General features: G+C 67.2%; 46 protein-coding genes. 20 read left to right on the top strand and 26 right to left on the bottom strand.

What is annotated here, in order from left to right:
* Together AC1DR7_RS09755 and AC1DR7_RS09750 are read left to right on the top strand one after the other, a co-directional pair.
* A partial coding sequence (locus AC1DR7_RS09755) for an energy transducer TonB (protein WP_478076465.1) occupies window positions 1–305 on the top strand: 305 nt, incomplete at its 5' end.
* Between the two features lie 169 nt (window positions 306–474).
* On the top strand, window positions 475–1056 hold the full coding sequence (locus AC1DR7_RS09750) for an energy transducer TonB (protein ID WP_457320517.1): 582 nt from the start codon (window positions 475–477) through the stop codon (window positions 1054–1056).
* Window positions 1057–1273: 217 nt separating this feature from the next.
* Here AC1DR7_RS09750 and aroA read toward each other — a convergent pair whose 3' ends face one another.
* The 4 genes from aroA to AC1DR7_RS09730 all read right to left on the bottom strand — a co-directional run bounded on the left by aroA (window position 1274) and on the right by AC1DR7_RS09730 (window position 6134).
* On the bottom strand, window positions 1274–2587 hold the full coding sequence (gene aroA, locus AC1DR7_RS09745; RefSeq protein WP_457320515.1) for a 3-phosphoshikimate 1-carboxyvinyltransferase: 1314 nt from the start codon (window positions 2585–2587) through the stop codon (window positions 1274–1276).
* A 117-nt stretch (window positions 2588–2704) separates the two neighbouring features.
* The gene (gene pheA / locus AC1DR7_RS09740) at window positions 2705–3913 is read right to left on the bottom strand and encodes a prephenate dehydratase (protein ID WP_457320513.1); all 1209 of its coding nucleotides are present in this window, start codon (window positions 3911–3913) and stop codon (window positions 2705–2707) included.
* Between the two features lie 52 nt (window positions 3914–3965).
* On the bottom strand, window positions 3966–5051 hold the full coding sequence (gene serC / locus AC1DR7_RS09735; protein ID WP_478051421.1) for a 3-phosphoserine/phosphohydroxythreonine transaminase: 1086 nt from the start codon (window positions 5049–5051) through the stop codon (window positions 3966–3968).
* Between the two features lie 282 nt (window positions 5052–5333).
* A complete protein-coding gene (locus tag AC1DR7_RS09730; RefSeq protein ID WP_256774497.1) occupies window positions 5334–6134 on the bottom strand; it encodes an FHA domain-containing protein in 801 nt (266 codons plus the stop codon).
* Window positions 6135–6254: 120 nt separating this feature from the next.
* On the opposite strand from AC1DR7_RS09730, the gene AC1DR7_RS09725 reads away from it, so the two are divergent.
* From AC1DR7_RS09725 to AC1DR7_RS09715, 3 genes are all read left to right on the top strand, one after another.
* A complete protein-coding gene (locus AC1DR7_RS09725) occupies window positions 6255–6530 on the top strand; it encodes a polyhydroxyalkanoic acid system family protein (protein ID WP_457318973.1) in 276 nt (91 codons plus the stop codon).
* Between the two features lie 87 nt (window positions 6531–6617).
* Window positions 6618–7118, top strand: a complete 501-nt coding sequence (locus tag AC1DR7_RS09720; RefSeq protein ID WP_256774499.1) for a phasin family protein — start codon at window positions 6618–6620, stop codon at window positions 7116–7118.
* A gap of 271 nt (window positions 7119–7389) precedes the next feature.
* On the top strand, window positions 7390–8421 hold the full coding sequence (locus tag AC1DR7_RS09715) for a restriction endonuclease (RefSeq protein ID WP_457318974.1): 1032 nt from the start codon (window positions 7390–7392) through the stop codon (window positions 8419–8421).
* A gap of 68 nt (window positions 8422–8489) precedes the next feature.
* Here the strand turns inward: AC1DR7_RS09715 and hutC are convergent, their stop codons facing one another.
* A complete protein-coding gene (hutC, locus tag AC1DR7_RS09710) occupies window positions 8490–9218 on the bottom strand; it encodes a histidine utilization repressor (protein ID WP_478076464.1) in 729 nt (242 codons plus the stop codon).
* Window positions 9219–9248: 30 nt separating this feature from the next.
* Complete coding sequence (locus AC1DR7_RS09705) at window positions 9249–10640, bottom strand: formimidoylglutamate deiminase (protein WP_457318975.1); 1392 nt, start codon at window positions 10638–10640, stop codon at window positions 9249–9251.
* Window positions 10641–10703: 63 nt separating this feature from the next.
* Here AC1DR7_RS09705 and hutI point away from each other — a divergent pair, with 63 nt between their 5' ends.
* The 6 genes from hutI (at window position 10704) to AC1DR7_RS09675 (ending at window position 20325) form a co-directional block, all read left to right on the top strand.
* The gene (gene hutI, locus AC1DR7_RS09700) at window positions 10704–11903 is read left to right on the top strand and encodes an imidazolonepropionase (RefSeq protein WP_457318976.1); all 1200 of its coding nucleotides are present in this window, start codon (window positions 10704–10706) and stop codon (window positions 11901–11903) included.
* Window positions 11904–11926: 23 nt separating this feature from the next.
* Entirely contained in the window at window positions 11927–13468 is a 1542-nt protein-coding gene (gene hutH, locus AC1DR7_RS09695) for a histidine ammonia-lyase (RefSeq protein WP_457318977.1), read from the top strand.
* Window positions 13465–14319 carry an N-formylglutamate deformylase gene (gene hutG, locus AC1DR7_RS09690; RefSeq protein WP_478052783.1) on the top strand — a complete coding sequence of 285 codons (855 nt, stop codon included), beginning with the start codon at window positions 13465–13467 and terminating at the stop codon, window positions 14317–14319. The genes hutH and hutG overlap by 4 nt, the downstream gene beginning before the upstream one ends.
* Complete coding sequence (gene hutU, locus AC1DR7_RS09685; protein WP_478051884.1) at window positions 14316–15983, top strand: urocanate hydratase; 1668 nt, start codon at window positions 14316–14318, stop codon at window positions 15981–15983. Before hutG ends, hutU begins: the two co-directional genes overlap by 4 nt.
* A gap of 339 nt (window positions 15984–16322) precedes the next feature.
* On the top strand, window positions 16323–17774 hold the full coding sequence (locus AC1DR7_RS09680; protein ID WP_478051885.1) for a serine hydrolase domain-containing protein: 1452 nt from the start codon (window positions 16323–16325) through the stop codon (window positions 17772–17774).
* Between the two features lie 442 nt (window positions 17775–18216).
* Window positions 18217–20325 (top strand): TonB-dependent receptor family protein, encoded by a 2109-nt coding sequence (locus AC1DR7_RS09675; protein WP_457319622.1) that lies wholly within the window; start codon window positions 18217–18219, stop codon window positions 20323–20325.
* 108 nt (window positions 20326–20433) lie between these two features.
* Here AC1DR7_RS09675 and AC1DR7_RS09670 read toward each other — a convergent pair whose 3' ends face one another.
* Genes AC1DR7_RS09670 through AC1DR7_RS09655 form a run of 4 tightly spaced genes read right to left on the bottom strand, consistent with a single transcriptional unit; the run spans window position 20434 to window position 22595 of the window.
* Window positions 20434–20796 carry a hypothetical protein gene (locus AC1DR7_RS09670; protein WP_256774509.1) on the bottom strand — a complete coding sequence of 121 codons (363 nt, stop codon included), beginning with the start codon at window positions 20794–20796 and terminating at the stop codon, window positions 20434–20436.
* Between the two features lie 2 nt (window positions 20797–20798).
* Complete coding sequence (locus AC1DR7_RS09665; RefSeq protein WP_256774510.1) at window positions 20799–21587, bottom strand: hypothetical protein; 789 nt, start codon at window positions 21585–21587, stop codon at window positions 20799–20801.
* Complete coding sequence (locus AC1DR7_RS09660; RefSeq protein WP_478051738.1) at window positions 21584–21964, bottom strand: VOC family protein; 381 nt, start codon at window positions 21962–21964, stop codon at window positions 21584–21586. The genes AC1DR7_RS09665 and AC1DR7_RS09660 overlap by 4 nt, the downstream gene beginning before the upstream one ends.
* Window positions 21965–22010: 46 nt before the next feature.
* Window positions 22011–22595, bottom strand: coding sequence for a TetR/AcrR family transcriptional regulator (locus AC1DR7_RS09655; RefSeq protein ID WP_457319620.1), 585 nt, complete (start codon window positions 22593–22595; stop codon window positions 22011–22013).
* A 70-nt stretch (window positions 22596–22665) separates the two neighbouring features.
* On the opposite strand from AC1DR7_RS09655, the gene AC1DR7_RS09650 reads away from it, so the two are divergent.
* Window positions 22666–23208 carry a thioesterase family protein gene (locus tag AC1DR7_RS09650; RefSeq protein WP_478051737.1) on the top strand — a complete coding sequence of 181 codons (543 nt, stop codon included), beginning with the start codon at window positions 22666–22668 and terminating at the stop codon, window positions 23206–23208.
* Between the two features lie 93 nt (window positions 23209–23301).
* Here AC1DR7_RS09650 and AC1DR7_RS09645 read toward each other — a convergent pair whose 3' ends face one another.
* A complete protein-coding gene (locus AC1DR7_RS09645) occupies window positions 23302–24084 on the bottom strand; it encodes an SGNH/GDSL hydrolase family protein (protein WP_457319885.1) in 783 nt (260 codons plus the stop codon).
* A gap of 62 nt (window positions 24085–24146) precedes the next feature.
* Window positions 24147–24824 (bottom strand): HAD family hydrolase, encoded by a 678-nt coding sequence (locus tag AC1DR7_RS09640; RefSeq protein WP_478051735.1) that lies wholly within the window; start codon window positions 24822–24824, stop codon window positions 24147–24149.
* 142 nt (window positions 24825–24966) lie between these two features.
* Here AC1DR7_RS09640 and AC1DR7_RS09635 point away from each other — a divergent pair, with 142 nt between their 5' ends.
* The gene (locus AC1DR7_RS09635) at window positions 24967–25944 is read left to right on the top strand and encodes a hypothetical protein (protein WP_478052782.1); all 978 of its coding nucleotides are present in this window, start codon (window positions 24967–24969) and stop codon (window positions 25942–25944) included.
* 102 nt (window positions 25945–26046) lie between these two features.
* Here the strand turns inward: AC1DR7_RS09635 and AC1DR7_RS09630 are convergent, their stop codons facing one another.
* Window positions 26047–28509 (bottom strand): S9 family peptidase, encoded by a 2463-nt coding sequence (locus AC1DR7_RS09630; protein ID WP_457319879.1) that lies wholly within the window; start codon window positions 28507–28509, stop codon window positions 26047–26049.
* Window positions 28510–28656: 147 nt separating this feature from the next.
* Window positions 28657–28986 carry a hypothetical protein gene (locus AC1DR7_RS09625; RefSeq protein ID WP_256774518.1) on the bottom strand — a complete coding sequence of 110 codons (330 nt, stop codon included), beginning with the start codon at window positions 28984–28986 and terminating at the stop codon, window positions 28657–28659.
* A gap of 241 nt (window positions 28987–29227) precedes the next feature.
* Here AC1DR7_RS09625 and AC1DR7_RS09620 point away from each other — a divergent pair, with 241 nt between their 5' ends.
* The 3 genes from AC1DR7_RS09620 to AC1DR7_RS09610 all read left to right on the top strand — a co-directional run bounded on the left by AC1DR7_RS09620 (window position 29228) and on the right by AC1DR7_RS09610 (window position 31990).
* Window positions 29228–29734, top strand: coding sequence for a hypothetical protein (locus AC1DR7_RS09620; protein WP_478052476.1), 507 nt, complete (start codon window positions 29228–29230; stop codon window positions 29732–29734).
* Window positions 29735–29905: 171 nt separating this feature from the next.
* On the top strand, window positions 29906–30550 hold the full coding sequence (locus AC1DR7_RS09615; RefSeq protein ID WP_457489160.1) for a hypothetical protein: 645 nt from the start codon (window positions 29906–29908) through the stop codon (window positions 30548–30550).
* Between the two features lie 72 nt (window positions 30551–30622).
* Window positions 30623–31990: an XVIPCD domain-containing protein gene (locus tag AC1DR7_RS09610; RefSeq protein WP_478076463.1), complete on the top strand. Its 1368-nt coding sequence runs from the start codon at window positions 30623–30625 to the stop codon at window positions 31988–31990.
* Between the two features lie 29 nt (window positions 31991–32019).
* On the opposite strand, the gene AC1DR7_RS09605 is transcribed toward AC1DR7_RS09610, so the two are convergent.
* Window positions 32020–32388 carry a hypothetical protein gene (locus AC1DR7_RS09605; protein ID WP_457320287.1) on the bottom strand — a complete coding sequence of 123 codons (369 nt, stop codon included), beginning with the start codon at window positions 32386–32388 and terminating at the stop codon, window positions 32020–32022.
* Window positions 32389–32515: 127 nt separating this feature from the next.
* Window positions 32516–32998 carry a LuxR family transcriptional regulator gene (locus AC1DR7_RS09600; protein ID WP_457320286.1) on the bottom strand — a complete coding sequence of 161 codons (483 nt, stop codon included), beginning with the start codon at window positions 32996–32998 and terminating at the stop codon, window positions 32516–32518.
* A 148-nt stretch (window positions 32999–33146) separates the two neighbouring features.
* Between AC1DR7_RS09600 and AC1DR7_RS09595 the strand changes: the two genes are divergently transcribed.
* Both AC1DR7_RS09595 and AC1DR7_RS09590 read left to right on the top strand, forming a co-directional pair.
* Window positions 33147–33923: a HipA family kinase gene (locus AC1DR7_RS09595; RefSeq protein WP_457320284.1), complete on the top strand. Its 777-nt coding sequence runs from the start codon at window positions 33147–33149 to the stop codon at window positions 33921–33923.
* Window positions 33901–34293, top strand: coding sequence for a DUF3037 domain-containing protein (locus tag AC1DR7_RS09590; protein WP_457320281.1), 393 nt, complete (start codon window positions 33901–33903; stop codon window positions 34291–34293). The genes AC1DR7_RS09595 and AC1DR7_RS09590 overlap by 23 nt, the downstream gene beginning before the upstream one ends.
* 7 nt (window positions 34294–34300) lie before the next feature.
* Here the strand turns inward: AC1DR7_RS09590 and AC1DR7_RS09585 are convergent, their stop codons facing one another.
* From AC1DR7_RS09585 to ligA, 8 genes are all read right to left on the bottom strand, one after another.
* The gene (locus tag AC1DR7_RS09585; protein WP_457320279.1) at window positions 34301–34759 is read right to left on the bottom strand and encodes a DUF4952 domain-containing protein; all 459 of its coding nucleotides are present in this window, start codon (window positions 34757–34759) and stop codon (window positions 34301–34303) included.
* Between the two features lie 112 nt (window positions 34760–34871).
* Window positions 34872–37388: a membrane-bound PQQ-dependent dehydrogenase, glucose/quinate/shikimate family gene (locus AC1DR7_RS09580; RefSeq protein ID WP_478076462.1), complete on the bottom strand. Its 2517-nt coding sequence runs from the start codon at window positions 37386–37388 to the stop codon at window positions 34872–34874.
* Window positions 37389–37613: 225 nt separating this feature from the next.
* A complete protein-coding gene (gyrA, locus tag AC1DR7_RS09575; protein WP_478052780.1) occupies window positions 37614–40337 on the bottom strand; it encodes a DNA gyrase subunit A in 2724 nt (907 codons plus the stop codon).
* A gap of 347 nt (window positions 40338–40684) precedes the next feature.
* The gene (gene mtnA / locus AC1DR7_RS09570) at window positions 40685–41746 is read right to left on the bottom strand and encodes an S-methyl-5-thioribose-1-phosphate isomerase (RefSeq protein ID WP_457320846.1); all 1062 of its coding nucleotides are present in this window, start codon (window positions 41744–41746) and stop codon (window positions 40685–40687) included.
* 44 nt (window positions 41747–41790) lie between these two features.
* Complete coding sequence (locus AC1DR7_RS09565) at window positions 41791–42543, bottom strand: DUF3011 domain-containing protein (RefSeq protein ID WP_478076461.1); 753 nt, start codon at window positions 42541–42543, stop codon at window positions 41791–41793.
* A 132-nt stretch (window positions 42544–42675) separates the two neighbouring features.
* The gene (gene epmA / locus AC1DR7_RS09560; protein ID WP_478051596.1) at window positions 42676–43620 is read right to left on the bottom strand and encodes an EF-P lysine aminoacylase EpmA; all 945 of its coding nucleotides are present in this window, start codon (window positions 43618–43620) and stop codon (window positions 42676–42678) included.
* Entirely contained in the window at window positions 43617–44102 is a 486-nt protein-coding gene (locus AC1DR7_RS09555) for a GNAT family N-acetyltransferase (RefSeq protein ID WP_256774532.1), read from the bottom strand. The genes epmA and AC1DR7_RS09555 overlap by 4 nt, the downstream gene beginning before the upstream one ends.
* Window positions 44103–44114: 12 nt before the next feature.
* Window positions 44115–46577, bottom strand: coding sequence for an NAD-dependent DNA ligase LigA (gene ligA, locus AC1DR7_RS09550; RefSeq protein WP_478051595.1), 2463 nt, complete (start codon window positions 46575–46577; stop codon window positions 44115–44117).
* Window positions 46578–46713: 136 nt separating this feature from the next.
* Between ligA and AC1DR7_RS09545 the strand changes: the two genes are divergently transcribed.
* Window positions 46714–47829 (top strand): pyridoxal phosphate-dependent aminotransferase, encoded by a 1116-nt coding sequence (locus tag AC1DR7_RS09545; protein ID WP_457321376.1) that lies wholly within the window; start codon window positions 46714–46716, stop codon window positions 47827–47829.
* Window positions 47830–48042: 213 nt separating this feature from the next.
* A complete protein-coding gene (locus AC1DR7_RS09540) occupies window positions 48043–48498 on the top strand; it encodes an REP-associated tyrosine transposase (protein ID WP_478052532.1) in 456 nt (151 codons plus the stop codon).
* 353 nt (window positions 48499–48851) lie between these two features.
* On the opposite strand, the gene zipA is transcribed toward AC1DR7_RS09540, so the two are convergent.
* Both zipA and smc read right to left on the bottom strand, forming a co-directional pair.
* Entirely contained in the window at window positions 48852–49598 is a 747-nt protein-coding gene (zipA, locus tag AC1DR7_RS09535; protein ID WP_457320534.1) for a cell division protein ZipA, read from the bottom strand.
* Between the two features lie 43 nt (window positions 49599–49641).
* Window positions 49642–53145, bottom strand: coding sequence for a chromosome segregation protein SMC (gene smc / locus AC1DR7_RS09530; RefSeq protein WP_478052779.1), 3504 nt, complete (start codon window positions 53143–53145; stop codon window positions 49642–49644).
* Between the last annotated feature and the right edge of the window lie 824 nt (window positions 53146–53969).

Below are 53969 nucleotides of genomic sequence, written 5' to 3'. Positions count from 1 at the left end.
ACGCCGCCCCTGCCGCGCCCGCCGCTGGCGGCGAGCGTCCACAGCCGATCGCCGATCAGTCGCCGCCGCCAAGCTACCCGCCGGCCGCACTGCGTCGCGGTGATACCGGCACGGTGGTGGTGCGCGTGGAGGTGGATGCCACGGGCTATCCGTCCAATGTCACGGTGATCGAGCGCAGCGGTTCACGCGATCTTGATCGTGCCGCCTCCGATGCCGTGCGTCGCTGGCGCTTCACCCCGGCGCACAGCAATGGCCAGGCCGTGCCGGGAAGCATTGAAGTGCCGTTCGACTTCAAGCCGCAGTAATGCGCTGCAACCATCCTCGTTCGCGCGGCTGTCACGCGCGGCGATTTGGCAACGACTCATCAAGCTGAACCTCGTCGGGAATGCAGTCGCCGCGTTGACGTTGCGGTGACACATCCGCAACCGTTCACGGGCAAGACTGCGGCTGTCACAACGACACCAGGAGTCCGCCATGAGTGTTACCCATGCCCACGACATGCACGCCTCGCCGCAGCACCAGCGCGATGCGACCGATGAACCCGCCCGTCGCGGCACTTCGCCGTGGTTGTGGATGGCGTTGATCGTGGCGATGTTTGCCGCCGCGCTGGTCTGGCTGCGTTACGCCAACCCTGATGACACCAGCACTGCACCGGTCGGCGAGCGCATGCTGCCGGCGACGCAGACCCCGGTAGCCACGACTGCGCCGGCACCGGCTGCACGACAGGCCACCCCGGCCACTACCGCACAGCGCAAGGCCACGCCGGTGGCGCGCAACCGCGAGGCACGCCCGCTGGCCAGCAACACCAAGCCGACCTATCCGGCCTCCGCGCTGCGTAATGGCGTGCAGGGCAGCGTGGTGGCGAGCTTGAACGTGGACCCGCGCGGCCATGTCACCGATGCCAATATCGTGCAGCGCACCGGTTCGCGCGATCGCGATCTGGACCGTTCGGTGTTGAACACCGTGCGTCAGTGGCAGTTCGAGCCGGCCATGAGCAATGGTCGTGCCGTGGCCAGCGTGGTGCGCGTGCCGGTGGATTTCCGCACCGAGCGTTAAGCGGTTGCGTAGACGCGTAACGAAAAGGGAGGCCAATGGCCTCCCTTTTCGTTGGCAATTCGCATGCGGTGCAAAGCACCGGTAGTGCCGAGCCATGCTCGGCAGCCAGGCGACGCACGAAACGGAGCGGAGGAGCGGAAGAGCGGAAGAGCGGAAGAGCGGAAGAGCGGAAGAGCAGCCGAGCATGGCTCGGCTCTACCGTCTGGTTTTTTTTCGATCAGCCTTGGCGGAGACCGAATCCTGCCCCTGTGGCCAGGCCATCGAAATCCGGGAACGAGGTTGCCACGTTGGCGATGTCATTCACGCGCACCTCGCCATTGCTGAGCTGGCCGGCAATGGCAAACGCCATGGCGATGCGGTGGTCGCCATGGCTTTCAATGGTGCCGCTGCCGAGCACGGCACCGCCGTGGATGGTGGCGCCGTCGTCGGTTTCGTCCACCTGCACGCCCAGCGTGCGCAGGCCCGTGGCCATGGCCGCGAGGCGATCGGATTCCTTCACCCGCAGTTCGGCGGCACCGCGCACCACGGTGTTGCCGTGCGCAACGGCGGCAGCGACGAACAGCGCGGGGAACTCGTCGATCATGTCCGGCACGAGCGCTTCGGGAATCTCCGCGCCGTGCAGCGGGGCATATCGCACGACCAGATCGGCCACGGCTTCACCGCCCTGCTCGGCGTGGTTCTCTTCGCTGATATCCGCGCCCATCAGCCGCAACGCGGCCAGCAGGCCGGTGCGGCGCGGGTTGAGGCCGACCGCGCGCAGGCGCAGTGTCGAGCCGGGAATGATGCTGGCGGCCACCAGGAAGAACGCGGCGGACGAGAAATCGGCCGGCACCACGATGTCGGTGGCGCGCAGGCGTTGGCCGCCGCGCAGGCGGGCCTTGCCGGGCGAGAACTCGATATCCACGCCGAAGGCGCGCAGCATGCGCTCGCTGTAGTCGCGGGTKGGGTGCGGCTCGCTGACCGAGGTCTCGCCATCCGCGTACAGGCCGGCCAGCAGCACGGACGATTTGACCTGGGCACTGGCCACCGGCGAGGCGAATTCGATGCCCTTGAGCACCTGCCCGCCGTGCACGCGCAGCGGCGGCGTGCCATCGGCTTCCGTATCGATCTTCGCGCCCATCAGCGCCAATGGACCGGTGACGCGGCGCATCGGCCGGCGCGACAGTGACTCATCGCCCACCATCACGCTGTCGAACGGCTGGGCGGCCAGGAGGCCGGCGAGCAGGCGCATGCCGGTGCCGGCGTTGCCGCAGTCCAGCGGCGCCGACGGTGCCTTCAGCCCATCCACGCCGACGCCATGCACCACGCGCTGCGACGGCGACGGGGTGTCGATGCGCACGCCCATCTGCGAAAAGATGGCAGCGGTGGCGCGGGTGTCTTCGCCTTCCAGGAAGCCATCGATATGCGAGACGCCATCAGCCAACGCGGCGAACATCACCGAGCGGTGCGAGACGGACTTGTCGCCGGGAATGGTCAGGCTGCCCTGCAGGGGCTGGCCCTTGTGGGCGATCCAGTACGGAGAAGCAGTCATCGAAATTCCTAGGGGACGGGCCGCCACGGCGGCGATGCAACGGTGTGCGGAAGTGGCTTCGGCAGCCGCAGGGGCGCCGGGCCGGGCGTAGCGCGCATCGCGGCTACGCCCCGGGGATCAAGGAATGGCAACCGGATAAGAGCCAAGGATCTTGATCTGCGCCGAGTGCGCCTTGAGTTCGGCCAGCGCGGCCTGCATGGCGTCGTCCTCGACATGGCCGGCCAGGTCGATGAAGAAGCCGTATTCCCACTTGGCATTGTGCGAGGGCCGCGACTCGATGCGGTTCATGCTGATGCCGTGGCGGGCGAACGGGCTGAGCACGTCGAACAGCGCGCCGGGCTTGTCGTGGATGAACACCAGCACCGAGGTACGGTCGTGGCCGGAGCTGGGGAAGATGTTGCGGCCGACGACCAGGAAGCGCGTGGTGTTGTCCGCGTCATTCTGGATCGGCTTGGTCACCACCTTCTTCAGGCCGTACACGTGCCCGGCACTCTCGCCACCGATGGCGGCGGCGTCATCGGCATTGCGCGCGCGGCGGGCGCCTTCGGCGTTGCTGGAGACCGGGATCTTCTCGGCCTTGGGCAGGTTGGCGCGCAGCCACGAGGAGGTCTGCATGAACGACTGCGGGTGGCCGTAGACGCGCTCGACATCCTCCAGCCGGCCACTGCGCGACATCAGGTACTGCTGCACGCGCAGTTCCACTTCGCCGCAGATCTTCAGGTTGGAGGTGAGGAACATGTCCAGGGTGATCTGGATGGTGCCCTGCCCCGAGTTTTCCACCGGCACCACGCCGAAATCGGCGTTGCCCGCTTCTACTTCCTGGAACACTTCTTCGATGCTGGCCAGCGGCAAGCCCAGCGCCGAGCGCCCGAAATGCTTGAGCACGGCCTGCTGGCTGAAGGTGCCTTCCGGACCGAGGTAGCCGATCTTCAACGGCTCCTGCTGGGCCAGGCAGGCCGACATGATTTCGCGATACACATGGACCAGCACTTCATCACTGAGCGGGCCTTCGTTGCGGTCCACCACCATGCGCAGCACCTGCGCTTCGCGCTCGGGGCGGTAGTAGTCCACCGCGGCAGCGAGCTTGCCCTTGGCCTTGCCGACCTGGTGGGCGAAGTTGGCGCGCTCGGCGATCAGCGCCTGGATGCTGCGGTCGATGTGGTCGATCTTGGCGCGCACGTCCGACAGCACCGGCGCGGGCAACGCGGCCTCGGGCGTGGACGCGGGCTTGCCGTCAGGCGTGGCCTTGGCGGTGGCCTTGGTCTTGGTCGACGCCGGCGTGGGGGGCTTGGCCTTGGCGACGGGCTTGGCGGGTTGTTTGGCCATCAGGGATTCCAGGTGCAGTGGGGCGGCACGCGCCCCGGTCGAAACGAATGACTCAGCCGTGGCGTTGCTGGAACTCGGCCATGAAGGCGGCCAGCGCCTGCGCGCCCTCCACCGGCATGGCGTTGTACAGCGAGGCACGAATGCCACCGACGGCGGCGTGGCCCTTCAGCGCGAGCAGGCCGGCGGCCTTGGACTCGCTGACGAAGCGCGCGTTGAGGGTGTCATCGGGCAGGAAGAAGGGGATGTTCATGCGCGAGCGGGCGGCCGGCACCACGTCATTGCGGTAGAAGCCGCCGGAGCCGTCGATGGCGCCGTAGACCAGCGCGGCCTTGGCGGCGTTGCGGCGGGCGAACTCCTCCACGCCACCCTCAGCCAGCATCCACTGGAACACCAGCCCAGCCAGGTACCAGTTCCAGGTGGGTGGGGTGTTGAGCATCGAATCGCGGCCCACGTGCGAGCGGTAATCGAAGATGTCCGCGCGCGGCTGGCCGCTGCGCTCGAGCAGGTCCCGGCGCACGATCACCACCGACACGCCGACCGGGCCGAGGTTCTTCTGCGCGCCGGCGTAGATCAGCCCGTACTTGCTGACATCCAGCGGTTCGCTGGCAATGGACGAGCTGAAATCGGCGAACAGCGGCACCTGACCGACGTCCGGGGTATCGCGGAATTCGACACCGTGGATGGTCTCGTTGGCGGTGATGTGCACGTAGGCCGCATCGGCCGAGAGCTGCCAGATGTCGCGCGCGGGGATGTCGTGGAAGCCGTTGGCTTCGCTGCTGGCGGCGATGTGGACGTTGACGTAGGGCTTGACCTGCTTGATCGCGGTCTTGCCCCAGTGCCCGGTGAGCACGTAGTCCACCGTCTGGCCGGGCTGGGCGAAGTTGAGCGCGAGCAGGGCCTGCTGGGTGGTGGCGCCACCGGCCAGGAACAGCACGGCGTAGTCATCGGGGATGCCGATCAGACGGCGCAGATCGGCGTCGGCCTGGGCGGCGACAGCCATGAACTCCGGGCCGCGGTGGCTCATTTCGACAATGGAGGCGCCAGCGCCATTCCATTCCAACATCTCTTCCTGCGCCTTGCGCAGGACCGATTCCGGCAGGGTTGCAGGGCCGGCACTGAAGTTGAACGCGCGCGTCATGTCACACCTATGGGGCAAGACCCCTAGTATGCCGCAGCGCACCAGGCTTGCGGCCTTGCAGCACAAGGCAAATTTGGTTGCAAACGAATCTATCCGACCACCTTCCGGTAGTGCCGCCCGCTGGCCGGCAACCCATGACCCATCACCACAAGTAGTGCCGGCCGCTGGCCGGCAACCCATGACCCCATCACCACGCGAGTAGTGCCGGCCGCTGGCCGGCAACCTCATGACCCCACGAGGACACGCGCCGAGCCGCCCAACAGCCGCCCTACCGCAGACGCGTCAACGTGCCCCGAACCACAGCAGGCCGCTGATGACGGCCGCCAACAGCAGCGAACTGGCCAGCAGCCACGGCCAGCGGCTCACGCGTCGCGGCTTGACCGGCACGGCGGTCGGTGCCGGCAGGTCGAGCAGGTCATCCTCGTCTTCGCTGACGATGCGCACGCGGCTGTCGTGCGGCACTTCCAGCACGAAGCGGTGCTGGGTATCGAACACCAGCTGGTCGCCCGGCAGCAGCCAGCAATGCCGCACCGCCACGCCGTTGACCCGGGTTGATTCACCCGCCCCAAGGTCACGCAGCAGCACGCGGTCGCCGTGCAGTTCCAGCCGCGCATGCTGCTCGGCGAAGGCCGGATCGTCGACGACGATGTCCGCGTCGGCGCTGCGGCCGATCAGGCGCGGGCGGTCCAGGGTGAAGCTGCGGCCGTGGTGCTGGCCTCCGAGTCCGCGTAGCAGGCGCTGCTCTTCGCTGCCGGCGTCGCTGCGCACGGGGGCCTGGTTGGCCGCCTCGCATTCGCCCTGGATGAGCATCTCCACGCCATCGGCGTAGACCGCATCACCGGCCCGCAGCATCGCCATGCGCCGCACCGGGCGCCCGTTGACGTGGATGCCACGGATGCCATTGGCCACCTGCAGCCACAGGCCGCGGTCGTCCAGGCAGAACTGGGCCAGCAACAGGTTGCCGACCGCGTCGTTGCTGAGGCGGACACTGCCCGAGGCGTGGCGCACGATGCGTTGCACCCCGGGCCGCAGGGGCTGGTCGGGCTGTTGGCGATGGGTGAAGTGAACTAGCAGGTTCTGCACGCGGCGAAAGCCTAGCAGGTTGCATGTCATCGAAGAAGAAGTGTGACGCAGACCTTGGAGTTGCGCGCAAGGATGCGCACAATGCACGCCCTTCCCCGCAGCCGCCCGCCAGGAGCCTTCATGTCCAACATCGATATCCGCCACGCCCACACCCTGCCCGCCGATGGCGCGCGCCAGGCGATCGAAGAGGTGGCCGCCAAGCTGTCCGAGCGCTTCGGGCTGCAGAGCAGCTGGGTGGGTGACGTGCTGAATTTCAACGGTTCCGGCGTGGACGGTGCGATCGAACTGCATCCGGGCGCCGTGCGGGTCACCGCCAAACTGGGCTTCCTGCTGTCGGCGATGAAGGGCATGGTGGAGAGCGAGATCCAGCGCGTGCTTCAGGAAAAGCTGGGCTGAACCCCGTCCGCCGCGCTGCGCCGGCCATCACACCGCGCAAAGCCGGCGCTGATTAGCATCCGGGGTGTCCATCAACAGGATCGCCCCATGACCGCACACGACGACTTCGACGACCGCGATACGCGCAGCCCCGGCGACAAGCCCTCGCTGCAGGAACAGGCCGAACGCTTCTCGCGCAAGCTGACCGGTTCGGCCCAGCAGGTGTGGCTGGCCGGGCTCGGCGCCTTTGGCCGTGCCCAGGCCGAAGGCAGCCGCTTCTTCGACAATCTGGTGAAGGAAGGCGAGACCATCGAGGCCCGCAACCGCGAAGAAGCTGGCGACGCGCCGCGCTGGCGCGACAACGTGGAAGAACACCTGGGCGAAGCGCGCGAAAAGGCCGCCGGTACCTGGGACAAGGTGGAGAAGGCCTTCGACGACCGTGTCCAGGGCGTGCTGAAGCGCCTGCACATCCCCACGGCCGAAGACGTGGCCGCGCTCAATGCGCGGATCGATGCGCTGAACGCGCGGGTCAACCGGGCCGAGTCGCGCAACAACTCCCCCAATGCCGACCCGGCTCCGGGCAGCCACCAGTCTCCGGGCGGCGCCTGACTGCCGCCCCACCCCGACTCCACCGAATGTTGCAAAGCAGCACCGCTTTGTTGACAATCGGAATCGACCCGCCAATCGCTGTTGCGCCGTTTGTTCCCTCCCCTCACGGCTATGGATTGGCGGGTTTTTTGTGCCCGATAGCCTGACAAACTGAGACGCCTGTCACCGGGTACGCACGCGGTGCCGCTGGACCTGCATTGATGACGTTCCGCAGACGCCCGCCAGCGCATATAAACTGTCTACGCACCCCCGCGTTCAACCTCAGCGCCTCATGTTCTCCTGGATTCTCGCGTTACTGTTGGCCCTCATCGTCTGGACGCTCTGCGCCGCCTGGTTCTGGCTGGTGAAGCGACGCCGCAAGGAGACCCGGCTGGGCCTCAATGCCCTGGCAGGCATGCACTGGCGTGACTTTTCCGAGATCGTGCGGCGTGCCATGCGCGAGCAGCGCGGCCTGCAGGACGTGCCCGGCGAAGTGGACGACAGCCGCGAACCGCGCAGCGATTTCCTGATGCAGGACGCCCAGCAGCAGCGCTGGCTGCTGTCGTGCAAGCACGGACGCGCGTACCGGATCGGCACGGCGGCGGTGAATGAGCTGGGCGCCGCCGCGCGGTTGGCTGGCGCCCGCGGCGGCATCCTGATCACCGAGGGCATGGTCGAGCGCGATGGCCGCAGTGCCGCCGAGAAGCAGGGTGTGGAAGTGCTGGACGGGCACCTGCTGTGGCCACTGCTGCAGCCCTACCTGCCCGGCGATATGGAATCGCAGGTCAAGACCGCCGCGCGCCGTGAGGCGATCCGCCGCATTTCGATTGCCGCACTGGGCTCGCTGACGCTGGGGCTGCTGGTTGGCATGGGCTACCTGACCTCGCGCATGGATCACGCCACGGTGGCCGAGACCGAGGCGCCCGCCCGTGCCGCTGGGGCCACGCCTGCCGCATCTGTGGCGGCGCAACCCGCGCTTTCGCCGGCTACGCCGGACCCCGCGCCCGCCACCGCGATCGCCGCTGCACCTGCCGCCGGCACCCCGGGCATCCTCGGCGACGACGCCGATCCGGACCCGGCCACGCTGGCGCGCTACCAGAAGGAACTGGCCCGCACCCTGACCACCCAGCCGGGCGTGCTCAGCGCGTTCTGGTTGACCCGGCAGACCCTGGCGGTGAACCGCAACGACGAGATCGACACGATCTGGCCGCGGGTCTGCACCGAAGTGAAGCGCTACCCGTCACTGCGCACGGTGCGCATCCAGCTCAACCCGCGCGTGGGCGTGGACGAGCCGGTGCGCTGGCGCCAGTGCGCCACGCTGTGAACCAGCACGGGTAGATCGGCCACTCGGAACCGCGCGCATGGCGGTCCCCGCAACGGCAGCGACAGCCGCTAGCGCCCGCCGGGCGCGAAGCGCGCCACCAGGTCCCAGGCATCGCCGAGGAACATCTGCCTCACACAGGTGATCGGCTGCTCGCCGCGCCAGGTCAGCCGGTCGATGACCAGGCAGGCGGTCCCCGGCTTGACCTCCAGCAACGCGGCGGCCGCCTCGTCGGCGCCCCAGGCACTGATGCKGTGCTGGGCGCGCGTCCAGGACACGTTCTGCAGCAGCCAGCTGCCCGGCGCGGTGGTGTCGAAATCCACGTCCAGCACTTCCGGCACGCAGACCGGGCTGATCAGACGGTGTTCCAGCGCGAACGGGCGACCGTCGGCGCGGTGCAGGCAGCGGATCGCCAGCAGCTTTTCGCCACCGGACAGGGCCATCTCTTCTTCAGCCTGCGCACGCGGCCGGCGATAGGCCCGCTCCAGCAGCTGGTAGCCATAGACATGCCCGCGCGCGGCCACGGCCATGGCGATATCGGGGATTTCCAGCGCCACCTGCTCCAGATGCGGCGGCTGCCGGGCCACGAAGGAACCGGCACGGCGACGGCGCTCGATCATGCCGCTTTCGGCCAGCGCGGTCAGCACCTTGTTCACGGTCATCCGCGAGCAGCCGTACTGCTCCATCAGCTCGTGCTCGTAGGGGATGCGGAACCCCGGCTGCCACTGGCCGCTGAGGATGCGGCTTTCCAGTTCGGCGCGGATGCGCTGGTTGAGGGTTTCTGCTTTCTTGCCCGTCACTCGGGAGTCCTGGAAGGGTGCGACCGGCACTCAGCCGGCCGACAACAACGTACGCAATGCATCGGCGAAACGAGCGGCCACTGCGTCACGCTGCAGGTGACGGCCCTGCTGGACCAGCTGGCGACCTTGGCGCCACACCGAACGCACCGCACCATTACGTGCGGCGAACACCCAGCTGTCAAGCAAGGCATCGCCGTCACGGGCGATCAGCGCCGGATGCGACGGATCCAGCTCCACCACGTCGGCCGGCGCGCCCGCCTGCAGCCCGCTGGCCACGCCCAGCGCCTGGCCGGCGCCGTGCAGCGACTGTTCGAACAACCAGCGGCCGCTGGACTGGCCATCGCCCGGGGCCAGCACGTTGCGCCCGCGTAGCTGCAGGCGCTGCCCATATTCGAGCAGGCGCAGTTCCTCGGCCGCATCGATCAGCACGTTGGAGTCCGAGCCAACCCCGAACCGGCCGCCGGCCCGCGCGAAGGCCTGCATCGGGAACAGACCGTCGCCGAGGTTGGCCTCGGTGATCGGGCACAGGCCCACGACCGCGCGGCTGGCCAGGATACGGCGCACTTCATCGTCATCCACATGGGTGGCATGCACCAGGCACCAGCGCGCATCCACGGCGGCATGTTCATACAGCCAGCGCACCGGCCGCAGCCCGCTCCACGCCACGCAGGCATCAACCTCGCGGGTCTGCTCGGCGATGTGGATGTGCACCGGGCCGGTGGTCAGCGGCAGCAGCGCCGCCAGCTCATCGCCGGTGACCGCGCGCAGGCTGTGCGGAGCGATGCCGAGCACCGCGTCGTCCATGCCTTGGAGTGCGCGGGCGCAGCCCTGCAGCAGCTCGGCAAAGCCGTCCACGTCGTGGATGAGGCGGCGCTGGGCCGGATTGGGCGGCGCGCCACCGAAATCGGCGTGCGCATAGAACACCGGCAACAGGGTCAGGCCGATGCCACTGCCCTGCGCGGCCGCAGCAATGCGCTCGGCCATTTCGGCACGGTTGGCATACGCGCTGCCGTCGGCGGCGTGATGCAGGTAGTGGAACTCGCCGACCCGGGTGAACCCGGATTCGAGCATCTCCACGTAGGCCTGCTCGGCGATGGCCTGCACCGCGTCGGGCTGCAGGTGCGCCAGGAAGCGATACATCAGCTCGCGCCAGCTCCAGAAGCTGTCACCGCTGTTGCCGCCGATTTCGGTCAGCCCGGCCATGCCGCGCTGGAAGGCATGGCTGTGCAGGTTGCCCAGCCCCGGCAACGCAATGGCCAGCGCGGTATCACCGGGTTGCGCCGGCACCCCGGCGCTGACCTCGGCCAGCGTGCCGTTGGCGCAGACGATGCGCACATCGCGGGCCCAGCCCTGCGGCAACAGCGCGTGGGCGGCGTGGAAAACGAGCGGCGGCGTCAGAGCGGAGACGGGGGTGGCTGGCATCACTGGACATCCCGGAAGTGGCGCCTATATTGTATAGACATATAAGCCGATGTGGTTGCTGCCATGCACTGTGACACCCTCTGGTACAACGCCCACCTGATCACCGTCGATGGCCCGGACTTGGGGATTATCCAGGACGGTGTCATCGCGGCCACCGATGGGCGCATCGTGCATGTGGGTGCAGCCGGTTCAGAGGCACACCTGCAACCGGGCCAGCGCATCGACGCTGGCGGGCGCTGGATCAGCCCTGGCCTGATCGACTGCCACACCCACCTGGTCTACGCCGGCAACCGCGCCGGCGAATTCGAACAGCGCCTGCAGGGGGTGAGCTATGCCGATATTGCCCGTGCCGGCGGTGGCATCGTGTCCACGGTGCGCGCCACCCGCGCGGCCAGCGAATCCGACTTGCTGGCCGCCAGCCTGCCACGACTGGACGCGATGCTCGCCGAAGGCATCACCACGATCGAAATCAAATCCGGCTACGGCCTGAGCCTGGACGATGAGACCAAGCAGTTGCGCGTGGCCCGGGAGCTCGGCCAGCGGCGTGCGGTCGAGATCGTGCCGACCTTCCTCGGCGCGCACGCGATTCCGCCGGGGCGCGAGGCGCAGGAGTACATCGACGAGGTCTGCAACGTCATGATTCCGGCGGTGGCCGCGCAGGGCCTGGCTGAAGCGGTGGACGTGTTCTGCGAAAACATCGCCTTCAGCACCGCACAAGCCGAGCAGGTCTTCGCGGCCGCGCAACAGCATGGACTGGCAATCAAGATCCACGCCGAGCAACTCAGCAACCAGCACGGCGCCGCCCTGGCTGCACGTCATGGGGCGCTGTCGGCCGACCATATCGAACACCTGGATGCCGACGGCATCGCCGCGATGGCCGCCGCCGGTACCGTGGCGGTACTGCTGCCAGGCGCGTTCTATTTCACCCGCGATACCACCCTGCCCCCGATTGCCGCACTGCGCGCCGCCGGGGTGCCGCTGGCGCTGGCCACCGATTCCAACCCGGGCACCTCGCCGCTGACCAGCCCGCTGCTGGCCATGAACATGGCCGCCACGCTGTTCCGCATGACCGTGGACGAGTGTATCGCCGGCTTCACCCGTGAAGCGGCGCGCGCACTGGGCCGCCATGAGCGCATCGGCCGGTTGGCGGTTGGCCTGGACTGCAATCTGGCCCTGTGGGACATCGAGGCACCTGCCGACCTGGTGTACCGCATGGGCTTCAACCCGCTGCACGCGCGCGTGATGCGCGGCGTATCCGTCTGACCCTTGTGATGTCTGGAGATTCCATGAGTACTACCCTGACCCTGCAGCCCGGCGCGGTGACGCTGGCGCATTGGCGCGCGATCTTCGACGGCGCGCGCGTGCGCCTGGACCCGTCTTCGGCTGCGGCGGTGCTGCGCAGCGCGCAGACCGTGGCCGATATCGTGGCCAAGGGCGACCCGGTCTATGGCATCAATACCGGATTCGGCAAGCTGGCCAGCGTGCGCATCGAGCGCGATGACCTGGAAACCCTGCAGCGCAATATCGTGCTCTCCCACGCCGCCGGCGTCGGTGAGCCAATGCCCACACCGGTGGTGCGGCTGATGATGGCGTTGAAGCTGACCAGCCTGGCCCAGGGAGCTTCCGGCATCCGCCCGCAGACGCTGGCACTGCTGGAAGCGTTCCTGCAGCACGGCATCGTGCCAGTGATCCCCTGCCAGGGCTCGGTCGGCGCCTCGGGCGACCTGGCGCCGCTGTCGCACCTGGCCAGCGTGATGATCGGCGTGGGCGAAGCGTTCTTGAACGGTGAGCGCCTTCCCGCCGCCGAAGCGCTGGCGCGCATCGGGCTGACCCCGCTGGTGCTGGGCGCCAAGGAAGGTCTGGCGCTGCTCAACGGCACCCAGTATTCCACCGCCTACGCACTGGCTGGGCTGTTTGCGATCACCACCGTGTTCCATGCCGCGCTGGTCACCGGCGCGCTGTCGGTCGAAGCGGCCAAGGGCTCGGACACCCCCTTTGATCCGCGCATCCACCAGATCCGCGGGCAGCGTGGACAGATCGCCACCGCCGCAACGCTGCGCACGCTGATGCAGGGTTCGGCCATCCGCGAATCGCACCGCGACAACGACGTGCGCGTGCAGGACCCGTACTGCCTGCGCTGTCAGCCGCAGGTGATGGGCGCGGCGTTCGACGTGATGCGCCAGGCCGCCACCACGCTGGCGATCGAAGCCAACGGCGTGTCCGACAACCCGCTGGTGTTCACCGACACCAACGAGGCACTGAGCGGTGGCAACTTCCACGCCGAGCCGGTGGCCTTCGCCGCGGACATGCTGGCGATGGCGATCTGCGAGATCGGCTCGATCAGCGAGCGCCGCACCGCGATGCTGGTCGACCCGGCACTGTCGGGCCTGCCCGCCTTCCTCACCCCGAAGCCAGGCTTGAACTCGGGCTTCATGATTCCGCAGGTGACCGCCGCCGCGCTGGTCTCGGAGAACAAGCAGCGCGCCTACCCGGCCAGCGTTGATTCGATCCCGACCTCGGCCAACCAGGAAGACCATGTATCGATGGCCGCACATGGCGCGCGTCGGCTGCTGGCGATGGCCGAGAACGCGGCCAACGTGGTCGGCATCGAACTGCTGGCTGCCGCGCAGGGCTGTGATTTCCACGCCCCGCTGCGTTCCAGCGACGCGCTGGAAACCGTGCGTGCGCGCCTGCGCGCGCAGGTGCCGACGCTGCAGGACGATCGCTATTTCCATCCGGACATGGTGGCCGCCACCACGCTGGTCCGCAGCGGCGCGGTGGCCGAAGGCCTGACGCACCTGCTGCCGCAGGTGGAGCCGCTGGCATGACCCTGCACCCGGAATGGTTGCAGGTGCACGAAGGCGAGGCGCCATTGATCGTCAGCTTTCCGCACACCGGCAGCGAGCTGCCGCACGACCTGATCGACCGTTACCACTCGCCGTGGCTGGCCCGGCGCGATACCGACTGGTGGGTGCACGATCTGTACGACTTCGCGCGCGGCATGGGCGCCACCACGGTGCGCTCGGCGATTTCGCGTTCGGTGATCGACCTCAACCGCGATCCCAGCGGCGTGTCGCTGTATCCCGGGCAGAACACCACCGGGCTGTGCCCGCTGACCACCTTCGACAACCAGCCGCTGTACCACGCGGGCATGGAACCGGACGAGGCGGAAATCGCGCGCCGTCGCGACACGTATTTTGCGCCCTACCACGATGTCCTGGCCGCGCAGATCGCGCGGCTGCGCCAGCGCCACGGCACCGTGGTGGTGTATGACGCACACTCGATCCGCTCACACATCCCGCACCTGTTCGACGGCGAACTGCCGCAGTTCAACCTGGGTACCGCCGGTCCGTCCGGTACCGTGGACACCTCCTGCGACAACACGCTCAGCGACGTGGTGGAGAACCTGTGCCGGATCAGTGGCCTGCCCCACGTGCGCAACGGGCGCTTCAAGGGTGGCTGGATCACCCGTCACTACAGCGGCATCCCCGCTGGCGTTCACAGCCTGCAGATGGAGCTGGCCTGCCGTGGCTACATGCACGAGCCGGCCCCGGACCAGGTGGACGAACACAGCTGGCCCACCCCGCTCGACCCCGACCACGCCGCACCGCTGCGCCACACCCTGGCGCAGGTGCTCAACGCCTGCCTTGCATTCGCTACGAACCGGAGCGCCGCATGACCCGCAACGACCCGACCCGCACCATCATCGCGCCCACCGGCACCACCCTCACCGCCAAGAGCTGGCTGACCGAAGCGCCGCTGCGCATGCTGATGAACAACCTGCACCCGGACGTGGCCGAACGCCCGCAGGAACTGGTGGTGTACGGCGGCATCGGCCGCGCCGCGCGCGACTGGGAGAGCTTCGATGCCATCGTGGAAACGCTCACGCGCCTGGACGACGACCAGACCCTGCTGGTGCAGTCGGGCAAACCGGTGGGCGTGTTCCGCACCCACGTGGATGCGCCGCGTGTGCTGATCGCCAATTCCAACCTGGTGCCGCGCTGGGCCAACTGGGACCACTTCAACGAGCTCGATAAAAAGGGTCTGGCGATGTATGGCCAGATGACCGCCGGCAGCTGGATCTACATCGGTGCGCAGGGCATCGTGCAGGGTACCTACGAGACCTTCGTGGAGATGGGCCGCCAGCATTACAACGGCAGCCTGGCCGGCAAGTGGCTGTTCACCGGTGGGCTGGGCGGCATGGGCGGCGCGCAGCCGCTGGCTGCGGTGATGGCCGGTGCCTCGTGTCTTGCGGTGGAATGCCGCAAAAGCAGCATCGAAATGCGCCTGCGGACCGGCTACCTGGACACCTGGACCGACGACCTGGATGAGGCGCTGCGCCTGATCGAGGAATCGTGCACCGCCAAGAAGCCGCTCTCGGTGGGCCTGCTCGGCAATGTCGCCGACGTGCTGGACGAGCTGCTGGTACGCGGGGTCAAGCCGGACCTGCTGACCGACCAGACCTCAGCGCACGACCCGGTCAACGGCTACCTGCCGCAGGGCTGGACCGTGGAGGAATGGGACGACAAGCGAGTGTCGGCACCGAAGGGGGTGGAGAAGGCCGCGCGCGAATCGATGGCCAACCACATCCGCGCCATGCTCGCCTTCCACGCGTTGGGCGTACCCACCGTGGACTACGGCAACAACCTGCGCCAGATGGCGCTGGAAGAAGGCGTGGAAGACGCGTTCGATTTCCCCGGCTTCGTGCCCGCCTACATCCGCCCGCTGTTCTGCCGGGGCATCGGCCCGTTCCGCTGGGTGGCGCTCAGCGGCGATCCGGAGGACATCGCCAAGACCGATGCCAAGGTCAAGGAGCTGATTCCGGACAACCCGCACCTGCACCGCTGGCTGGACATGGCCGCCGAGAAGATCAAGTTCCAGGGCCTGCCCGCGCGCATCTGCTGGGTTGGCCTGGGCGACCGTGACCGGCTCGGCCTGGCCTTCAACGAGATGGTGGCCAGCGGCGAACTGAAGGCACCGGTGGTGATCGGCCGCGATCATCTGGACAGCGGTAGCGTGGCCTCGCCCAATCGCGAAACCGAAGCCATGCAGGATGGTTCGGACGCGGTCTCCGACTGGCCGTTGCTCAACGCCCTGCTCAATACCGCCAGCGGCGCCACCTGGGTGTCACTGCACCATGGCGGTGGCGTGGGCATGGGCTTCTCGCAGCATGCCGGCATGGTGATCGTCTGCGACGGCACCGAAGCGGCCGCCAAGCGCATCGCGCGCGTGCTGTGGAACGACCCGGCCACGGGCGTGATGCGGCATGCCGATGCCGGGTATGAGATCGCGGTGGAATGCGCGAAAGAAAAGGGGCTGGATCTGCCGGGGATTCTGGGCTGATCGAGCGGCGTTCCGACCAACGTCGTGACCTGCCGGGGATCGCGGCGTAGCTGCGCCGTGGGTGGTTGCGCTTTGATCGGGCATTGCGTGCAGCCACCCGTGGGGTGGCTCTACCTGGCGGGACCTCCCCCGGTAGAGCCACCCCATGGGTGGCTGCGCTTTACCCGTACTCCATCACCGCATAATGCGGATGTGCATCGGCCAACGGCAGGTGGGGCCCGGCGGTCAAGCGCCTCCGCCCCAACGCTTGGCCCTTGACCCGCGCCGCAGGTCCAACCAGAGTTGGCGCTTGCAACCAATGAGGCAAGTGTCGTGCGTACTTCCGTGTCCGAGCGCACCATGATCCGTCCTCTGCGCGCTGCAATGATCTTGCTCTGCCTTCTGTCGGCTGTCGTGTCGGCAGCCCCTGTGGCCTTGTCTTCCCAACTCGACGCGCAGTTGCAGACCAACCGCGAACGCTACGGCATCGCCGGCCAGGCGGTACTCGTCGCGCACAACGGCGCGGTCGTCTACGAGGGTGCCAGTGGTGAGCGCGACCCGGCCTCCCACGCCCCAGCCGCCGTCGATACCGTCTTCGCCGCACAGTCAGTCGCCAAGCTGTTCACCAGTACGCTGGTGATGCAATTGGTGGAACAAGGAAAGGTAGCGCTGGACGCACCCGCCAGTCGTTACGTACCCAACCTGCCCGCGCCGTGGCAGGCGATCCGAGTGCGCGACTTCCTCAACCACAGCTCCGGGGTGGCCGAGTACTACGACCGGCAGGGCGACCGTCTGATCAGCAAGGGCTACGACGGGCTCGCGCCGACCCTCGCCGCAGCCCTGGCCGTGGCCGGCGCGGCCCCCATGCAGTTCGCACCCGGCAGCCAGGTCCGCTACACCCAGGTCAACTACCTCGTGCTCACCGCCCTTCTCGAAGCGCACTACGGCAAGCCCTATCCGGCCATCGCGCGCCAGCGCATCCTGCAGCCGTTGAAGTTGCGCAACACCTGGCTCGGGCAGGCAGGCGTACCGCACGATCGTGTTGCCGCGCCCTACATCGGCGAACACGGTCAACTGCACCAGGCCAATGAACAACCCTGGCCTGATTACGGTTGGGGCCATGCCGACCTGCAGACCACCGTGGGCGACATGAACCGGTTCCTGCAGGCCCTGGCTACCGGCAAGCTGTTGCGACCGGCGACGCTGGAGGCGCTGTGGCAGCCGCAGACACTGGCCGACGGCGGCGTCAATTTCTTCTCCAGCGGCTGGGATAGCAACCGCAACGACGGCTACACCCAGGTCGGCCACGATGGTGGTACCCGGGTCCGCGCCCGCCTCGCCTACAAGGGCACGCTGGCCGACGGCTACTGGGTGTTCGTGTACTTCACCAATGGCAGCGCCCGCAACGTGTGGTCGAGCACGCTGGTGGACAGCACGATGGCCGTGGCGGCACAACAGGCGTTCCCGCATGCCGTGCTGTCCGAACGATTGATTGGCTATGCCTTGGACAGCAATGCCGGCGCCGAGACGGCGCTCCGAGCATGGCTGCGCGATGACAGCGGTATCCCCGACGACGAGCGCGAGCGCGTAATCAACGCCACCGGTTACGCCATCCGCGAAAATCTGGGCGCGCGCCCGGCGTTGAAGGTGTTTACCCTCAACAGCGCGTTGTATCCGGACTCGGCCAATGTGTGGGACAGCCTGGCCGACTGCCATGCCGCGCTCGGTGACAAAGAAATCGCCGAGACGCTCTACGCGAGATCGCGCGCGATGGGCAAGCCGGCATCTGGCGTCGGGCCCGCTCGGCCCTGAAATGGACAGACGCGCAGGCCAGGGAATGCATGGGACGCAAGCAACGAGGTCTTCTCGACCCCCTGGTCAAATGGCCCTCATACGCCATCGTCGGTGCCGCGCGCCTGGTTTCACCACGCTGCTGGTTTTCCCGCTTCGCTGACTTGTGGCCTCCGCTGGCATCGCGACCCTGCAGACGCTGTAGCGCGCCGCTGGTGGAGGGTCGCAACCGCAGAACCGGCGAGATGTTCATGGGCTGCAGTCGCTTTCCCGCCTGTCGCGGCTGAGGGCTGCGGATTTCCGTCGATCTGGTGCACGTTCAACCGGCGGGACGACGTGCAGCCGAGCATGGCTCGGCTCTACCCGGGGCCGGTGCCGGCCGATGGCCATACGGTCGTGACGGGTGACGGGCGGCGCCGCACCTGTTAACTTGCGCGCCAGTTTTTTAGTTTACAGCCTCCCCATGCCCTTGCAGTCGTATCGTCCTACCCGTTGCCCGATCTCCCTGGCGGTCGCCCTCGCGCTGTCGGCCAGCGCCCATGCCGCCCCGCAGGCGACCACCCTGGACGCCGTCAACGTCACTGCCGCCAGCGAGACCGAGCAGGTCCGCGCGGCGCTCAAGCGCGTGCCCGGTGCCGGCAACGTGGTGGACCTGACCAACGCCGACCGTCGCCTGGCCACCAGCGCCGATGTGCTGGCCTACCAGCCCGGCATCAGCGCGCAATCACCCGGCAACGAAGGCGCCAAGGTGTCCATCCGTGGCTCGGGCATCAACCGTGGGCCGGGCGCGCATGCGTCGGGCATTTCGGTGTCGCTGGATGGACTGCCGCTGACCGGCCCTGGCGGCACGCCGTACGAGCTGCTGGAACCGCTGTGGCTGAGCCGTGTAGAGGTGCTGCGTGGCGCCAACGGTTTCGAGCGCGGTGCGCTGGCACTGGGCGGTGCGATCAACTACATCAGCCGCAGCGGCCGCGATTCGGCCGGGCTGGAGCTGCAGTACGAAGCCGGCAGCCGTGGCTACCAGAAGCGCAGCGTCGGCTACGGCGGCGTGAGCGGCGATGTCGACTACTACCTCGCCTACACCGATACCGAGTTCGACGGCTACCAGCGCCATGCCAGCGGCGACGGCAAGGGTGCGATGGCCAACCTTGGCTGGCAGATCACCCCGCAGCTGGAAACCCGCTTCTTCGTGCGCTACCGCGAGACCAATCACGAAACGCCCGGGCGCCTGACCCGCGACCAGATACGCAACGACCCGCGCGCGGCCAATCCGGCCAACCTGGCCATCGATGCACGCCGTCCGCAGCCGGGCAGCACCTGGATCGGCAACATGACCACCTGGCAGATCGATGAGGCGTCCTCGCTGCAGGCCGGGCTGGTCTACCACACCTACCCGATGGACTTGAACGAGAGCCTGTACCGGCAGCAGCTGGACTACAGCAACCTCAACGCGACGCTCGACTACCGCCACCGGCATGTACTGTTCGGCCGCGACAGCGTGACCACGCTCGGCCTGCGCGTCACCCACGACCTCGATGCAGACGTGCGCGAGACCCTGCGCTTTGCCAGCAACGGCTATGCCGCCGGCACCCACACGCGCGACTTTTCGCACCACGGCACCGACAGCACGCTTCACGTCGGCAACGATCTGGCGCTCACCGATGCCCTGCACCTGCAGACCGGGCTGGCGCTGATCAACACCCGCCGCGATGTGCAGGTCACCTGGCCGGCCACCCCCGAACGCCTTCGCGAGCAGCAGTGGGATTACGCGCCGCGCCTGGGCTTCACCTGGCAACAGACGCCGCAGGTGCAGTGGCTCGGCAACCTGAGCCGCTCGGTGGAGCCGGCGCACCCGTGGTCGATGATCTGGGGCTCGAACCAGTACTTCGGCGCCGGCAACGGTGCCTCCACCGGTCGCCAGCGCGCGCCCGTGCAGCTGGACAACCAGACCGCGACCACGCTGGAGCTGGGTGCACGGGGCGACAGCGCGCTCGGCCGCTGGGAGCTGACCGGCTATTACGCGCGGGTACTGCACGAGCTGCTCACCGTGGAGGTGATGCCGGTACCGAACCTGTTCGTGGCCGAAAACAACGCCAGTCCCACCACACACCGTGGCCTGGAAGCCGGGCTGGACAGCACGCTGTGGGAAGGCCGCGATGGCCGCCTGTCGCTGCGCCAGACGTACACCTTCAGTGACTTCCGCTACCGGCATGACGCCCTGTTCGGCAACAATCGACTACCGGGCTTGCCGCGCCACTACTACCAGGCCGAGCTGCGCTACGACCACCCGACCGGCTTCTACGCCGCGCTCAACACCGAGTACGCCTCGACGATGTTCGTGGACTACGCCAACAGTTTCCGCGCCGACAGCCACGCGATCTTCGGCAGCCGCATCGGGTTCGACGCACCCAACGGGCGCTGGCAGGCGTGGGCGGAGCTGCGCAACATCGGCGACCGCCACTACGCGGCCACGGTGACGCCCGGCTACAACGATGCCGGCAAGGACGTGGCCCGCTCGACGCCCGGTGAAGGGCGCGGCGTGTATGCAGGGCTGCGCTGGCGCTTTGAGTGAGCTGAGCGGCCGGCGTGCAGCGGCCCTGCCGCTGCCGTCGGTGGCGGCGACCCAGTAGAAATACTGAGCCAAACGCGGGCGATTGCCGTGGCACAAGCGTGACGCCAGTCAGATCGCGCTGGCCTGCGCGAACAGTGCCATGTACATCGCCACCACCGCGATGCTGCCCGCGACCAGCATCGAAGCCAGGCCGACCACGCCGGCCAGCCAGCGGCCGTGCACACCGCCGAAGCGCCAGACCAGCAACACCACCAATGGCCCCAACCACGCCAGCGGGTAGCCCGCGGCGAATGCACTGGTGAGCGATGGCAGCGGCATGCCCTGCGCCTGCAGGGGTGCCAGCAACCGTGGCAGGATCACCGCGCCCATCAGGGTAGTGAGCAGCGCGGTCACCCCGCTGGTGGCCAGCCCTACCACCAGTGCGCCCACGCCAACGGCGCGATAGGCGGTCAAAGTCGTCAACCCAGGCATGGTCATCGATCCCGTAAGGTCTGCAGCACATCCATCAAGGTGTTGGCGTGCGGCGCGATTTCCTGCGCGACCCAGCCAAGCGCGGCGAAAAACAGCAGCACGCCGAGCAGCGGCCAGAAGGTGTGGGCAAGACACAACCGCCACCAGCCCTGCGCCTGCATGCCCTGCATGCGCCGGTACAGGCCGCCGGCGATGGCCGCGTCGACCAGCAGTTCGGCCATGAGGATCGGCGCTGACCAGATCACCCAGCTGGCCGCGACCAGGGCTGCAGCCACCACCGTCACGACACCTAGAAGCGCGAGGATCGGCAGGCCTGCTTCGCCATCGGCAAGGTCCAGCACTGCGCCATCGCTGGCGCTGCTGGACGTGCTCGCCCCCGCCGCTTCGCCCCACGAGGCAGAGGCACCGCCGCCACCGGAGCGGCCGCCGCTGCCGAACCAGTCCGGTCCCGCGCCGGGCTTGGGCGAACCACCCACCGCGCCGGCATCGGGGATCACCGCATCGGCAGCCACATCGCCGCGCCAGCGCAACCATGCCCACATCAGCAGAAGAAAGATGGCATACGCCAGCAGCACCGCCAGCGGATAGCGCAGCAGCATCGTATCGATACCGCCCATCCGCAGCAGGTGCGAGGCCAGCAGCCCGGCCACAGCGGTGACCAGCACGATGGCCGCCATCTGCAGGCGCGGCCAGCCGCCGCGTTGGAGCTGCTGGCGGGCACGCGCGATTTCGCTGCCACGGGTCAACGGCAGCAGCAGCGGTCGGCTGGGCCGTGGCACGCGCCGCTTCACGCATCCGCCTGCTTGGTCACCGCTTCGACGCGATGGCCATCGGGATCGATCACGAAGGCGGCGTAATAGTGGGCGCCATAGTCCGGGCGCACTCCAGCCGCACCGTTGTCCTGGCCGCCGGCAAGCAGCGCGGCGTGATGGAAGGCCTCGACCGCGGCGCGCGTGGTCGCACTGAACGCAAGATGGAAACCCGGTCCAGGCGCGGCCGCACCGTCGTGCAGCTTCAGGCACAACAGGTCCTCATCATCGACCAGCCCATACCCGATCGCGGTGTCGTCTTCGAACACACGGCGATAGCCCAGTGCGCCCAGCACGGCATCGTAGAACGCGCCGGCCACGGCCAGGTCACGGACCCCAAGTGAAAGATGATGCAGCATGCGGACGTCCTTGCCGTGGGATGCGGAGTGCGGGCAGGTTAGGAAGTTACGGTGGCGAGTGCAATGCGCACAGCGCCAGCAACTGCGCAGCCACCCGATCAAACGGCCCGATGTCCTGCATCGCCCGGCACATCGCCACCGCGCCTTCCACGGCGGCGATGATCATGGTCGCCTGCATGGCTGCTTGCGCGGGGGCGTGGCCGGCTTCGGTCAGTGCGCTGCCAAGCCGCTGTTCCCAGCGTGCAAATACCGCCGCCGCCGCGCCCCGTGCCTGGCTCGGCACGGCTTCCACCGGCGCTTCCACCGACGCGGCCAGCACCGGGCAGCCGGCATCGAAGTTGCTGCGCAGCAGGCGCTCGCGCCACAGCTGCAGGAACTGCGCGATACCCGCAGCAGCGCCCTCCTGCAGCAGCGTCTCCAGCAGGGCATCCACCGTGTCACCGGCCAACGTGGTGGCGCGCGCCAGCAGTTCCTGCTTGCCACCGGGGAAGTGATGGTAGGTCGAGCCGAGTGGCGCGTCGGCGGCCTTGGTCACCTCGCGGATGCTGGTGGCGTTGAGCCCCACCCGCGCGAGCATTTCCGCTGCGGCGGCGACCACGCGTTGCGGTGCATCGCTGGGACGTGGACTCATGGCGCCGATCCTTGCTAAGACAGTCGTCATAGCCTAGCGTATCCGCCCTATTACAGTCGTCATAGTCAGCATGAATCTCTGGTTCCGCCTGCTCCATCTGCTGCTGTGCAGCCTCTTCCGCCCAAAACTGGCCGTACCGTTCGGGGTGTCGCGGGTGGCCTTCCGGGTATTGCCCAACGACCTGGACAGCAACCTGCACATGACCAATGGGCGCTACTGGAACATCTTCGACCTGGGCCGCCTCGACCTGATCCTGCGCATGGGCCTGGGGCGGGTGGCGCTGCGTGAGAAGTGGGCACCGATCGTCGGCGCCGGCACGATCCAGTTCCGCCGCGAGCTCAAGCCATTCCAGCGCTTCACCTTGGAAACGCGACTGGTCGGCTGGGTCGGCACGCGGGTGATCATGGAGCAGCGGGTGTTGCTGGGCGAAGAGAAAATCGCCACCCGCGCGCTACTGGTCACCGGCATCTATGATCGGCGCCAGCGCCGCTTCGTGGACATGCCACGGATGATGCAGTCCATCGGTGCCGAGGATGTGCCCTCGCCTGCATTGAGCAAGGCGGCCGAGGCGTTGCTGGCTGCCGATGCGGCGTTGAAGCAGGACGAGGGCTGAGCAGGCCCACGGCCGACCGCAGCGGGCGGCGACGCCGAGCAGGCGGCTTCCGCGCCGTCGTGAAAGCGCGCTGACGCCGCCGCTACCGCGTCATCATCGCGCTGCGCGCAGCGCCTGGGCAATCGCCGCTTCGGCCAGCGGTGCCATCCGCGCATACCCCGCCGCTGTCGGGTGCACGCCGTCGTCGGCCAAGGCCTTGTCCAGGCCACCCTCGTGGTTGGCCAGCGGCGTGTAGTAATCCAGGTAGACCAGCTTCTGCTGCCCTGCATAGCGCTTCAGCGCGGCGTTGAGCGCACGCACCTTCGGCGCCGGCTGCACGCCCGGCTGCCACGGGTACTCGCTGACCGGCAGCACCGAGGACAGCACCACGGCGATGCCGTGCGCCTTGGCCAGCTCCACCATCGAGTGCAGGTTGTCTTCGATCATCGCCTGGCTGGCCGGCCCGGTGTTGCCGGCGATGTCGTTGGTGCCGGCCAGGATCACCACCACCGCCGGTTGCAGCGCGATCACGTCCTGGCGGAAGCGCAGCAGCATCTGTGCGGTGGTCTGCCCACTGATGCCCCGGTTGACGTAGCCCTTGCCGGCAAAGAACGTCGCGCTGCCGGTACGGCCCCAGCCTTCGGTGATGGAATCGCCGAAGAACACCACGCGTCGCTGGCCCGGCACGGCGACGGGCAACGCGGCATTCTCGGCGCGATAGCGCTGCAACTGCGGCCAGTCGAGCAGGCGCTGCTGCATGCCGCGCACCTCTTCCGCGCTGAGGGCATCAAAAGGCTTCACCAGCAGCGGATTGATCGCTGGCGATTGCGCCCCTGCCGCCGGGGACAGCAGGGACAGCGCAGCAGCCAGGATGACGGCGTGCAACGTGGACGGCATGGTCTGTTCTCCCATGGTGGCCGTGATGAGGCTAGCACGCAGCGCCAGCGGCGGTGTGGGCGTCAGACCCGCCAATCCAGTATCTGCGCCGGTGACTGCAAGGCATCCTCGATGCGGCGTAGACAGCCGGCCTTCGGGCTCACCAGGTACCACCGCGCGCTGTTGCGCAGCAACGGCAGGTCGGCGTGGTGGTCGGTATAGGCCATCGCCCACGGTGGCGGATAACCGCGCGCGGCCAGCATCGGAATCTTGTTGGCCCCCAGGCAGTGCTGGTCGCTCACCCAGCCCCCCCATGCCGGGCGCAGCGTGGACGCCACCAGTGGCACATCGCCCAGGCCGCCGCGCGCCAACAGCGCGCGCGCCAGCGGTTCCCAGCAGCCGGTGGCGATCACCACGCGTGCGCCATCGGCCTGATGTTGGCGAAGGTGCGCCACCGCGGCGTCGATGAACAGCACTTCGTCGCCATCGAACACGGCTTCGGCATGTGACGCTGCGAGCGCCTCCAGCGCGTGTCGACTACGGCCAAAGGTCGCCAGCCAGACGCCAAACCTCGTCGGCAGCCGCCGCGTGTGGGAGGCCAGCAGCAATGGTCCCAGCACCGGCAATGCGAGCAACAGAATCGACAACCGCCATGGCGCGCGCCGCAGCAAGCCCTTGAAGAAACGCGACGCGGTTTCCCACCGGGTCAAGGTCAGGTCGAAATCGAAGACCACCACGTCGGCGTCGTTCGCGTCAGGCATCCGCTTCATTCCGTAATGCGGGGAAGCGTCGATCATAAGCGCGGGCGAGGGTCGCGCCTATCCCGCTTTGCGCGGCACAGCACGCGTGCCGCGTTACGTGGCAGACTTCGGCGCGACTCCCAACACCACGACAAGGACCGTCATGATCGTTCCCGAGTACTGGGCCGAAGCCCGGCGCGAAGTCCGGCACAACCGCAAGCCGCTGATCGTGCGCCGCTTCGGCTGGTCCGACGACAGCGTGGCGGCCGCGCAGGTGCACGCCGATGCGCGCGTGCAGGAGGCGCTACACGCCATCGCCGCTGGCCAGCCGCTGCCGCGGCAGGAGCGCCGTACCAACTATGGCGTGGAAGGCGTGCCGATCCGCGAGCAGATCGTCGAACGCCACAGGGATGTCGTCATTACCCGCAACAGTTACGGCGCGCTGTGCCTGAATACCCCTGACGTGCTTTTTGCCGATATCGACCACCGCCCTGCGCCATCCGGTTGCGTCATTCCCACCCTGCTGGCGTGCGTATTGTGGGCAGGGGTGGCCATCGCCGCCGGCAACGTATGGAACTGGGTGGCCGGTGTGACCGCAGCCAGCGCGGCGCTCATCGCGGTCAACGCCGTGGTACTGGCCGTCAAGAACGCCGATCATCGCGATGCACAACTGGAGACACGCGCACTGGCCCGTGTCGAACAGTTCATCGGGCAGCACCCCGACTGGCACCTGCGCGCCTACCGTACCCCGGCGGGCCTGCGCCTGCTGGCCATGCACGCCACCTTCTCGGCCCATGACCCTGTCGTCCAGCGCCTGTTCGATGCCCTGCAGACCGACGCGCTCTACGCGCGCATGTGCCGGCTGCAGCATTGCTTCCGTGCGCGGCTGACACCCAAGCCGTGGCGGGTGGGGATGCGTCGGCGCATTCGCCCACCGGTCGCGGCGTGGTCAGCCGAACAGGCGTTGCTGCCCGGCCGCCTGCAGTGGATAGCCGACTACGCGCACAAGGCGCAGGGCCACGCGGCATGCCGTTTCCTGCGTGCCTATGGCGACGAACGCCGGGTGGATGCCAAGGCCGAAGCGGTGCGGGTGCTGCACGATCGTATTGCACGCGCCTACGAAGCACTGCCGCTTGCTTGAGCCGCTGCATTCGGCTGGCGTGGCCGCTGCACGATGCGAAACGGCCGCCCTTTGCGGGGCGGCCGATTCATTGCAACCAAAGCAGTCACCCCGCGGTCGACGTCAGCGGGCGTTCTTCACGTAGGTGTCGAACCAGTTGAGCATTTCGTACACCAACTGCTCGTTGGATTCCAGCGCGGTGTACCAGTGCGGCTCGTTGGGCAGCATCACCAGGCGCGTGGTGCCGCCGTTGCCGCGGATGGCCTGGTAGAGCTTGCGCGACTGGAAGGGTTCGGTGCCCGGGTTGGCGTCGTCCTCGCCGTGGACCAACAGCAGGGGCAGCTTGATCTTGTCGGCATAGAAGAACGGCGACGCCTTCAGATACACGTCCTGCGCTTGCCATACCGAGCGACGCTCGTTCTGGAAGCCGAACGGGGTGAACGTCTTGTTGTACGAGCCACTGGTGGCCACGCCCGCCTTGAACAGGGTGGTGTGCGCGATCAGGTTGGCGGTCATCAGGCCACCATGGCTGTGCCCGGTGACGCCGATCCGGTTGCGATCCACCACGCCCAGGTCCACGGCCTTGTCCACCGCCGCTTTGGCATCGGCCTCCAGCTGTTCCAGATAGGTGTCGTAGGCGTTCTTGGGATCGCCCACGATCGGGAACGAGGCGTTGTCGATGATCGCGTAGCCGGCCAGCAGCATCAGCCGGTACGGGGCCAGACGGGTGAAGGTCTGCTGCGACCCGGACACCTGCCCGGCCTGCGCGGCGTTGGCGAAGTCGGCCGGATAGGCGTACAGGATTGCCGGTACGCGCTGGCCTTCCTTGTAGCCCGGCGGGGTGTACAGGGTGAAGGACAGGTCCACGCCGTCGGCACGCTTGTAGGTCACCAGCCGCTTCTGGATCTGTCGCACTTCCGGGGTCGGGTCGGTGAGCCGGGTCAGCGCGGTGGCGGTGGAGGCGAACTGCGCCTCGCCCTCCTTGACCGACGCTGCACGCTCGCCCTGCTGGCGCACGAAGGCGTTCGGCGGGTCCATCACCGACTGGTGCCAGGTCAGGTAGCGGCCGGGCGTGGCGGTCAGGCCCAGCACCTGCTCGTAGGCGTCGGCGTCGCTGCGGAACAGGCGCTCGGTCTTGAGCGAGCCCAGGTCCAGGCGATCCAGGAACGGCCGGTCGCCCTGCGGCGAGGCACCCTGCCCGCGCAGGAACACGAACGCACCGTCCTGGCGGACCACCGACGCCCCGTTGGGCAGGCGCTTGAACACCAGGTTGCCCGGGTCGGCGTACTGCTCATCGCTGGACAGATCCCACAGCAGGCGGCCTTCCTTCTTCGGCTGGTCCACATCCACGATGCGGGTCTGCCGCCAATGCCGGTTCTCGTCGTTYTCGAACAGGAACGACACCGCCGGATCGGCGCTCCAGGCGATGCCTTCAAAGCGCTGCGCGGTACGGGCGATTTCCTGCGGCTTGCCGGTGAAGGGCGCCTTCAGCGCCAGCACGCGATCGCGATGCGGCACGGTCACCTTCCAGTCGCCCTTGTCCAGCGCCTCGGCGTAGACCAGCGTGGCCGGATCGGTGGAGCGCCAGTCGAACTCGCGCGGGCCTTCCGGCACGCCATGCACCGGCACGCGGTCGGCCAGCGGCAGGCTGGCGATCGGGCTGCTGCGGCCGGTGCCCAGATCGAGTACGGCCACGTCATTGGCAAAGCGCTGGTAAGTCACTGCGTGCGAGAACGGCGCCTTCAACGTTTCGGTCAACACGTGCACGCCATCGGGGGCGGCATTGACCCCGTCGTACAGGGCCGGCGCGCCGACATTGCGTACGTTGCCGGCGGCCACGTCCACCACCGCCAGCTGCGATGCACCGTAATAGGCGAACAGCTGCTCATCGTGCGCGCTGGTCAGCGTATCGCGCGCTTCATAGGTGCTGCTCTCGCCGCTGCTGCCCAGCGACTCCTGCACGTCCGGACCGCCCGCACCGTTGCCGCTGGACGGCGCTGGTCCCTGGTTGGGTGGCACCAGCTTCACCAGCAACTTCTGCCCACCGCCCAGCCACTGCACCGTCCCGCCGAAGATCGGATTGAGCTGTACGTTGGGAATCTGCTTGACCTGGCCGGTCACCGCATCGCCCACCCACAGTTGCACCGCGGTATCGACCGCGTTCTGGAACGCGAAATGCCGGCCGTCGGCCGACCATTGCGCTGCACCCGCGCAGCCCTGCGGCAGCGCCACCTTGGTGTGCTTGGCGGTGCCCACATCGACCAGGGTGAAATCGGCCACGCACGCCGGAATGCCATAGCCGCCCTGGGTGTCGTGGCGGCTGCGGTTCTTCGGCTCCAGGCGCACGCCGGCCAGCTTGAGGTAGGGCTGGGCCACGCGCTCGATCGACGGATAGGTCTGCGCGGTGGTCAGCAGCAGGCGCTGGCCGCTGGGGTCCAGGCTGGGCACGGGCGGCGGCGGTGCCTTGAGCACCTTGAGCAGGTGTTCGGGCGGCTTGTCATAGCCGGCGAAGGCCGGCGCGGCAGCCAGCAGGCCGAGCGTGGCGACGGCGACAGCCGCAGCCAGCGAGGTACGACGGATCAGCATCCCTATCCCCTTACAGTGGTCATGAGGGCCCGTACGCGGGCATGACCCGAATCTAGCACCGCTTGGACCGATCCGAATGGGCCGAAAGGGCCAACCGCCCGACGCCGCAAAGGCTCTCCCTCGACGGCGTCGGGGACCCCTGGCCCGTCACTGCCGCGCGTGCAGGTCCCAGGTCACCACATAATCCGGATCAACCACCGTGGCGCCGGTGGAAAGCATCCGGTATTCGCCCGGCTCGGCGGCCATGTAGTTGTCCAGCATCGGCGGCAGATAGCGCTCGTGCCCGTCGACATCGTCGGCCAGCACCACGCCTTCGTCGAAACTGATCCGCAGCACCCTTCCGGCATATTGCTGCAGATCCTGCACCTGGCCATCGCCCCCATAACGGGTAACCCCGACCAGTACCACCTTGCCGATCATCTGCTCGGCCTTGGGGCCATCCAAGGGCGGCATTGCGTGAGTCGCTGTGTCGTTCATGCGTGCACCTCCGCGATGTTCAAGGACATCCTAGACCAGATGCGCGCTCTATTTCGCACGGGCGTTTCGGCTTAACCTGCGCTTCACCTGGCCGGTCCTACGGTCAGCGTTCATCACGCAAGGATCGCTCATGTTGGGGTACGCATTTGCACGACCGTGGACCATCGCCCTTTGCGCGGCCTCGCTGTGCGCATGTGCACATGCAACGACGCCTTCGCCGACTACTCAAGGACCCGCCACCATGGCACCCACCGCCTCTGACGCCGCCGCGCCGGCCACCTTCACCGCCAAACAGCTGTTGCTGGGCTTGTTGGACCTGATCAAGGCCACGCGTTCGGCCAGCGAACTTACAGTAGAGGGTGTGTCGGCGGCGATGAAGCAGCCTGCGCAGACCTTTGGGCCGGGGCACTTTGGGTATGGCGGCACCCTGACACCGGAATGGGGGTACGGGCTTGAGGTGAAAAAAGCGGGCAGTGCGCGGACACGACTGGACCTCGACTTCATTGACACCACATCGAATCAATCCGCGGCGGCATCGGGCATATGCCAGATCGACTTTGATCGGTTCGCATCTGACCTCCAAGCCCAGGGCTTCGTACGCGAGACTGTACGCGGCGAGCACGGCAGAGTTGCCTACGAGCAGTTTCAGCGCGACAGCATGAGCGTCATCGTGGACAGGATCGGAGAGGCGTCGACCTCGCCCCAGGAAATCGCACATGCCTGCGTTCGGCATGTGACCGTGGATTAAGAGGCGCAGTCCTGCAATCTCGCGATGCAGGCCAGTGCAACGGATAATCATGCCCTATCAAAGAGACCGGGCACACCTCAGCTTATGGGTCGTAGACTCGGCGAAGACACCGCGCCGTGGCCACAGGAACGGAAGGAAGTATCTTTACCGCGAGCTTGGTCGGAAATCAACTTGACCGATTCAAACGGTCAGCAGGGAAAGTCAATGTCGAAATTCCTTTCATCAAGACTACTCATCACCGCTATCCTAGCCACCTCGCTCTGCGCGTGCGCAAGCGCAAGAAGCACGAAGGAAATCAAGGAAATTGCCATGACATCTGCAGGAGTCTCCACTACCACTCCGAAACCCTTTACTGCCGAGAGCTTGCTGAGAAGCATCCTCAGGTTGGTCAAGGGCGTTTCGTCGGTAGGGGACATCTCAGTTGATGATCTCGCTGCTGCAGTAGAGGCGCCGGCAACGTCTTTCGGAGCTGAGAAGTTCGGCTACAGTGGCGACATCACCGCACAATGGGGTTTTGCGCTCGTCCTAAGGAACGCAGGCAATCCACATGCTCGGCTGGACCTTGAATTTCTTGATGGCAGCCCACGTAGAGACACGCCCGCGATGGATATCTGCAGCCTTGACTTTGAACACGTAGCATCGGAACTGGACGCTGCGGGCTTCAAGCGTGAACAGGTCTATGGTGAGCACGGAAGAGTAATGTACGATCGATTTTATCGGCCCGGTATATCCGTCGAAGTTGATTCGACGGGGGGAAGCGCAACGCCTTCTTCCAACGGTCATCGATCCTGCGTTCTCGCACTCAGGGTTAAGTAAGGAGGCGCCCGCATGGTCACACTAAGCGCGGAGACGGAAGCACTACTGTCTGAATTTAGCCGCACTCCAAGCGTGACACCCGAACAGGTGTCCAATCTACGTAGCGTGATTGAAGGCTCGCCTCAGCTTGCACCCCAGGTCGATGCAGCAATCGGAGCGGGACATCTCCAGCACTTCGCCCTGCTACCTTCAACTGTCAGTGCCGGCGGCACGTACGATGGTCGCACCAAGACCATCAACCTTCCCGCTGCTACTTTAGCTGCGCCAGATGGAGAAAGGCCGCATGACGCCGCCGAACTGACCTTTGTGCTTGGCCATGAGATCCAGCATGGCTTCAATCACGCAGCCACCACGCAGGCATATGCTCAGTTTGAAAGGGAGCTTGGATCCGCACGCTCCACCGATCATGACTACACCAGGGCAATCGGAAACATCATCGCGACCAATCGCCGCGACGAGGCGGAAGCCAACATTGCCGGCTGGAACGCGCTGGTCGGAAAGATCCGGCAGGAGAATCCCGACGCGACTCTGGAGGATGTCTACCTCTCCAATGGCCGAGCGAAGGACGTCATCAAGTTGCATCAACCAGGCCTGACGTACGAAGCGCGGAGCAATCTCGCTCTTAACCAGGACCTGACCATCACTCCCTCCCCAGCAAATATTGAAGGGATGGCGGAGAACTACTTCGACAAGCCAGGGGATCTAGCGCGTCTTGGACACGGGCGTAACTCCGATTACACGAACTACTACGGCGCCTACGCTGTCGGTCGCGCCAGCCAGTACGAAGCGCTAAGTCCCGCCCCGGATGGGCGTGTGCGCATGACAATCAACATGCAGCAGCTCGGCCTGCAGGAAAGCCTGCTGGAACAGAATGGGATCACGCTGGGTGCGGGAACGCCGRCGCCCCAGCCCTACTACGACAGCAGCACCACGCCGCCGACGCTGCAGCATTTCGACCATACCGCCAGTACGCATGCCCATGTGCCCAGTGCCGCCCGGGAGTTCGCCGGGCTGCCCATCCGGGCGCATGACATGCCACTGTCGAGTGCGGCCGACCGCGCCCTTCACGAGCAGATTCGCGACAAGGTGGCCGCCCTCGATGCCGCCAACGGGCGTAGCTTCGACGCGACCAGCGAACGCTTGAGTGCCAGCCTGCTGGTGGTCGCCAGGGAGAACGGTTTGGACCGCGTGGACCACGTGGTGCTCAGCCGACAGACCGCCGACGCGGCCGCAGCACAGAACATCTTCGTGGTGAAGGGAGCGCTGGACGATCCGGCCGCGCTACGGGCGTCCACCGATACGGCCGAGGCCGCCCAGCGGCCGGTAGCGGAAAGCATGCAGCAGCTGCGGAACACCCATCAGCGCGCCGCGGAAAGCGCGGCACAGGAACAGACCCAGCAGCGAACCCAAGAGCAGCAGCGCGGGATGCTGTCGCACTAGCTGGCCGAGGACAACGATTGCAGGCAGGACTACTCCGGCGATCGCGGGCTGGTCGCAAAGGTATGCAAGGTGTCGCCCTGTAACATGAAAGCCAGTTGCAACGTCATCGGGTGCGTGGCGGTACCGCCTCTGGCCTGGGGATCGTCCGCTACGCATTCGGTGAGGTGTGAGGCAACAGCGGTCTTCTCGCACTGAAGCATCAAATGTGGCGCGGCCGCGAACGCTTTCACCGCAGCACGGGATTTGCCCTGCAATGCAGCATCATCCACCTGCGCCTGCCAGTACGCCTCGCGCTTGCGCAAATTGGTGCCACCGGCCACATCGTCGAACTGACCGGTTGCCCACAGCATCAGCGCACCGATGACCGTCAGTGCCAGATACGCAAATCCCTTTCCCATCCTTTCGCCCCGTGGCCGTGTGGCCATGTGGCCATGTGGCCATGTGGCCGGCAAGATCGCATGCCGGCCACGGCTTGCCAATACGCCCGAAACGGGGGCCGTCAGGTCGCCACGGCTGAGCAAGCCATCACTCCCTGACGCGATCGAAATGTGCCGTACGCAGCACCGGCTGACCGTCCCGGAAATAGGCCTCGGTTTCAGTCAGGACCTTGCCGTCGGCGCTGACGGTGTACACGCGGGTGGAGCGCGGAATGTTCTGGTAGATGAACTGCACCACCAGCACCCCGGGGGCCGGCATCTTTCCCGCCACGCGGTCCACCGCATAAGTGCCGGTGGCCGGGGCCGGCGTGCCGTCCAGCGCCATGGTCGAGCTGGCCTCCAGTCGGTTGCCGCTGTGCTCGACGATGGCGACACGCGAGGACCATTTGCCGCCGGGCACTTCCGCGAACTCCAGGCTGACGCTCTGCGGGCGGGCATCCGCCGGCATCGGCAACGTTGCTACATCCAGCGTCCAGCGCCCTGCCAGGGGTGAACCCGCCCGGGGCGCGGCAGATGTCGAGGGTGCCTGCAGCAGCACCAGTGCGAGCGATGCGGCGATGATCCTCTTCATATGACCTCTGTCGCGAGCCGGGTTGACCCCTGCCTTCTAGACCCCACCAGGGGGCAGGTCAAGACGCGCCGCACGATTCCCGCCGCCGCAAAGTCCGGCAAGCAGCCGCTTGCGGTACCCTTTCTTCCTTTCCTGCTGGATATGCCCCGTGCGAACCGTGCACGCCCTGCGCTACATCACCCCACTCCGCGAAGGCGGCTCCCTGCCCGCCGTTGTCGAGACCGACGACGAGGGCATGGTGGTGCTCAAGTTCCGTGGCGCTGGGCAAGGTCCCAAGGCGCTGATCGCCGAGCTGATCGCCGGGGAGATGGCACGCAGCGTGGGGCTGCCGATCCCGGAGATCGTGTTCGTCGAGCTGGACCGCGAGTTTGCCCGCACCGAGCCGGATCCGGAGATCCAGGACCTGATCCGCGCCAGCGAGGGCCTCAACCTGGGCAGCGACTACCTGCCCGGCGCGATCAACTACGATCCGGCCGCGATGCCGCTGGACGCCGACCTGGCCTCGCGCATCGTATGGTTCGATGCCCTCACCAGCAACGTGGACCGCACCGCGCGCAACCCGAACCTGATGGTCTGGCACCGCAAGCTGTATCTGATCGACCACGGTGCGGCGATGTACTTCCATCACGACTGGGCCACTGCCGGCGATGCCTGCGAGAAGCCCTTCGTGCTGATCCGCGACCACGTGCTGCTGCCGTTCGCGACGAAGATCGCCGAGGTGGATGCCACGCTCGCCGCCTTGCTGCCCGATGCGGAGATCGAGCGCATCGTCGCGCTGGTGCCGGACAGCTGGCTGGTGGATGAGCCGTTGTTCGACAGCCCGGCGGCGTATCGCCAGGCCTACATCACCTATCTCAAGCGCCGCCTGCAGGTGCGTGCCGTCTTCGTCCAGGAGGCCGTCCGTGCCCACGCTGCACACCTATGACTATGCGGTGATCCGCGTGGTGCCCCGCGTCGAACGCGAGGAGTTCATCAACGTCGGAGTCATCGTGTCGTGCCCCGGGGCGAAGCATCTTGAGGCCGCGATCGAGATTGATCCGGCACGCCTGCACGCCTTTGCGCCGGCGCTGGATCTGGACGCGCTGCAGCCGTGGCTGGATGCGATCGTGGCGATCTGCCGGGGCGATGTCGGTGCCGGCCCGATCGCACAGCTGCCGGCGCGTGCGCGCTTCCACTTCCTCACCGCCAAGCGCAGCTCGGTGGTGCAGATGTCCAGCACGCACGTGGGCCGCACCGCGGACCCGCCTGGCGTGGTGGAGCACCTGCTCAACCGGATGGTGCGGGTGCCGCGCTAGCTGGATATCAGGGGCTTTTCCTTGTGACGCCCACGCGGATGTCGAAGCGGGGAATCTGCGTCCACTGCTCGCGCGGATAATGCAACGATTCCACGCCCATCCCGATTTCATAGGCCACGCTGCCCGTCCCTGCGCGCCAGACGTAAGGCGCGCCACTGCTCCAGCCGCAGCACAGATAGCTCAGCGCGGGCATGCCGAAGGTCTGCTGCAGGTAGGTTTCAACCTCCGCCGCGGACGCGCCGCTGACCCGGTAGTGGGCCGTCATCGGCTGCAGGTAGGACGCGTCGTCCTGGTCGCAGCCGAGATACTCGACGGTGTCGGGCTTGCGTCCGATGGTCTGCAGAAAATCCTGGCAGACCGCATCGGGTCGCGCCAGGCCCTCGAGGCGGCCGTTCGCTTCCCAGTCGGCCAATGCCTCGGCCGACGTCCGAGCGCTGGCGGCGGCGTCAACGGTGAGTGCCAGCACGCACCACAGGGATCCCAGTAGACAACGCGCGGCGCTGGTCGTGCTCATGGTCGTTGGCGATAGCGTGAAGTGACCGCATCGTAATCGATACGGTCACTCCTGCCCTTATCACTTACTTCGGCAACGCGTAGGCAATCACGTAATCGCCCGCCGGGGTTTCCATGAAGTGATGCCCGCCAGCCATGATCACCACGTACTGGCGTCCGCCGAATGYGTAGATCATCGGGTTGGCCTGGCCGCCGGCCGGCAGCTTGGCGTGCCACAGTTCCTTGCCGGTCTTCAGGTCGATGGCGCGCAGCAGGTCATCGGTGGCCGCCGCGATGAAGATCAGGCCGCTGGCGGTGACCACCGAACCGCCGTTGTTGGGCGTGCCGATCTCGATCGGCAGACCGGAACGGATGCCGAACGGCCCGTTGCCGCGCGCGCTGCCGAACGGTCGGTCCCACAGGGTCTTGCCGGTGCGCAGGTCGACCGCGCGGATGCCACCGTAGGGCGGCTGCTTGCAGAGCAGTTTGGTGAACGGCAGGCGCCAACCGGCGTTGACGTCGATGGCATACGGCGTGCCGATCTGCGGATCGCCCGCGCCTTCGGCACCGCCCTTGTCGGCGCGCACATCCTCGCGCGGCACCCAGCCCAGCTTGTCGGCCTTGGCGCGGGGCACCAGCAGGTTGTAGTTGGGCATGTCGTTGTAATTGGCCACGATCACCCCGCGTCGCGGATCGACCGCGACGCTGCCCCAGTCCGACCCCCCGTTGTAGCCGGGGTATTCGATGGAATGACGATCGGCTTCCGGCGGGGTATAGAACCCCTGGTAGCTGGCCTTGCGGAACTGGATGCGGCACACCAGCTGGTCGATCGGGGTGATACCCCACATGTCACGCTCGGTAAGGTCCGGCTTGCGCAGCGTGTGGTACAGCGAGAACAGCTGGGTCGGCGAGCGCTGGTCGGGTTCGACGCCGCCGGTGGGCACCTTGCGCTCCTCGGCCGGGGTCAGCAGCTGGCCGGTGCGGCGGTCGAGCACGTACATGTCGCCCTGCTTGGTCGGCAGCAGCAGCGCGGGCACCTTGCCGGCGGCGGTCGGGTAATCGATCAGGGTTGCCTGCGAGCCCATGTCGTAGTCCCACACGTCCTTGCGCACGGCCTGGAAATGCCAGACCGGCTTGCCGGTGTTGACGTCGATGGCCACCAGCGAGGTGGCGTACTTGTTCTGGTTTTCGGTGCGCGAGCCACTCCAGTAATCGCCGGCCGAATTGCCCATCGGCAGGTAGACCAGGCCAAGCTGGTCATCGCCGGTGGCGGTGGTCCACATGTTCGGCGTACCGCGCGTGTAGGTCTTGCCCTGCGCGGGCAGGCCGGTCAGTTCCGGCTGGTCCATGTCCCACGCCCAGCGCAGCTTGCCGGTGACGGCGTCATAGGCCTGGATCACGCCGGACGGCGCATCGCGACGCTGGCCATCGAGCACCTGGTGGCCGGTGACGATCACGCCCTGCACGATTGCCGGCGGTGAGGTGATGGACACATAGCCGGCCGGGCTGTCGCCCATGCCCAGGGTGATGTCGACCTGGCCGTTGTTGCCGAAGCCGGCGCATGGCTTGCCGGTGGCGGCATCCACCGCGATCAGGCGGCCATCGAGGGTGCCTTCGATGATGCGCGCCGAGCAGGCACCGCGCGGCAATTGGGTAAGCACCGGTACGCCTGGTGCGGCATTGGCCAGGTCGGCGGCGACGTCGGCATCGGCGCTGGCCTGTGCGGTGGCCGGCACCTCGTAGTACGACACGCCACGGCACGCGGCCGTGTACGGAATCGACTTGTCTTTGATCTTCGGGTCGAAGCGCCAGCGCTCGGTGCCGTCGGCGGCATTGAGCGCCACCAGCTGGTTGCGCGCGGTGCACAGGTACAGGCTGTCACCGACCTTGAGCGGCGTGGTCTCCGCGCCCCAGCGCTTTTCGGGCAGGTCGCCGGTGCGGAACAGCCAGGCCTGCTCGAGCTTGCCTACGTTGTCCGGGGTGATCTGCTGCAGCGGCGAGAACCGGGTGGCGGCGTTGTTGCGACCGTACGCCGCCCAGTCGCCGTCAGCCGGCTTGTCGGCCGGTTGCAGTGGCGCATCAGATGTGGGCGCCAGCCCGGTGCTGGTCATCGCATCGGGGAAGTCGCCCTCGGCGGCGGTGATGCCGTGGGGCACGAAGGCCAGCACGAACGCCGCCACGAACACCACCGCCAGCACACCGGCGAGGCTGCGCGACAGTTTGCGCGATACCGGGCGGTCCAGCGTGGGCAGCAGCAGCGACAGCACGAAACCGATGCCGACGATCAGGCCCAGCCGCGGCACCCAGCGCCAGTAATCRCCGCCGGATTCCCACCATGTCCACAGCAGCGTACCTAGGAAGACCAGGCCGAACCACAGCGCGCCGGCACGCCGATTGCCCCACAGCAGCACGCCGGACACCAGCAGCCCGATACCGGCCAGCACGTAGTACCAGGAGCCGCCGAGGCCGGCCAGCCACGCGCCCAGACCGCCCAGCACCAGGCCAAGCAGGACCAGCACGATCGACAGGAGAGTGATCAGTCCGTGGCGCGTGCGCCGGACAGTGGCGGTCGGTTCGGGGGGTGTGACGGCGGAGGCGGACATCGTGGTCTCCAATCAAGGCGGCCGGGACGGGGCCCGGCCATTGGTGGAATGCCATCGCGGACGCAGTTGTCCGCTGGTTCGGGAGCCGTTATCCCACCGTCGCCGTGAAGTGCATGCGTTCTTTCAGCAGGCCGCCATGATCGGCAACCTGCGGGCCACAACCGCCGCACATGACGACGCCGGCACAAGGCCGGCGTCGTCGTGGCACTGCGCTGTTGGCGAAGATCAGCCCTGCGGCGTCTCGTCGCTGGTCGGCGCTGCGGTATCCGGCGCGACGTCGGCCACGGCCGCCACCCCATCCACCACCGCCTCGTCGTCTTCGATCGAGGCATCCATGCGTTCGACCGCCTGGAGCTTCTCGTCCTTGGACAGACGGATCAGGGTCACGCCCTGGGTGTTACGGCCCACGCGGCTGATTTCCGAACCACGGGTACGCACCAGGGTGCCGCCGTCGGAGATCAACAGCACTTCGTCGGCCGCGCCCATCAGCACCGCGCTGACCAGCTTGCCGTTGCGCTCGGTGGTCTGGATGCCGATCACGCCCTGCGTGCCACGGCCCTTGCGCGGGTAATCCGGCAGCGGGGTGCGCTTGCCGTAGCCGTTTTCGGTGGCGGTGAGGATGTACAGCACGCTGTCGTCATCGGCACCGTTCTCGATCACGGCGTCGCCGTTTTCGATCACGACGTCTTCGACGTTGCCGTCATCCTCGGTCTCGTCCTCGTTGCCGCCGGCACTCTCGGCCACGATCAGGCTGACCACTTCCTCGCCCTTGGCCATCTTGATGCCGCGCACGCCGGTGGCGGTACGGCCCATCGAGCGGACCTTGTCCTCGGCAAAGCGCACGGTCTTGCCGTTGGAGGCGAACAGCAGGATGTCGCGGTCGCCATCGGTCATGCCAACGCCGACCAGCGCATCGCCTTCGTCCAGGTTGATCGCGATCTTGCCGCGCGCCAGGCGGAAGGCGAACTCGCTGAGCGGGGTCTTCTTGACCGTGCCGTTGCGGGTAGCGAAGAACACGAACTGGCGTTCGGCGTACTCGCGCACCGGCAGCACTGCCTGCACCCGCTCACCGGGTTCCAGCGGAATCCAGTTGATGATCGGACGGCCACGCGCGTTGGAACCGGCTTCGGGCAACTGATGGACCGGCAGCCAGAACACCTTGCCGGCGCTGGTGAAGGTCAGCAGGGTGTCGTGGGTGTTGACCAGCCACAACTGCTCGATGAAATCCTCTTCCTTGGTCGACGCCGCGCTGCGGCCACGGCCACCGCGACGCTGTGCGCGGTAGGCACTGACCGGCTGGCGCTTGACGTAGCCGGCATGCGACAGCGTGACCACCACGTCTTCCGGGGCGATCAGGTCGAGGATGTCCAGGTCTTCTTCGCTGTGGCGGATTTCGGTGCGGCGCTCGTCGCCGAACTCGGTCCGCACGTTGATCAGCTCTTCGCGGATCACCTGCAGCAGGCGATCCGGATCTTCCAGGATGTGAATCAGCCCGGCGATGGTTTCCAGCAGCAGCTTGTACTCATCGGTCAGGCGCTCCTGCTCCAGCCCGGTGAGGCGGTGCAGGCGCATTTCCAGGATCTGGGTGGCCTGGATTTCGGTCAGCCGGTAGCCGCCTTCGATCAGGCCCACGCCCTTGGGCAGGTCATCCGGACGCGAGGCTTCGGCACCGGCGGCACCGAGCATCGACCCGACCAGGCCCGGTTCCCACAGACGGGCGAGCATGCGTTCGCGCGCCTCGGTGGGGTTGGGCGAGGTCTTGATCAGTTCGATCATCTCGTCGATGTTGGCCAGCGCGACGGTCAGGCCTTCCAGCACGTGCGCACGGGCACGCGCCTTGCGCAGCTCGAACACGGTGCGCCGGGTAACCACTTCGCGGCGGTGGCGAACGAACGCCTCGAGCATCTGCTTGAGGTTCATCAACTGCGGGCGGCCATCGACCAGCGCCACCATGTTGATGCCGAACACCGACTCCATCTGGGTCTGCTGGTAGAGGTTGTTCAACACAACTTCCGCCGACTCGCCGCGCTTGATCTCGATGAAGATGCGCATGCCGTCCTTGTCGGACTCATCGCGCAGCTCGCTGATGCCTTCGAGCTTCTTTTCCTTGACCAGCTCGGCGATCTTCTCGATCAACCGGGCCTTGTTCACCTGGTACGGGATCTCGGTGACGATGATCGATTCGCGGCCGTTGTCGGCCACTTCGACCTCGGCCTTGGCGCGGATGCGCACCCGGCCACGCCCGGTCCGGTAACCGGCCACGATGCCGGCGGTCCCGTTGATGATGCCCGCGGTCGGGAAGTCCGGGCCCGGGATGTACTCCATCAGGCCGTCGACGTCGATCTCGGGGTTGTCGATCAGCGCGATGCAGGCGTTGATCGACTCGGTCAGGTTGTGCGGCGGGATGTTGGTGGCCATGCCCACCGCGATACCGGCCGAACCGTTGACCAGCAGGTTCGGGAACCGGGTCGGCATGACCGTCGGCTCCAGTTCCTTTTCGTCGTAGTTGGGCTGGAAATCGACGGTTTCCTTGTCCAGGTCGGCCATCAGCTCATGGGTGAGCCGCGACATGCGCGCTTCGGTGTATCGCATCGCAGCGGCGGAGTCGCCGTCGACCGAACCGAAGTTACCCTGGCCATCGACCAGCATGTAGCGCAGCGAGAACGGCTGCGCCAGGCGCACCAGGGTGTCATACACCGACTGGTCGCCATGCGGGTGGTACTTACCGATGACGTCACCGACGATACGCGCCGACTTGAAGTAAGGCTTGTTGGCGTGCGCGTTGAGTTCACTCATCGCAAACAGCACGCGACGATGCACCGGCTTGAGGCCATCGCGCGCATCCGGGAGTGCGCGGCCCACGATCACGCTCATCGCGTAGTCGAGGTAACTCTTGCGCATCTCGTCTTCCAGGTTGACCTGGATGATTTCCTTGGCGGTTTCTGCCATTCGGGTTCCGTTGTCTGGGTGCGGTCCAGTCCGCCGCGCCAGCCCTTTCGGGGCGGCCGCGTCGGAATCTCGATTAACCGTTGGATTCTACCACAACGGRCCGTTTTCCGCCGGCTTTTGCGGGGGTTTTACCGGCAAGAATCAGGAACTTACGCGGGCGTTGCGCGGTTCTGGGCACCCGGGGAGGAAGCCGCCCTTCCGGACCGCGCACCGTTCGGGGTGTGCGTGGAGCCGGCCAGCGGCCGGCACTACCGGGAATGGGCCAGCAATTGGCSCYGGCCGGCGGCTCATGGCGCGCCGACCGGCAACCGGCACACCCCCGCATGCGGCGCAGCCGGAGGGGCTGCTCAGGCGAACGCGGCGCGCATGTTCGTCGTGTTCGGGCTCAGGATGACCCCGCGCTCGGTCACGATGGCATCGATCAGGCTGCCCGGGGTGACGTCGAACACCGGGTTCCAGGCGGCGATGCCCTCGGCCACGGTGCGCGTGCCCCCTACCCCGTACAGCTCGCCCGGGTCGCGCTGTTCGATCTCGATCTGGTCGCCGTCGGCGGTGTCCATGTCCACCGTGGAGGACGGCGCCACCACCATGAACTTTACCCCGTGGTGACGGGCGGCAATGGCCAGCTGGTAGGTGCCGATCTTGTTGGCGGTATCGCCGTTGGCACAGATCCGGTCGGCGCCGACGATCACCCACTGCACCGCGCCGGTCTTCATCAGGTGCGAGGCGGCCGAGTCGGCGATCAGGGTGGCGTCGATGCCGTCCTGCTGCAGCTCCCACACCGTCAGGCGCGCGCCCTGCAGCCACGGCCGGGTCTCGCCGGCGAAGACCTTGGCGATGCGGTGCTGGGCCATGCCGGCACGGATCACGCCCAGCGCGGTGCCGAACCCGGCGGTGGCCAGCGAGCCGGTATTGCAGTGGGTCAGCACGCCGCTGCCGGCCTCGATCAGGCCGGCACCGAGCGCGCCCATGTGGCGGTTGGCGGCCAGGTCTTCTTCGGCGATGGCCTGGGCTTCGTTGGCCAGCACCTGCTGCCAGTCCGCGCCGGCCGGGGCCAATGCGCGACGCATACGCGCCAGTGCCCAGGCCAGGTTGACCGCGGTCGGGCGCGAGGCATTGAGGCGCTGCAGCGCCGGTTCCAGCTTGGCCAGCGCCTGGGCGCCGTCATCGGCCTGCACGGTTCCTGCCGCCAGCACCACGCCCCACGCCGCGGCGATACCGATCGCCGGCGCGCCGCGCACGGTCAGGGCGTGGATGGCTTCGGCCACCGCGTCGCTGTCGCGGCATTCCACGTGCTCCACCACGAACGGCAGCTTGCGCTGGTCCAGCAGTTGCAGGGAATCGCCGGTCCACAGGATCGGGCGGATGTGGTCGTAACGGGCGTAGTCGATGTCGGTGGATGCGTTCATCGCATCATTGTAGCGGGGCGCCCGCTTACCGCCATCTCGGCGGCTCAGTTGACCTGGAACTCGGCCCGGCAGCCGTTGTCGACCCACACCCCGCGCGCGTCCCAGCCCCAGCCGCGACCTTCTTCGCAGGCGCTGCCGGACAACTGCTTGGACAGCCGCACCCCCTTGCTGATGGTGGCCCCGCAGAAGCGGCGCTGGCGCGACTTGGACTCGCATACGAGGGTGCGCGRCATGTCCAGGAAGCCCGAGCCATCGGTGGCGCCCACTTCGAAGTCGCCCTGGCAACCGCGCGTCACCCACACTTCATTGCGGCGCACGCCCCAGCTGTGGCCTTCGCGGCACGGCATCGATGACAACTGCCGCAGCAGGCGTACCGGCGCGCCCTGCAGCACTACCGGGCAGTTCTGCGGGCGTCCGTTGGATTCGCAGCGCAGTACGCGGCGCACTTTGCGATCACCGGTCTCGGCGCTGCTGCCCGCCACGCGGCTGCGGAACTCGGCACGGCAGCCCAGGGTCACCCACACGCCGGAGCGGTCGGTGCCCCATTCGGTGCCGCGGATGCAGCTGTTGTTGGACAACTGGCGAACCAGATCGACGCCGTTGGCGACGGGCATGTCGCAGTGCACCCACTCCATGTCGCGCGACTGGCAGCGCACCACCTGGCCGGCATACCCGGTCTCGGCGGCACTGGCCGCAGTCACCGGCAGCACCGCGCTGCACAACACCAACGTCCACCACGTCCACGTCCAGCGTGGCGCGCTCCACAGCGGCAGGTCCGCAACGTCCAACAGCTTCATCAACACAGTCCCCGCCGCACATGAACGATCACATGACCAGCTTGGGTCATGCAGTGTGATCAGAGCATCATCATGCAGGACGCGCAAGACACCCGTGCGTCGAAAAATGCCGCCAATGGCCTGCCTAGCCGTTCAGGCATGCGCGAAGTCGATGGCCAGTACATCAGCAATCCGAAGGGTGCGGTTCAGCGCCATCAACAAGCGGTCAACGCCGACCGCCACGCCCGCGCAATCGGGGAGCCCGGGCAACGCGGCCAGCAGTGGTTCGTCCAAGGGCGGCAGCACGTCGCCCCGCGTACGACGGGTGGCCAGGTCGCGCTCGAAGCGCGCACGTTGTTCAGCTGCATCGTTCAGCTCGTGATAGCCGTTGGCCAGTTCCACCGCGCCCAGGTAGAGCTCGAAACGTTCGGCCAACGGTGGCCTGCCCGGCCGAACGCGCGCCAACGCCGCCTGGCTCGCCGGCCAGTCATGTACGACCGTCATCGTGTCGTCATCGAAGCCCGGTTGGATGCAGTGGGTCATCAACAGGTCCAGCCAGTCGTCGCGGGTAAGTCCGTCGGCGTCGATGCGGATGTCCGCCAGCGGGGCCTGCAACTGTTCCAGGCTCGCATCGAAGGGGTCAATCTCCAACGCCTGCTGGTAGAGGCCGCGATAGTCGATGACGCGCAGCGTGGCGGTGCGCTGCACCAGGCCCAGCGCGGCGCGGACCAGCGCGGCGGTTTCTTCGATCAGGCGATGATGGTCCCAACCGACCCGGTACCACTCCAGCAGGGTGAACTCGGGATTGTGGCGGCCACCGGCCTCGCCGTTGCGGAACACCCGGCCCAGTTCGTAGCAGTCGCCCACACCGGCGGCGAGCAGGCGTTTGAGCGGGTACTCGGGTGAGGTGCGCAGCCAGCGCTGCGCACTGCCGGCATCGACATGACCGCTGAAACGGGTGTGGAAGCTGTCGATGTTCGGTTCGGTGTTGCCGGCCGCCGACAGTATCGGGGTTTCCACTTCGAGCACGTCGCGTTCGGCGAAGAATGCGCGGATGAGCGCGTTGAGCGCGGCCCGCTGGCGCAGCGCGGCGATCATGCGCGCGCGTCCTTGAGCCGCTCGGCCAGCGGCAGGGTCAGCAGATCGCGGGTGTCATCGACGTAGCCGGTGGCCAGGTACAGCCGCCGCGCCAGTTCGTTGTGGTGGTTCACTTCCAACCGCATGCGCTCCACGCCGCGCGCGTTGGCACGTTGCTCGAGCACGGCCAGGGCCTGCTTGCCACGGCCACGACCGCGCGCGGCATGGCTGAGATACAGCTCGTCCAGCAGCGCGAAATGACCGCCCTGCTCCAGGCTGAACCCCATCGCCAGCGCGGCATAGCCCACCACGCTGCCGTCTTCGGACAGCCACAACAGCACTTCACCGTTGCGCGGGTCTTCCAGCAGGGCGGCCAGCGCGCGGCGCACGCGCGCATTGTCGAAGTCCAGTTTGTCCTCGGCGTAGAAAGCGCGCATCAATCCGATCAGCAGTTCGGTGTCGGCGACGGTGGCCACGCGGAAGTCCAGGGGTGCGGTCTGCATGCGGTCTCTCTCTCAGTGCTGTGCGAGGAAGGCGACCAGACGGTCTTCGTCCCACACATCGATGCCCAGTTCTTCGGCCTTGGTCAACTTGGATCCGGCTTCGGTGCCGGCCACCACGAAGGCGGTCTTCTTCGATACGCTGCCGGCGACCTTGGCGCCCAGCGCTTCCAACCGCGCCTTGGCCTCGTCACGGGTCATCTGCGACAGCGTGCCGGTCAGCACCACGGTCTGCCCGTCGAGCGGGCCGGCGGCCTGTTCGGCCTGTTCCGGCGCGCGCGCCAGCAGCTGCTGGCGGTACTGCTCGGCTTTGAGCAGCATCGGACCATGGCCCTCGCGATCCAGCCAATCGGCAAGACCGAGGGCCACCTCGTTGGGCAGCCCGGCGGCGACGAAGCGGACCGGTTCGGCGTCCAGCACCGCGGCGGCATCGGGCAGCATGCTGGCCAGCTTTTCAGCGCGCAGGCGGGTGATGCCGGGGATCTCGGCCTCGACCAGCAGTTGGGCAAAATCCAGTCCGTCACGCAATTTCGCCGACGGCGGATGGGTGTCGCCGATGCGCACCTGGCCAACCTTCAGCAGGGCATCAATCGCCTCCTGGTTGCCGGGCTGTTCAAAGAAGTGGCCGAGCGAGCGCGCCACTTCGCCGCCGATATCCGGCACGCGCTTGAACAGCGGCCACGGCAGGTGGCGGATCAGCTCCAGATCGCCGAACCAGATCGCCAGTGCCTTGGCGGTGCTTTCGCCAACATGCTCGATGCCGAGCGCGAACAGCAGGCGCTCCAGCGTGGTGTCGCGGCTGGCGTCGATCGCAGCGATCAGGTTGTCGGCCCACTTGGTGGCGATCTTCTTCGTGTTCCAGGTGAACGCCGCCGGCATCGCCAGCGCACGCGCGCGCCAGCCCTCGTCATTGCCGTCCAGCTGCAGAATGCTGCGCAGGTAGTGGCCACTGCCTTCCGGCGGCAGGTGCAGGCCGATCTGCGCGGCCAGCGCGTCCGGCGATTCGGCATCGAGCACCAGCTTGAGCTGCAGCAGCTGGTCGCGGGTGATCCGGTACAGGTCGGCCACGCCGCGCACGATGCCGGCGTCGACCAGGGTTTCGATGTACTTGCCGCCGAGGCCGTCGATATCCATCGCGCGGCGTGAGGCGAAGTGCGCGATCGCTTCCTTGCGCTGCGCCGGGCAGCTCAACTCGCCCGAGCAGCGCCACGCGGCCGCATCCTCCTCGCGCACGATCTCCGAACCGCACACCGGGCAGTGGCTGGGCATGCGCCATGGCGTGGTGCCGGCCGGACGGCGGTCGGCGATCACGCTGACCACTTCGGGGATCACATCGCCGGCGCGGCGCACGATCACCGTGTCGCCCACGCGCACGTCCAGGCGCTCGATCTGGTCGGCGTTGTGCAGTGTGGCGTTGGACACGATCACCCCGGCTACCGCGACCGGGTTCAGACGCGCCACCGGGGTGGCCGCGCCGGTGCGGCCGATCTGGATTTCGATCGCCTCCACCGTGGTGGTCTGTTCCTGCGCGGGGAACTTGTGCGCGATCGCCCATCGCGGTGCACGCGAGACGAAGCCCATCTGTTCCTGCCCCACGCGATCGTCCAGCTTGTAGACCACGCCGTCGATGTCGAAGGCCAGGCCGTCGCGGCGCTCGCCGATGTCGCGGTAGTACGCCAGCAGGCCGTCGCTGCCCTCCACCACCCTGCACAGGTCGCTGACCGGGAACCCCCACGCGCGCAGCTGCGCCAGCGTGGCCGAATGCGTGGGCGGCAGTTCACCGCCCTGCACTTCGCCGGTGCCATAGGCATAGAAGCTGAGCTTGCGCCGTGCGCTCATTTTCGGGTCGAGCTGGCGCAGCGAACCGGCCGCGGCGTTGCGCGGGTTGGCCAGCACCTTGCCGTCATGCAGGCGGGCCTGTGCGTTGTAGGCCTCGAAGTCCGCGCGGGCCATGTAGACCTCGCCGCGCACTTCCAGCACCTCGGGCCAGCCCTCGCCGGTAAGCACCTGTGGAATCACCGCGATCTGGCGCAGGTTGGCACTGACATCCTCACCGGTGGCGCCATCGCCACGGGTGGCGCCCTGCACGAAACGCCCGTCCTCGTAACGCAGGCTGATCGCCAGGCCATCGAGCTTGGGTTCGGCGGAGAAGTACAGCGCATCGCGGCGCAGGCGCTCGCCGATGCGGCGCACGAAATCCTGCACCTCCTCATCGCTGAAGGCATTGCCCAGCGACAGCATCGGCACCGCATGGCGTACCTCGGCAAAACGTGAGGACGCCTTGCCGCCCACGCGCTGGGTCGGCGAATCGGCCCGGGCCACCTCGGGATGGGCCAGCTCCAGCGCTTCCAGCTCACGCACCAGGCGGTCGTACTCCGCATCCGGGATCAGCTGCTCGTCGCGCTCGTGGTAGGCCTTGCCGGCGTCGTCGATCTGTCGGCGCAGCGCCTCGGCACGTTCAGCGGGGCTGGGGCTCATGCGGGAAGCATCCTGAAGGGGCAGTAGATTTTATGGCCTGCCGCCCCCGGCAGCCACCCTGGATGACGGCCCCGCACGCTTGCCGCCGCCGGGTAGCGGCGCTAGCGTGCGCGAAGTCCCTTCCCGCAGGTGCCGTGTGACCTCTCCCGCTCCTACCCGCCGTGCGTTCCTGCAACTGGCCGGCACCGGCCTGGCCCTGTCCGGGCTGGGTCTGTCCACGGCAGCCGCTGCCACCCCGCGCACCGCAGCGGCGGCCGGCCCGGTGCTGCTGAACTTCAACGAATGCCCGTATGGCCCGGCACCGGCGGCGCAGGCGGCCGCGCGCAATATCGTCGCTGGCAGCGGCCGTTACCTGTTCGCGCTGGCCGGCGAGCTGCGCGATGTGCTTGCCCGGCAGGAAGGGCTGGGCAAGGACCAGGTGCGGCTGTATCCGGGTTCGAGCGAACCACTGAATCGGGCGGCGATATTGTGGACTTCGTCCAGCGCCGGCCTGGTGGTGGCCGACCCCACCTTCGAAGCGCTCGGCGATCTGGCCGCCGCGCGTGGTGCAACGGTGGCCAAGGTGCCGCTGCGCGACGACGGTGCCCACGACGTCCGTGCGATGGCCGCCGCAGCAGCGCGGATCAACGCCGGGCTGCTGTACCTGTGCAACCCCAACAACCCGACCGGCTCGATCACCCCGGCGGCGGACATTGCCTGGCTGCTCGCCAACAAGCCCCGGCAGACCCGCGTGCTGGTCGACGAAGCCTACCTGCAGTACAGCGAGCAACGCTCGGTGATCGGCCAGGTGATGCAGCGCGACGATGTCATCGTGCTGCGCACCTTCTCCAAATTGTACGGCATGGCGGGGCTGCGCCTGGGCGTGGCCGCCGCGCACCCGGACCGGTTGCAGGAACTGGCCAGCCTGGGCGACAACCCGCTGCCGGTGACTGCGCTGGCGGCCGGTCTGGCCAGCCTTCGCGCGCCGACGCTGGTGGCCGAACGCAAGGCCGAGAACACGCGCGTGCGCCGCGCCACGATCGACTGGCTGGGCGCGCGCGGTTTCAGTTGCGTGCCGTCCGAAGCGAATTGTTTCGTGGTCGATGTAAAGCGCGACGGCACCGCGTTCACCGCCGCGATGGCCGAACGCGGCGTGGTCATCGGCCGCAGCTGGCCGATCTGGCCGCAGCGGGTGCGGGTGACGGTGGGCACCGAGGGTGAGATGGCGCGATTCCGCGAAGCGTTCGCAGCGGTGGTGGGCGCTTCGTCCTGACGGTAGACGCAGCCGAGCATGGCTCGGCTCTACCTTGGGGCGTGGCGCAGGTAGAGCCGAGCCATGCTCGGCGGATCGCCGCCGCGACGCCCCCTCCACGGGTAGAGCCGAGCCATGCTCGGCTGACCGCCAGACGACATCGCACAGATGTCCGACAACAGATCGGGCACCAGGCCGATCAACGCGCGACTGCCAAACGGGCAACGTGTGGCGATGACCAGCCCTCGACTGCAGATTGGACGTCACTCTGAAATCGCCCAGGTCTATGCGGTCACCACCGTGACGCTGGGTAGAGCGCCACTTTTCGAAGAACCCGACAACGCCGCGGTCATCATCGATGCCCTGCGATTTGTCGACGCAACGAAACGCACGTGTTCACTGGCGTGGGTGGTGATGCCGGACCATGTGCACTGGATGTTCCAGTTACGCAGCGGGACGCTTGCCACCTGTATGCAGATGTTCAAATCCCGGAGCGGCCGTCTGCTGAACCAACAGCTCGGACGCGGAATGTCGCTGTGGCAGCCAGGATACTTCGACCACGCGGTGCGGTGCGATGAATCGCTCCGTCGGCAGGCGGTTTATATCGCTGCCAATCCGGTTCGAGCCGGACTGGTCGGCAGATTGGGGGAATACCCCCATGCATGGTGCCGCTGGCCATTGCAGGAATGAGCTGGACAATCAGCCGAGCATGGCTCGGCTCAACCGTCCGCCGCCCCTTCCCGCGGTAGAGCCGAGCCATGCTCGGCTGCACCACCGTCCGTCGTTGCACGTCGCCGCCCCTTCCCGGGGTAGAGCCGAGCCATGCTCGGCTGCACCACCTTCCGTCGTTGCGCGCCGCCGCCTTTCCCGGGGTAGAGCCGAGCCATGCTCCGGCTGCACCACCGTCCGCCGCTGCGCGCCGCCGCCCTTTTCCCGCGGTAGAGCCGAGCCACGCTCGGCTGCACCACCGTCCGTCGTTGCGCGCCGCCGCCTTTCCCGCGGTAGAGCCGAGCCATGCTCGGCTGCACCACACCCGGCCCGCCTTACCAGCGCGGTGCCTTGGTCAGCGGCGGGGCCTGGTGCTGGCGGTCGTAGGCGCGCAGTTCGTCGCGGATGTGCGCGACACGCTGGCGGCCGAGCGTGGCGCGGCTGTCATCGAGCACCACGCCGTCCAGCAGTTCGCCCATGCGTTGCACGGTCGGCAGCATCTTTTCCCAGGCGTCCAGCGCGGTCAACGGCGCCGGCAGGGTCAGGAAGAAGGCGATCGCCGGGGTTTCCATCTCGCGGATGTTGGCCATGTCGAAACTGCCCGGCTTCATGATGCTGGCCATGGAGAAGATCGGACCGCGTTCGGGATGGCCTTCGACCAGGCGGTGGAACACGTTCATGTGGCCAAACACCAGGCCGGTCTTCTCGGCGGCCACCACGATATCTTCGCCGCGCAGCTGTTCGCCGGCGCGGGCGGCCACGAACAACGACACGATCTTGTCGAAATCCTGGTTGGCGCGCTTGCCCAGATCGCTGGCGGCGGCGCCATCGACATCCGGCAGCCCCAGTTCGGCCTGGGTCACGCCATCTTCGCCGACGCCGCCGACGCCGCCGACGCTGCCGGACTCGCCGGTGTCGCCGTCACCCAGGCTGGGCTCACGGCGCTGGCCGGTGCTGCCCTCGGGCGCATCGACGCGGCGGCCCTGGGATTTTTTCTTGGGTCGGCCAAACAGGAAGATCGCAGCGATCAACAGCAGGCCGGCGGCCAGGATGCCGATGCGGAGCAGTGCCATGTCGGACATTCGGGGGGTCTCCGGCTAAATACGTTCAGATAAGCATGGCACGTCAGGCGGCGCCCGCCAATCGTGCGGCTTCTTCAAGGTCCACGCTGACCAGGCGACTGACGCCCGGTTCACGCATGGTCACGCCCGACAACTGGTGCGCCGCTTCCATCGTGGCCTTGTTGTGACTGACAAACAGGAACTGCACTTTCTCACTCATCTCCTTGACCATATTGGCCAGGCGGCCGACGTTGGCTTCGTCCAGCGGCGCGTCCACTTCGTCCAGCAGGCAGAACGGCGCCGGGTTGAGCTGGAAGATCGCAAACACCAGCGCCACCGCGGTCATCGCCTTTTCGCCACCGGACAGCAACGAGATACTCGACACGCGCTTGCCCGGCGGGCGCGCCATGATGGCCACACCGGTGTCGAGAAGGTCTTCACCGGTCAACTCCAGATAGGCGTGGCCGCCGCCGAACAGACGCGGATAGAGCTGCTGCACGCCGGCATTGACACGGTCGAAGGTGTCCTTGAAGCGGCCACGGGTTTCGCGGTCGATCTTGCGGATGGCGTCTTCCAGCGTTTCCAGCGCGGTGGTCAGGTCGGTGTTCTGCGCATCCAGGTAGTCCGAACGCTGCGCGGCTTCGCCGTACTCCTGGATCGCCGCCAGGTTGACCGGCTCGAGCCGGCGCATGCGCCCGTCGATCTGATGCACGGCCTGCTCCCACTCGGTGATGCGGGCGTCGTCGGGCAGGCTGTTGATGACGTCCTGCAGCACGAAACCGGCCTTTTCCACCGATGCGGTGAGCTGGTCGGCACTGAGCACCAGCGCCTGCTGGTCCAGTTTGCGCTGGGAAATGCGCTCACGCTGGGCCAACGCCTGTTCGTCGCGCTGGTGGCGGGTCTGCTCGAACGTGCGCAGCTCGGCGTCGATGCCTTCGAGCATGGTGCGCGCTTCGGCCAGCACACGATCGGCACGCACGCGCTCGCCGAGCGCGTTCTGGTGTTCGGCTTCCAGCGCCTGCACCGGTGAATCGCCGTCATCGAGCTGCGAATGCAGTTCGCCCAGGCGCGAATCGAGCTGCCCGCGCTGGGTGCTCATCCGCTCCAGCGCCTGGCTCAACGCACTGACCTGGGTGCGCTGCGATTCCAGCGTCAGTGCCAGCGAGTGCGCACTGTCGCGCACGTTGCGGGCCGCATCACGGGCCTGGTCGCGTGCATCGGTGAACTGGCGGCGCTCGGCCTCCAGCGCGTGCCGCACCGATTCCAGATCGCCCATGCTGCTGACCGCATCATCCAGTCGCGAGCGCGCTTCGCGCACCTGCTCGCGGCCGGCGTCGAGGGTTTCCAGCAACTGCGAGAGTTCGCCTTCGATGCGATCGATGCGGGTACGCGCGGCCTCGACCTTGCCCTGCTGGCTCTGCAACTGGCCACCCAGTTCGGAGACGCTGCGGTGGGCCAGGTAAAGCTGGCGCTGCGCGTCTTCGCGCTGCTGTTCGCCGGCCAGCAGCTGGTCACGGAAGCCGGCCAGACGCTCTTCCAGTTCGGCTTCGCGCTCCTGCAGGGTATCGATCTGCTCGCGCAGGGTGACGATCTCGCGTTCGCGCAGCAGCGCGCCCTGCTTGGCCGCGCCGGAGCGCGAGACGCGCACCCAGCCTTCGCCCAGGCGTTCGCCACTGCGGGTAATGACCGAGTCGCCCTCGCCCAGCGTGGCCTGCAACGCACGCGCCTGGTCGAGGTCGTCGGCAGCGTGCAGGCGCGCCAGCAGCCGGCGGATCGCGGTCGGCCCCTGCACCTTGGCGGCCAGCGAGGTCGGTGCGACCTGCAATGCGTCCTGCGCATCGGAGACCAGCGCGATGCGCCCCTCGCCGAGTTCCGCCAGTTCACCGACCAGGCGCTCGGGCGCATCGACCAGCACGCCTTCGATCAGCTGGCCAAGCGCGCTCTCCACCGCGTTTTCCCACCCGCTTTCAACGCTCAGCCGCTCGCCGACGCGTGCGCCGGAATCCAGCCCGCGTGACTTCAGCCATGCCACCGCCGCGCCCTGCTCCTGCCCGAGTGCGGCCTGCTGCAGGGTTTCCAGCGAGGACAGGCGACCACGTGCGGCCTGCGCCTGCTTGCGGATGTCGGCCAGTTCGGACTGGCCGCTGCGCTGGCGGTCCTGCAGGCCGGCGACGGCGTGCTTGCGTTCTTCGACCTGCTCGTTGAGGCCGTCCAACGCGGCCTTCTGGGTTTCGTGCTGAAGCTGCAGTTTTTCGAACACCTGCGCCAGCGCATCCAGGTCCAGCCCGGCACGTTCGGCGACCAGCGCTTCGCGGCGGCGATCGGCTTCGAGCACCTGGCGGTCGAGGTAGTCCACGCGGGTGCGTTCGACTTCGCCGGCACGCGAGGCCTCGGAGGTACTGCGGGTGTGGGCCTCCCAGCGCGCCTGCCAGTCGGCCAGACGGGCCTCGGCGTCGCGCAGGGCTTCCTGCTTGATTTCGTTTTCTTCCTGCAGCTGTTCGAGCTGGGGCTCGGCCAGTTCGACCGACTCGCGCAGCACCTGCAGCTTGGCTTCATCGCCGCTGATGTGGTGGCCCAGTTCGGCCAGCGCCTGCTGGGTTTCGTCGCGGGCCTTGTGCAGGCGCTGGGACATCTCGCGCTGGTGCTGGATCTGCTGTTCGAGCCGGGCCAAGGTGCTGCCGACCTGGTAGACCTCGGCCTGGGCGGTACTGAGCGCGTCGGACGCTTCTTCGCGGCGGACGCGACTGGTTTCGATGCGGGCTTCGGCGTCGCGCTGTTCGGCGATCAGCTGCTGCAGGCGGGTTTCTTCCTGCGAGAGCGCTTCGCGCAGGCCGCCCAGGCGTTTGTCCAGGCCACGGAATTCAAGCGCCTTCCACTCGGCATCCTTGACCTTGCGCTCTTCCTGCAGGGCCTGGTACTGCTCGGCCTGGCGCGCCTGGCGCTTGAGGTGTTCAAGCTGCTTGCCGATTTCTTCGCGCAGGTCGTTGAGGCGGTCGAGGTTCTCGCGGGTGTGGCGGATGCGGGTCTCGGTTTCCTTGCGGCGTTCCTTGTACTTGGAGATGCCGGCGGCTTCTTCCAGGTAGACGCGCAGGTCTTCGGGTCGGGCTTCGATGATCTGGCTGATCATGCCCTGTTCGATGATGGAGTAGCTGCGCGGGCCGAGGCCGGTACCGAGGAACAGGTCGGTGATGTCGCGGCGGCGGCACTTGGTGCCGTTGAGATAATAGTTGCTGCTGCCGTCGCGGCTGACTTGGCGCTTGACCGATATCTCGTTGAACGAGGCGTACTCGCCGGTGATGGTGTGGTCGGTGTTGTCGAAGATGAGTTCGACGGTCGCCTGGGAGACCGGCTTGCGCGCAGAGGAGCCGGAGAAGATGACGTCGGTGAGCGAGTCACCGCGCAGGCGGCTGGCCGAGCTTTCGCCCATGACCCAGCGCACGGCGTCGATGATGTTGGACTTGCCACAGCCATTGGGGCCCACCACGCCGGTCATGTTGGTCGGCAGGTGCAGGGTGGTCGGGTCGACGAAGGATTTGAAACCGGACAGCTTGATCGTGGACAGACGCATGGCGTGGTTGGTTTCCGGGGCAAGGGCCTGAAGCGACCCCCGCCAGGGTGGATGTCGGGGCGATTCCCACCCTCAAGCCATTGATGTTGCAGGGTTTCAATGGCCCCAAGGGCGACGCGATAGCCTGAGTATAACGGGGGCGGTGTTTGGCGGGGGTGGGGTGGTTTTTAGAGGCGTAAAGGCTTTGAAGCCTTAGAGCCGAAGCCGAAGTCGAAGCCAGTTACTGGCTTCTGCCGATTGCGGGGCGGTATGGGTGGGGGCGCGGGACACGCCGTRAACCCATCCATGGGGGCTCGCGGGCGCCATCCATGGCGCCCGACGGTCCCGCGCCCCCACCCATACCACCCCGCCGATAGAAGGCTGGTGGCCATGGGAACGGCAGAGCCAAGCGCGCATGCATCTTGCGACCCTGTGAGAGCAATTTGGTAAGGAGGTAAAGAGCTAAAGAGCTAAAGAGCTAGGGAGCTAGGGAGCTAAGGGGCTAAGGGGCTAAGGAGGTAAGGGGCTAAGGAGGTAAGGAGGTAAGGGGTAGGAAGGTAAGGGGGAAGTAGAGAAAGGAGGGAAGCAGAGAAAGGAGCAGGGGTAGAGCTACGCCATGCGTGGCTGCCGTTGCCCTTCCCTCAAACCCCCTCCCCTCTTTCCCCACCCCACATACCAAATTCCCACCACCCCGGCCCCTGCCTTTTCCCCTGCCTTTGCCCCCGCCCCCGCCCTTGCCCCACCCCACCCCAACCGCCCGCACCGATATCCCCTGAAGAGGGTGGCGGGTAGCCTTGGCCGGGACCGTCGGGCGCCATGGATGGCGCCCGCGAGCCCCCATGGAT

It is taken from the genome of Stenotrophomonas sp. P5_A9, assembly GCF_056400525.1.
The sequence above is the reverse complement of the archived record's forward strand: the minus strand, read 5'-3'. Positions and strand labels throughout refer to the sequence as shown.

Excerpts from the sequence above, each read along its gene's own strand:
- AC1DR7_RS09750 (WP_457320517.1), top strand. The coding sequence starts at position 475 with ATGAGTGTTACCCATGCCCACGACATGCACGCCTCGCCGCAGCACCAG.
- pheA (WP_457320513.1), bottom strand. The coding sequence starts at position 3,913 with ATGGCCAAACAACCCGCCAAGCCCGTCGCCAAGGCCAAGCCCCCCACG.
- serC (WP_478051421.1), bottom strand. The coding sequence starts at position 5,051 with ATGACGCGCGCGTTCAACTTCAGTGCCGGCCCTGCAACCCTGCCGGAA.
- AC1DR7_RS09725 (WP_457318973.1), top strand. The coding sequence starts at position 6,255 with ATGTCCAACATCGATATCCGCCACGCCCACACCCTGCCCGCCGATGGC.
- AC1DR7_RS09720 (WP_256774499.1), top strand. The coding sequence starts at position 6,618 with ATGACCGCACACGACGACTTCGACGACCGCGATACGCGCAGCCCCGGC.
- AC1DR7_RS09715 (WP_457318974.1), top strand. The coding sequence starts at position 7,390 with ATGTTCTCCTGGATTCTCGCGTTACTGTTGGCCCTCATCGTCTGGACG.
- AC1DR7_RS09705 (WP_457318975.1), bottom strand. The coding sequence starts at position 10,640 with ATGCCAGCCACCCCCGTCTCCGCTCTGACGCCGCCGCTCGTTTTCCAC.
- hutI (WP_457318976.1), top strand. The coding sequence starts at position 10,704 with ATGCACTGTGACACCCTCTGGTACAACGCCCACCTGATCACCGTCGAT.
- hutH (WP_457318977.1), top strand. The coding sequence starts at position 11,927 with ATGAGTACTACCCTGACCCTGCAGCCCGGCGCGGTGACGCTGGCGCAT.
- hutG (WP_478052783.1), top strand. The coding sequence starts at position 13,465 with ATGACCCTGCACCCGGAATGGTTGCAGGTGCACGAAGGCGAGGCGCCA.
- hutU (WP_478051884.1), top strand. The coding sequence starts at position 14,316 with ATGACCCGCAACGACCCGACCCGCACCATCATCGCGCCCACCGGCACC.
- AC1DR7_RS09680 (WP_478051885.1), top strand. The coding sequence starts at position 16,323 with ATGATCCGTCCTCTGCGCGCTGCAATGATCTTGCTCTGCCTTCTGTCG.
- AC1DR7_RS09675 (WP_457319622.1), top strand. The coding sequence starts at position 18,217 with ATGCCCTTGCAGTCGTATCGTCCTACCCGTTGCCCGATCTCCCTGGCG.
- AC1DR7_RS09670 (WP_256774509.1), bottom strand. The coding sequence starts at position 20,796 with ATGCCTGGGTTGACGACTTTGACCGCCTATCGCGCCGTTGGCGTGGGC.
- AC1DR7_RS09660 (WP_478051738.1), bottom strand. The coding sequence starts at position 21,964 with ATGCTGCATCATCTTTCACTTGGGGTCCGTGACCTGGCCGTGGCCGGC.
- AC1DR7_RS09655 (WP_457319620.1), bottom strand. The coding sequence starts at position 22,595 with ATGAGTCCACGTCCCAGCGATGCACCGCAACGCGTGGTCGCCGCCGCA.
- AC1DR7_RS09650 (WP_478051737.1), top strand. The coding sequence starts at position 22,666 with ATGAATCTCTGGTTCCGCCTGCTCCATCTGCTGCTGTGCAGCCTCTTC.
- AC1DR7_RS09645 (WP_457319885.1), bottom strand. The coding sequence starts at position 24,084 with ATGCCGTCCACGTTGCACGCCGTCATCCTGGCTGCTGCGCTGTCCCTG.
- AC1DR7_RS09640 (WP_478051735.1), bottom strand. The coding sequence starts at position 24,824 with ATGCCTGACGCGAACGACGCCGACGTGGTGGTCTTCGATTTCGACCTG.
- AC1DR7_RS09635 (WP_478052782.1), top strand. The coding sequence starts at position 24,967 with ATGATCGTTCCCGAGTACTGGGCCGAAGCCCGGCGCGAAGTCCGGCAC.
- AC1DR7_RS09625 (WP_256774518.1), bottom strand. The coding sequence starts at position 28,986 with ATGAACGACACAGCGACTCACGCAATGCCGCCCTTGGATGGCCCCAAG.
- AC1DR7_RS09620 (WP_478052476.1), top strand. The coding sequence starts at position 29,228 with ATGGCACCCACCGCCTCTGACGCCGCCGCGCCGGCCACCTTCACCGCC.
- AC1DR7_RS09605 (WP_457320287.1), bottom strand. The coding sequence starts at position 32,388 with ATGGGAAAGGGATTTGCGTATCTGGCACTGACGGTCATCGGTGCGCTG.
- AC1DR7_RS09600 (WP_457320286.1), bottom strand. The coding sequence starts at position 32,998 with ATGAAGAGGATCATCGCCGCATCGCTCGCACTGGTGCTGCTGCAGGCA.
- gyrA (WP_478052780.1), bottom strand. The coding sequence starts at position 40,337 with ATGGCAGAAACCGCCAAGGAAATCATCCAGGTCAACCTGGAAGACGAG.
- mtnA (WP_457320846.1), bottom strand. The coding sequence starts at position 41,746 with ATGAACGCATCCACCGACATCGACTACGCCCGTTACGACCACATCCGC.
- epmA (WP_478051596.1), bottom strand. The coding sequence starts at position 43,620 with ATGATCGCCGCGCTGCGCCAGCGGGCCGCGCTCAACGCGCTCATCCGC.
- AC1DR7_RS09555 (WP_256774532.1), bottom strand. The coding sequence starts at position 44,102 with ATGCAGACCGCACCCCTGGACTTCCGCGTGGCCACCGTCGCCGACACC.
- ligA (WP_478051595.1), bottom strand. The coding sequence starts at position 46,577 with ATGAGCCCCAGCCCCGCTGAACGTGCCGAGGCGCTGCGCCGACAGATC.
- AC1DR7_RS09540 (WP_478052532.1), top strand. The coding sequence starts at position 48,043 with ATGACCAGCCCTCGACTGCAGATTGGACGTCACTCTGAAATCGCCCAG.
- zipA (WP_457320534.1), bottom strand. The coding sequence starts at position 49,598 with ATGTCCGACATGGCACTGCTCCGCATCGGCATCCTGGCCGCCGGCCTG.
- smc (WP_478052779.1), bottom strand. The coding sequence starts at position 53,145 with ATGCGTCTGTCCACGATCAAGCTGTCCGGTTTCAAATCCTTCGTCGAC.